This is a genomic window from Dactylosporangium sp. CA-139114 (assembly GCF_050955725.1).
GTDB lineage: Bacteria > Actinomycetota > Actinomycetes > Mycobacteriales > Micromonosporaceae > Dactylosporangium.
In genome coordinates this window covers 400,168-457,269 of the sequence record NZ_CP192080.1, presented here as the reverse complement: position 1 = coordinate 457,269, position 57,102 = coordinate 400,168, and the positions used below count along the sequence as shown (strand labels likewise).

General features: G+C 70.8%; 50 protein-coding genes and 2 pseudogenes (1 of these 52 only partly in view). 22 read left to right on the top strand and 30 right to left on the bottom strand.

The window, feature by feature from the left end; translation table 11 throughout:
• From ACQP2P_RS02110 to ACQP2P_RS02100, 3 genes are all read left to right on the top strand, one after another.
• Window positions 1–636 carry the 3' portion of a DUF429 domain-containing protein gene (locus tag ACQP2P_RS02110; protein ID WP_433612721.1) on the top strand. It extends 87 nt beyond the left edge of the window, so only the last 636 of its 723 coding nucleotides appear in the window; its start codon lies beyond the left edge, outside the window; its stop codon occupies window positions 634–636.
• A gap of 127 nt (window positions 637–763) precedes the next feature.
• Window positions 764–1,321, top strand: a complete 558-nt coding sequence (locus ACQP2P_RS02105; RefSeq protein ID WP_433612719.1) for an FtsX-like permease family protein — start codon at window positions 764–766, stop codon at window positions 1,319–1,321.
• Window positions 1,322–1,344: 23 nt separating this feature from the next.
• Entirely contained in the window at window positions 1,345–2,397 is a 1,053-nt protein-coding gene (locus tag ACQP2P_RS02100; protein WP_433612717.1) for a hypothetical protein, read from the top strand.
• A gap of 95 nt (window positions 2,398–2,492) precedes the next feature.
• On the opposite strand, the gene ACQP2P_RS02095 is transcribed toward ACQP2P_RS02100, so the two are convergent.
• From ACQP2P_RS02095 to ACQP2P_RS02060, 8 genes are all read right to left on the bottom strand, one after another.
• Complete coding sequence (locus ACQP2P_RS02095; RefSeq protein WP_433612715.1) at window positions 2,493–2,639, bottom strand: hypothetical protein; 147 nt, start codon at window positions 2,637–2,639, stop codon at window positions 2,493–2,495.
• Between the two features lie 80 nt (window positions 2,640–2,719).
• A complete protein-coding gene (locus ACQP2P_RS02090; RefSeq protein WP_433612713.1) occupies window positions 2,720–3,226 on the bottom strand; it encodes a DinB family protein in 507 nt (168 codons plus the stop codon).
• A gap of 39 nt (window positions 3,227–3,265) precedes the next feature.
• The gene (locus ACQP2P_RS02085; protein ID WP_433612711.1) at window positions 3,266–5,011 is read right to left on the bottom strand and encodes a hypothetical protein; all 1,746 of its coding nucleotides are present in this window, start codon (window positions 5,009–5,011) and stop codon (window positions 3,266–3,268) included.
• Complete coding sequence (locus ACQP2P_RS02080; RefSeq protein ID WP_433612709.1) at window positions 4,996–5,766, bottom strand: ABC transporter ATP-binding protein; 771 nt, start codon at window positions 5,764–5,766, stop codon at window positions 4,996–4,998. The genes ACQP2P_RS02085 and ACQP2P_RS02080 overlap by 16 nt, the downstream gene beginning before the upstream one ends.
• A 92-nt stretch (window positions 5,767–5,858) precedes the next feature.
• A complete protein-coding gene (locus ACQP2P_RS02075; RefSeq protein ID WP_433612708.1) occupies window positions 5,859–8,954 on the bottom strand; it encodes an ATP-binding protein in 3,096 nt (1,031 codons plus the stop codon).
• Complete coding sequence (locus tag ACQP2P_RS02070) at window positions 8,951–9,640, bottom strand: hypothetical protein (protein ID WP_433612706.1); 690 nt, start codon at window positions 9,638–9,640, stop codon at window positions 8,951–8,953. Before ACQP2P_RS02070 ends, ACQP2P_RS02075 begins: the two co-directional genes overlap by 4 nt.
• Window positions 9,641–9,646: 6 nt before the next feature.
• Window positions 9,647–10,684 (bottom strand): endonuclease domain-containing protein, encoded by a 1,038-nt coding sequence (locus tag ACQP2P_RS02065; RefSeq protein ID WP_433612704.1) that lies wholly within the window; start codon window positions 10,682–10,684, stop codon window positions 9,647–9,649.
• A gap of 45 nt (window positions 10,685–10,729) precedes the next feature.
• Window positions 10,730–11,041 carry a helix-turn-helix domain-containing protein gene (locus ACQP2P_RS02060; RefSeq protein WP_433612702.1) on the bottom strand — a complete coding sequence of 104 codons (312 nt, stop codon included), beginning with the start codon at window positions 11,039–11,041 and terminating at the stop codon, window positions 10,730–10,732.
• Window positions 11,042–11,106: 65 nt separating this feature from the next.
• On the opposite strand from ACQP2P_RS02060, the gene ACQP2P_RS02055 reads away from it, so the two are divergent.
• The 5 genes and pseudogenes from ACQP2P_RS02055 to ACQP2P_RS02035 all read left to right on the top strand — a co-directional run.
• A complete protein-coding gene (locus ACQP2P_RS02055; RefSeq protein ID WP_433612700.1) occupies window positions 11,107–11,955 on the top strand; it encodes a hypothetical protein in 849 nt (282 codons plus the stop codon).
• A gap of 65 nt (window positions 11,956–12,020) precedes the next feature.
• Window positions 12,021–13,139: a hypothetical protein gene (locus ACQP2P_RS02050; protein ID WP_433612698.1), complete on the top strand. Its 1,119-nt coding sequence runs from the start codon at window positions 12,021–12,023 to the stop codon at window positions 13,137–13,139.
• A complete protein-coding gene (locus ACQP2P_RS02045; protein ID WP_433612696.1) occupies window positions 13,136–14,596 on the top strand; it encodes a hypothetical protein in 1,461 nt (486 codons plus the stop codon). The genes ACQP2P_RS02050 and ACQP2P_RS02045 overlap by 4 nt, the downstream gene beginning before the upstream one ends.
• The gene (locus ACQP2P_RS02040; protein ID WP_433612694.1) at window positions 14,593–15,879 is read left to right on the top strand and encodes an AAA family ATPase; all 1,287 of its coding nucleotides are present in this window, start codon (window positions 14,593–14,595) and stop codon (window positions 15,877–15,879) included. The genes ACQP2P_RS02045 and ACQP2P_RS02040 overlap by 4 nt, the downstream gene beginning before the upstream one ends.
• Before the next feature lie 76 nt (window positions 15,880–15,955).
• A pseudogene (locus ACQP2P_RS02035) lies at window positions 15,956–16,123 on the top strand (hypothetical protein); the annotation flags it as partial.
• A gap of 96 nt (window positions 16,124–16,219) precedes the next feature.
• On the opposite strand, the gene ACQP2P_RS02030 reads toward ACQP2P_RS02035, so the two are convergent.
• Window positions 16,220–16,777 (bottom strand): GNAT family N-acetyltransferase, encoded by a 558-nt coding sequence (locus tag ACQP2P_RS02030; protein WP_433612692.1) that lies wholly within the window; start codon window positions 16,775–16,777, stop codon window positions 16,220–16,222.
• Window positions 16,778–16,912: 135 nt separating this feature from the next.
• Between ACQP2P_RS02030 and ACQP2P_RS02025 the strand changes: the two genes are divergently transcribed.
• Complete coding sequence (locus tag ACQP2P_RS02025) at window positions 16,913–17,614, top strand: PD-(D/E)XK nuclease family protein (protein WP_433612690.1); 702 nt, start codon at window positions 16,913–16,915, stop codon at window positions 17,612–17,614.
• Window positions 17,611–18,216: a hypothetical protein gene (locus ACQP2P_RS02020; RefSeq protein ID WP_433612688.1), complete on the top strand. Its 606-nt coding sequence runs from the start codon at window positions 17,611–17,613 to the stop codon at window positions 18,214–18,216. The genes ACQP2P_RS02025 and ACQP2P_RS02020 overlap by 4 nt, the downstream gene beginning before the upstream one ends.
• Here the strand turns inward: ACQP2P_RS02020 and ACQP2P_RS02015 are convergent.
• From ACQP2P_RS02015 to ACQP2P_RS01995, 5 genes are all read right to left on the bottom strand, one after another.
• Window positions 18,210–19,091 (bottom strand): DUF7669 domain-containing protein, encoded by an 882-nt coding sequence (locus ACQP2P_RS02015; protein WP_433612686.1) that lies wholly within the window; start codon window positions 19,089–19,091, stop codon window positions 18,210–18,212. The two genes, ACQP2P_RS02020 and ACQP2P_RS02015, sit on opposite strands and share 7 nt — an antisense overlap.
• 146 nt (window positions 19,092–19,237) lie before the next feature.
• Window positions 19,238–23,557: a hypothetical protein gene (locus tag ACQP2P_RS02010; protein WP_433612684.1), complete on the bottom strand. Its 4,320-nt coding sequence runs from the start codon at window positions 23,555–23,557 to the stop codon at window positions 19,238–19,240.
• Window positions 23,557–24,267, bottom strand: a complete 711-nt coding sequence (locus tag ACQP2P_RS02005) for a hypothetical protein (RefSeq protein WP_433612682.1) — start codon at window positions 24,265–24,267, stop codon at window positions 23,557–23,559. Before ACQP2P_RS02005 ends, ACQP2P_RS02010 begins: the two co-directional genes overlap by 1 nt.
• A complete protein-coding gene (locus tag ACQP2P_RS02000; protein ID WP_433612680.1) occupies window positions 24,264–25,682 on the bottom strand; it encodes a hypothetical protein in 1,419 nt (472 codons plus the stop codon). Before ACQP2P_RS02000 ends, ACQP2P_RS02005 begins: the two co-directional genes overlap by 4 nt.
• A gap of 34 nt (window positions 25,683–25,716) precedes the next feature.
• Window positions 25,717–26,052, bottom strand: coding sequence for a hypothetical protein (locus ACQP2P_RS01995; protein ID WP_433612678.1), 336 nt, complete (start codon window positions 26,050–26,052; stop codon window positions 25,717–25,719).
• 770 nt (window positions 26,053–26,822) lie between these two features.
• Here ACQP2P_RS01995 and ACQP2P_RS01990 point away from each other — a divergent pair.
• From ACQP2P_RS01990 to ACQP2P_RS01970, 5 genes are read left to right on the top strand one after another with little or no spacing between them, the layout of a single operon-like run.
• Complete coding sequence (locus ACQP2P_RS01990; protein WP_433612676.1) at window positions 26,823–28,031, top strand: DUF6361 family protein; 1,209 nt, start codon at window positions 26,823–26,825, stop codon at window positions 28,029–28,031.
• A complete protein-coding gene (locus ACQP2P_RS01985) occupies window positions 28,018–29,769 on the top strand; it encodes a hypothetical protein (protein WP_433612674.1) in 1,752 nt (583 codons plus the stop codon). The genes ACQP2P_RS01990 and ACQP2P_RS01985 overlap by 14 nt, the downstream gene beginning before the upstream one ends.
• Window positions 29,766–32,897 carry a helicase-related protein gene (locus ACQP2P_RS01980; RefSeq protein ID WP_433612672.1) on the top strand — a complete coding sequence of 1,044 codons (3,132 nt, stop codon included), beginning with the start codon at window positions 29,766–29,768 and terminating at the stop codon, window positions 32,895–32,897. The genes ACQP2P_RS01985 and ACQP2P_RS01980 overlap by 4 nt, the downstream gene beginning before the upstream one ends.
• Window positions 32,894–35,278, top strand: coding sequence for an AAA family ATPase (locus tag ACQP2P_RS01975; RefSeq protein WP_433612670.1), 2,385 nt, complete (start codon window positions 32,894–32,896; stop codon window positions 35,276–35,278). The genes ACQP2P_RS01980 and ACQP2P_RS01975 overlap by 4 nt, the downstream gene beginning before the upstream one ends.
• Window positions 35,275–35,664, top strand: coding sequence for a hypothetical protein (locus ACQP2P_RS01970; protein ID WP_433612668.1), 390 nt, complete (start codon window positions 35,275–35,277; stop codon window positions 35,662–35,664). Before ACQP2P_RS01975 ends, ACQP2P_RS01970 begins: the two co-directional genes overlap by 4 nt.
• A gap of 16 nt (window positions 35,665–35,680) precedes the next feature.
• Here ACQP2P_RS01970 and ACQP2P_RS01965 read toward each other — a convergent pair whose 3' ends face one another.
• The 4 genes from ACQP2P_RS01965 to ACQP2P_RS01950 all read right to left on the bottom strand — a co-directional run bounded on the left by ACQP2P_RS01965 (window position 35,681) and on the right by ACQP2P_RS01950 (window position 38,719).
• Window positions 35,681–37,210 (bottom strand): hypothetical protein, encoded by a 1,530-nt coding sequence (locus ACQP2P_RS01965; protein ID WP_433612666.1) that lies wholly within the window; start codon window positions 37,208–37,210, stop codon window positions 35,681–35,683.
• Between the two features lie 63 nt (window positions 37,211–37,273).
• Window positions 37,274–37,522 (bottom strand): PspC domain-containing protein, encoded by a 249-nt coding sequence (locus ACQP2P_RS01960; RefSeq protein WP_433612664.1) that lies wholly within the window; start codon window positions 37,520–37,522, stop codon window positions 37,274–37,276.
• 115 nt (window positions 37,523–37,637) lie between these two features.
• On the bottom strand, window positions 37,638–38,213 hold the full coding sequence (locus ACQP2P_RS01955) for a DUF7691 family protein (protein ID WP_433612662.1): 576 nt from the start codon (window positions 38,211–38,213) through the stop codon (window positions 37,638–37,640).
• Complete coding sequence (locus ACQP2P_RS01950; protein WP_433612660.1) at window positions 38,210–38,719, bottom strand: FMN-binding protein; 510 nt, start codon at window positions 38,717–38,719, stop codon at window positions 38,210–38,212. The genes ACQP2P_RS01955 and ACQP2P_RS01950 overlap by 4 nt, the downstream gene beginning before the upstream one ends.
• 221 nt (window positions 38,720–38,940) lie before the next feature.
• Between ACQP2P_RS01950 and ACQP2P_RS01945 the strand changes: the two genes are divergently transcribed.
• On the top strand, window positions 38,941–40,392 hold the full coding sequence (locus ACQP2P_RS01945; RefSeq protein ID WP_433612658.1) for a protein kinase domain-containing protein: 1,452 nt from the start codon (window positions 38,941–38,943) through the stop codon (window positions 40,390–40,392).
• Window positions 40,393–40,396: 4 nt separating this feature from the next.
• On the opposite strand, the gene ACQP2P_RS01940 is transcribed toward ACQP2P_RS01945, so the two are convergent.
• From ACQP2P_RS01940 to ACQP2P_RS01925, 4 genes are all read right to left on the bottom strand, one after another.
• Window positions 40,397–41,032, bottom strand: coding sequence for a CBS domain-containing protein (locus ACQP2P_RS01940; protein WP_433612656.1), 636 nt, complete (start codon window positions 41,030–41,032; stop codon window positions 40,397–40,399).
• Window positions 41,033–41,204: 172 nt separating this feature from the next.
• Window positions 41,205–42,302, bottom strand: coding sequence for a serine hydrolase domain-containing protein (locus ACQP2P_RS01935; protein WP_433612654.1), 1,098 nt, complete (start codon window positions 42,300–42,302; stop codon window positions 41,205–41,207).
• 233 nt (window positions 42,303–42,535) lie between these two features.
• A complete protein-coding gene (locus tag ACQP2P_RS01930) occupies window positions 42,536–43,507 on the bottom strand; it encodes a hypothetical protein (protein ID WP_433612652.1) in 972 nt (323 codons plus the stop codon).
• 309 nt (window positions 43,508–43,816) lie between these two features.
• On the bottom strand, window positions 43,817–44,023 hold the full coding sequence (locus ACQP2P_RS01925; protein WP_433619596.1) for a hypothetical protein: 207 nt from the start codon (window positions 44,021–44,023) through the stop codon (window positions 43,817–43,819).
• On the opposite strand from ACQP2P_RS01925, the pseudogene ACQP2P_RS01920 reads away from it, so the two are divergent.
• The 4 genes and pseudogenes from ACQP2P_RS01920 to ACQP2P_RS01905 form a co-directional block, all read left to right on the top strand.
• Window positions 43,955–44,134 (top strand): annotated as a pseudogene (locus ACQP2P_RS01920) (type II toxin-antitoxin system VapC family toxin); the annotation flags it as partial. The gene ACQP2P_RS01925 and the pseudogene ACQP2P_RS01920 overlap by 69 nt on opposite strands.
• Window positions 44,135–44,223: 89 nt before the next feature.
• The gene (locus ACQP2P_RS01915) at window positions 44,224–45,537 is read left to right on the top strand and encodes a hypothetical protein (protein WP_433612650.1); all 1,314 of its coding nucleotides are present in this window, start codon (window positions 44,224–44,226) and stop codon (window positions 45,535–45,537) included.
• A gap of 2 nt (window positions 45,538–45,539) precedes the next feature.
• On the top strand, window positions 45,540–45,884 hold the full coding sequence (locus tag ACQP2P_RS01910) for a hypothetical protein (protein WP_433612648.1): 345 nt from the start codon (window positions 45,540–45,542) through the stop codon (window positions 45,882–45,884).
• Between the two features lie 98 nt (window positions 45,885–45,982).
• Window positions 45,983–47,269, top strand: a complete 1,287-nt coding sequence (locus ACQP2P_RS01905) for a lectin (protein WP_433612646.1) — start codon at window positions 45,983–45,985, stop codon at window positions 47,267–47,269.
• 263 nt (window positions 47,270–47,532) lie between these two features.
• Here the strand turns inward: ACQP2P_RS01905 and ACQP2P_RS01900 are convergent, their stop codons facing one another.
• From ACQP2P_RS01900 to ACQP2P_RS01865, 8 genes are all read right to left on the bottom strand, one after another.
• Window positions 47,533–48,093, bottom strand: coding sequence for a gluconokinase (locus ACQP2P_RS01900; RefSeq protein ID WP_433612644.1), 561 nt, complete (start codon window positions 48,091–48,093; stop codon window positions 47,533–47,535).
• Window positions 48,083–49,312, bottom strand: a complete 1,230-nt coding sequence (manD, locus tag ACQP2P_RS01895; protein WP_433612642.1) for a D-mannonate dehydratase ManD — start codon at window positions 49,310–49,312, stop codon at window positions 48,083–48,085. The genes ACQP2P_RS01900 and manD overlap by 11 nt, the downstream gene beginning before the upstream one ends.
• A 25-nt stretch (window positions 49,313–49,337) precedes the next feature.
• Window positions 49,338–50,294 carry a sugar kinase gene (locus ACQP2P_RS01890; RefSeq protein ID WP_433612640.1) on the bottom strand — a complete coding sequence of 319 codons (957 nt, stop codon included), beginning with the start codon at window positions 50,292–50,294 and terminating at the stop codon, window positions 49,338–49,340.
• On the bottom strand, window positions 50,291–50,926 hold the full coding sequence (locus ACQP2P_RS01885) for a bifunctional 4-hydroxy-2-oxoglutarate aldolase/2-dehydro-3-deoxy-phosphogluconate aldolase (RefSeq protein ID WP_433612638.1): 636 nt from the start codon (window positions 50,924–50,926) through the stop codon (window positions 50,291–50,293). Before ACQP2P_RS01885 ends, ACQP2P_RS01890 begins: the two co-directional genes overlap by 4 nt.
• Window positions 50,927–50,931: 5 nt before the next feature.
• Complete coding sequence (dgoD, locus tag ACQP2P_RS01880; protein ID WP_433612636.1) at window positions 50,932–52,083, bottom strand: galactonate dehydratase; 1,152 nt, start codon at window positions 52,081–52,083, stop codon at window positions 50,932–50,934.
• Between the two features lie 4 nt (window positions 52,084–52,087).
• Window positions 52,088–52,903, bottom strand: coding sequence for a carbohydrate ABC transporter permease (locus ACQP2P_RS01875; protein ID WP_433618925.1), 816 nt, complete (start codon window positions 52,901–52,903; stop codon window positions 52,088–52,090).
• Window positions 52,903–53,823: a carbohydrate ABC transporter permease gene (locus ACQP2P_RS01870; RefSeq protein WP_433612634.1), complete on the bottom strand. Its 921-nt coding sequence runs from the start codon at window positions 53,821–53,823 to the stop codon at window positions 52,903–52,905. Before ACQP2P_RS01870 ends, ACQP2P_RS01875 begins: the two co-directional genes overlap by 1 nt.
• A 78-nt stretch (window positions 53,824–53,901) precedes the next feature.
• Window positions 53,902–55,179 carry an ABC transporter substrate-binding protein gene (locus ACQP2P_RS01865; RefSeq protein WP_433612632.1) on the bottom strand — a complete coding sequence of 426 codons (1,278 nt, stop codon included), beginning with the start codon at window positions 55,177–55,179 and terminating at the stop codon, window positions 53,902–53,904.
• 154 nt (window positions 55,180–55,333) lie between these two features.
• Between ACQP2P_RS01865 and ACQP2P_RS01860 the strand changes: the two genes are divergently transcribed.
• Both ACQP2P_RS01860 and ACQP2P_RS01855 read left to right on the top strand, forming a co-directional pair.
• Entirely contained in the window at window positions 55,334–56,080 is a 747-nt protein-coding gene (locus ACQP2P_RS01860) for a FadR/GntR family transcriptional regulator (RefSeq protein ID WP_433612630.1), read from the top strand.
• A 430-nt stretch (window positions 56,081–56,510) separates the two neighbouring features.
• Window positions 56,511–56,789, top strand: a complete 279-nt coding sequence (locus ACQP2P_RS01855) for a hypothetical protein (RefSeq protein ID WP_433612628.1) — start codon at window positions 56,511–56,513, stop codon at window positions 56,787–56,789.
• Window positions 56,790–57,102: the final 313 nt, after the last annotated feature.

Below are 57,102 nucleotides of genomic sequence, written 5' to 3'. Positions count from 1 at the left end.
CGTGAGCTGCACTTCGGCGTCGACGACGCCGCGATCGTGGACGCCGTGGCGGCGTCGGACAAGGCCGGGATCGACTGCGCGCTCGGCTGGCCGGAGCCGTTCACGCGCATGATCGTGGCGCACGGTGAGGGGCGGCCGGTCGTCGGTTCCGGGGCCGCCTGGCGCCGGAGCATGGTGTACCGCACCACCGACGAGGTCATTCGCGCGACCATTCCCGGACTCATTCCGCTGAGCGTTTCGGCGGATCGGCTGGCGCACGCGGCCATGCGGTGCGCGGCGCTGCTGTCGACACTCGCGGCGCGGGGCGTGGACGTGGACCGCTCCGGCGCCGGTCGGATCGTCGAGGCCTACCCGTCGGCGTCGCTCTTGCGGTGGGGGTTGACGCATCGGGGGTACAAGGGGAAGAGCTCCGTGCCGGTGGGCGCCCTGCTGGCCGCCGCCCCCTGGCTCGGCCTCGGCGCGTTCGAGCCGCTGATGCGCGGCAGCCACGACGCGTTCGACTCGGTGATCGCGGCGCTGACGGCCCGCGCGGCGGCGCTCGGGCTCGTGACGCGACCGGCGCCGGAGCAGCTGCGGCTCGCGCGGATCGAGGGCTGGATCGCGGTGCCGACGGCGCCCCTTCGCGACCTACCCTGAAGGCCGCCGCCGTCCTGGGTGAGGTCCAGGCGGGCCAGCTGTGTGCGGCTGGTGACGCCGAGCTTCGGGAACGCGCGGTACAGGTGGCACGGCGCTCATCCGGCGTCCGGCGGCGGCGGTCGCGTGGGTGCCCGACGACGCCATCATGGTCACCCGCGACCCGCAACTGCCGGTCGGCTCGACCGCGCACGTGTGGCTCGCCGACGGGACGCCGGCCGCGCTGCGCGTGATCGGGGAGCTGCCGGTCGGCAGTCCGTCCGATGCGCTGGTGGGTGCGGGAAATGCTTTTTCGGACTTATCCGCACCGACGCCGCCGTCCACCGCCAGCCGGACCGGACTGTTCGTGGTGCTCGGGATCGTGCTCGGCTACACCGCGCTGAGCCTCGTGAACACGCTGCTCATGACCGCTCCCGACCGCGCCGGGGAGCGCCGCGCCCTGCGACTGCTCGGCGCCCTGCGCTCGCAGGTCCGGCGCATCGCGCTACTGGAGGTGCTCGTGGCGGTGGCCGTCGGCATCGCCCTCGCCGCGCCGTGTGCGCTGGTCGCGGTGGGTGGGCTGTGGCTCACGCGGCTGCGGGTGACGGGCCCGCTGCCGATCGCCGTCCCATGGGCGGAGCTCGGCGCGATCACGGCCGGCACGATCACCCTTGCTGCACTGTGTAGTCTAGCCGACACTAGGAGATAGATACACGTGCTTCTATCTCCGCCATGATGAGACTGCTGGCCCGTGGGGCCACACTCCTGATGGCGCTCTCCGCCGGCGCCCTGGCCTGGAGCGCACCCGCCAGTGCGGCCATGCCCGACCGCTTCGCCTTCGTGCTGTGGAACGGCTCCGCCACCGTCGCCACCGGCACGACCCCGTCCGCGACGACCGTCGTGACCGGCCCGCCCGGGCGCTACCGCATCGTGTTCCCGGGCGCGGCCGCCGCGCGGGGCGTGGTACACGTGACCGCGATCAACGACATCCCGCACTGGTGCCAGGCGAACACGTGGGGCCCGTCCGGCGTGGACGAGATCGTGTACGTCGACTGCTACAAGGCCGGCGGCACGCCCAACTTCACGCCGTTCACCGCGTTCTTCGAGAGCAGCTCGCCGCCGTCCGCCGCGATCACGGGCCACTTCGGCTACGTGGACGCCCAGCCGACCGGCGCCCTGGTCAGCTCGTTCAACTCCGCGGGCGCGCCCAACACCGTCACCCCGGGCGCGCCCGGCCAGTGGCTCGTGAAGTTCCCGGGCCTCGCGACGCCGGGCCCGGTCGACGGCAGCCTGCAGGCGACGGCCGTCTCGGCGACCGCGGCCCGGTGCAAGGTCTTCAAGTGGAGCTCGGGCGCGGCGGGACAGACCGTCCTCGTCGGCTGCTTCGACGCGTCCGGGGCGCCCGTCAACACGCGGTTCACGCTGACGTACCAGTGGCAGACCTCCCTCTACGGCGCGAAGATCCCGCCGAAGTACTTCGGCTACCTGTGGAACGCCCCGCCGCTCGGCCCCGCCGCGACGAACTTCAACTCGGTGCTGGGCGCGGGCGCGAACGGCATCGCCTCCGCGGGCCTGGGCCTGTCGCTGCTGAAGTTCCCGCAGCTGGCCGTCACGCCCGACACCGTGCAGGTGACGGCGGCCGGCCCGACGTCGGACTTCTGCGGCCTGAACACGGCGTGGTTCCACTTCCCGCCGGACACCGTGGTCCGCGACGTCAACTGTTTCACCAACGCCGGGGCGCCGGTCAACACCGGCTTCCTGATCAGCGTGAACTCGCAGTTCTGAGCATCCACCGTTCGCGGCGGCCGGCCCCCACCAGTGGGCCGGCCGTCGCTCAGCGCTCACCCGCCGGGGGGGTTGCCACCTCCGGCGGGTGACGTTCAGCGCTCGTCGGTGGCGGGGTGCTCGCGCCGCCGGTGCCGCCGGACGGGCACCTCGGCGCACCGCTCGAGCCGCTTGACGGCGTCGTCGTCACGCTCCGGCAGCACGGTGGCGGACTCTTCGCGCCGCGTCACATCGTCGCTCATGACGCCCTCCTCAACGGAGCCGTTGCGTGATTCTACCATCACTTTGCGCAACCGAGTCCGCGATTGGCGCCGGGTGCGGGTCAGCCCATGGACTTCTGGCCGTCGATGGACTCGCGGATGATGTCGGCGTGGCCGGCGTGCTGCGCCGTCTCGGCGACGATGTGCGTGAACACGCGACGGGCGGAGCGGCGCGCGCCCGGCTTGAACCAGGGCGCCGGCGGCAGCTCGTGCGAGGCGTCGAGGTCACACGTGCGCACGAGGTCATCGGTCTGGGCGGCGATCTCCTCGTACCGCTGCAGCAGCCCCGAAAGCGTCTCGCCCTCGAGCATCTTGAAGCCGTTGGCCCACTCCTCGTAGCCGGCCTCGTTCTCGGGCGCGGCCACGGCCGCGGGGCCCTCGGTGACGAACCGGGCCCAGCCCTGCTCGATGCCGCTCACGTGCTTGATCAGGCCGCCGAGGGTCAGCTCGCTCGCCGTCGGGCGCAGCCGCGCCTGCTCGTCGGTCAGGCCGCGGACGGTGTTGCGGAGGAAGAAGCGGGCCGCACCCAGGGACTCCAGCAGGTCGGAGCGCTCGGGGGTGAGAGTCATCTTGGCCATCCTTGATCGCAGAAGTCGACGCGGATGACGTTACGCAGGGATGCGGTCAGGTTCTGGCCGCTTCCGCAGGACCCACAGGGCGGATCCGTACAGCCCGAGCCCCAGCAGGATGAACCCGACCGCCACGGCGGCGTTCCACGGGCCGGGCAGGTAGGTGGCCAGGAACCACGACATGTCCGCCCGGCCGGCGAGCACGAAGCCCAGCGCGACGACGCCCTGCGGGAACAGCGGGATGGCGCCGAGGCCGAAGCCCACGCCGGCGACGTTCTTCTGCACCGCCGACAGCTCCTCGAAGCGGCGCATCGACGTGCCCGTCACGGGCTTGCGGCCGGTGCGCATGGTCTCCAGCAGCTCGGGGCCGTGGGTGCGCAGCCGGGCCTCGGCCAGGCGCCCGAAGAGCCAATAGCACAGCGCGCCCGTGGCCAGGCCCACCGGCACGCCCACCCAGCCGAGCCAGTGGGCGGCCAGGCCCGCGGGCAGGCCGGTGGCGAGGACGAGGGCCAGCATGAGGTACGCCAGGCCGGTCAGCCCGCCCTCGTCCTCGCTCGTGCGCAGCGGGTTGCCCGAGCGGCGGCGCGGGTCCGTGGCCGGGACGAGCGCGTAGACCGACACCAGCGGCACCAGGCCGGCCGCGCCGCCGAGCAGGGCCGGCAGCAGGGCGAGGACCAGCGGCCAGGGGCCGCCGACGATCGCGGTGCACACGACGGTCAGCACGATCGCGACGGCGCCCTGGGTGGCGGCCCACGCGAGCTGGCGGCCGCGGACGTCGGTCGCGCCCGGGCTCATCATCGTGAGCCACAGTGCGGTGCCGTCGGTGCCGTACAGGTTCGAGGCCATCCCGGCCGCCATGACGATGAAGATCGGGCCGGCGTACGGCAGCATCCCGTTCCAGCCGATGACGAGCGGGCTCGCGGCGAACCACAGGCCGTAGGCGAGCGAGAAGGCCAGCTGGTGGTTGCGGACCAGATCGCGCGACCAGGTGCGCAGCTCCTTGGCGACCACGGCCCCGGCCGCGGTGGACGCGGCGATCGGGCGCCGGGCGCGACCCGAGACCCGCGGGCGACCGGCCCGGCGGCCGAGCAGCGCCGCCCACAGGCCGAGCAGGAGCAGCACCAGGCCCGCCAGCGCGGCCAGCGCCCACCACTCGCCCCGGACGGCGAGCAGACCCCAGGCCGAGGGGAGGTACCACACCACGGCCGGGGTGCCCGACACGCCGAACGCGATCATGAACACCCAGATCTGGCCGAGCGAGCTGAGGACGACGCCGTTGATCACGCCCGCGGCGATCGCGCCGACCCGGCTGCGCAGGGCGACGCCGACCACGGCCACCGAGATCTTCGACAGCAGCACGAAGACCGCGAGTTGCAGCAGCATCGCCGGTACCGCCACCAGCGTGCCGACCACCCCGATCCGCGTCCCGGCCACGATCAGCCCGGTGAGCGCGGCCAGCGACACCAGCGGCGCGACGCCGACGAAGGACGCGGTGAGCAGGCCGGCCGCGAGGCGCCGGGGCGAGATGCCGAGCATCGCGAAGTGCTCGGGGCGCAGCGTCTCGTCGCCGCCACCCATGAACACCGGGCCGAGCACCCAGCCGAGCAGCCACACGGCGAGCCCGGCGGCGAGGTAGTCGGGGCTGAGGTAGCCGAGGAAGGCGGTCCCGGCGGCGAGCACGAGCCCGATGGTCGCGCCGGTGCCGGCGGTCTGGGCGCGCCGGCCGCGGTACGCGTGGCGCATGACCGCGAGCTTCATCTGCGCCATGGTCAGTTCGACAGCCACGACAGCTCCTTGCCCATCCCGGCCCGCTCCCCGCCGACCAGCCCGACGAACGTCTCCTCCAGCGTCCGCGCGCCGCGCACCGCATCGAGCGGCCCGGCCGCGACGACCTTGCCGTCGTCGACCACGCCGACGTGGTCGCACAGCTGCTCGACCAGCGCCATCACGTGGCTGGACAGCACAATGGACCCGCCGGTGGCGACGAACCCGCGCAGGATGGTCTTGATGGTCGCGGCCGACACCGGATCGACGGCCTCGAACGGCTCGTCGAGCACCAGCAGCCGCGGCGCGTGCAGCAGCGCGGTGGCGAGTCCGATCTTCTTGCGCATGCCGGTGCTGTACTCGATCACGAGCGTGCGCCCGGCGGTGTCCAGTTCGAGCACCGCCAGCAGCTCCTGCGCCCGCTGGTCCACGACGTCGCGCGGCATCCCGCGCAGCAGGCCGAGATACGTCAGGACCTCGCGCCCGGTCAGCCGCTCGGGCATCGCGAGGCCGTCGGGCAGCACGCCGACGAGCGCCTTGGCCGCGGCCGGCTCCGCCCAGACGTCCCGGCCGAAGATGCGCGCGGACCCGGCGTCGGGGCGCAGCAGCCCGACCGCCATCGAGAGGGTCGTCGTCTTGCCGGCCCCGTTCTGCCCGACGAGCCCGAAGAACGAGCCCTTGGGCACGGCGAGGTCGATCGCGTCGACGGCGACCTTGTCCCCGAAGCGCTTGGTCAGCCCGGCGATCTCGAGCGCCGGCCCCGTTTCCCGTGACATGCATTCACGGTAAAAGATCTGTGTGGCGACCGGATTGAGGCTGCTTCCCGAGCAGGGGTGCAGTTATCTGCACCCCTGCGCGCCACCCCCGGTCAGCGGCGAGCGCGCTCGATGACCTCTTCGGGTGACAGCGGCGCCTTCGGGTGGTGCGTCAGGCACAGCGGCGTCCGGACCTTCACGAACGAGAAGCCCTCGCCCGCCGCGTAGAACTGTCCACTGCCGAGCAGCCCGATGTCCGGCAGCCTCCCGCCCTTGGCCTGCGCCAGCTCCTTCGCCGCGTCGATCTGCGCCGGGGCGTTGAGCAGCCCGAAGAACTGCGTGGTGGCGTTGCCCGAGATCTGGTTGTGCAGCCCCTTGGGCGCCTGGGTGGCGAAGACGAGCCCGAGCCCGTACTTGCGCGCCTGCGATGCGAGCGTGATCGTGCTCGCCGTCGAAGCGGTCGTGCCCGTAGCCGGTGCCAGTGTCTGCGCCTCGTCCATGATGAACAGCCCGCCGAGCGGCCGATCTCCGGCCGGATTGCGCTTGAGCCAGGTGAACAGTGCCATCTGCAGCTGGTTGACGAAGCCCTGCTTCTCCTCGTCGGACATCAGCCCGATGAAGCTGATCACGGACACGCGAGCGCGCTTGCCCTCGGGAGGAGTCAGCAGTACCGCCGGATCCGCCGACGCGCCCCGCCCACCGAACAGCGGATCGTTGACCATCGCTGCCTTGAGCGTCTCGGCGAGGTCATTGGCGAGCTTGCCGGCCCTGGCCATCCGGCTCACGTCGTCCGGCAGATCCGCCAGGAAGTCCGTGAAGCCCTCGAGACCGACCTTGTTACCGCGCGCGTAAGCCCGCAGCGCCTCATTGAGCACCGCCTTGCCCTGCTGGGCGAGCTTCGTCGTGCCCCCGACGCCGGCCCGCGGCGCGAGCGCCTCTACCGCCGCGCGGACCGCCTGATTGAACTCGTCCGGCGAGTCCCGCACCGGCGTGAAGTCCGGCAGTGGCTGGAAACTCAACGGCCGGCCCCCGCTGACGGCGGGCGTCCACACCGTGACGTCCGTGTGCTCGAGGTAGTCCCGCGCCCGCTCCTCGTCGCCGGGTCCCCAGCCGGCGGGCGGCTCGGGCCACGGGTCCCCCAGCCGCGCCAGGTCGTTGTTGGGGTCGAGCACGATCGAGGACACGCCCTGACGAGCGCACTCCTCCACGAGCCGCCGGATGAGCACGGTCTTGCCGGAGCCGGAGCCCGCGAACACGACGGTGTGCCGGCGCAGCGACTCCAGGTCGACGACGAACGGCGCCTCGTCCTCAATGACCTTGCCGAGCCGAATCGTCCGGCCGTCCGGCGGCGGCTCCTGCTGCTGCGGCACGGCGGGGATCGAAGGCGGGGACGCGGGCTGATGCTCGCCGAACAGCGCGGCGAAGAGCTCGGTCCTGCTCGCCGGTCTGCGGGAGACCAGCCACTCGCCGAACAGGGCGTTCGGAACTGCCTGCATGCGCCGCAGCGCGTCGAACACCTTGAGATCGGCGTCGTCGATCCGGTGCCAGATTCCGCCGGCCGCGATGAACTTGTCGATCGTCTCCTTGGTACGCGCACCGGTCGGCCACTCGCCCCGCCGCAGCAGCACGAGCCGCCGCTGCGGCACGGCGAGATCGAGCCCGGACATGACGCACGCGTTCTTGATGCGCGTGGTCACCGCGCGGGCGTTGGGGTGCGCGATGGCCCGGATGGCCCAATGCGCCTCGTTCTCGGTCGTCTCGTCGAGCACCTGGATGAGCCGCCCGTGCAGCGCGGGCTTGGCTCCCGGCTGCGGGTCCTGCTTGAACACCGCGCCGGTCGGCGACTGCTCGCCGATCCACGCGTTGATCCCGGCCGCGAGCAGCGGCGGCATCTCGATGTCCTCGGTGAGATGGTCGAGCGCCGCGTGGACGTCGGCGGAGGCGACCAGCTCCTGGAACATCGCATCGAGCGGCGCCAGGTCGCCGGTGACCGGCGGCGGGAGGGGCGGCAGGTTTTCGTCGAAGCGGCTCAGCTCGACGATCTCGTCCTCGATCAGGCACCGGTGCAGGTGCTCCTCGACCCGGCGCAGGAGCGCCCGCGGAGTGTAGTCGCGCGCGTCGTCGAAGGCCTCGGGCCGGATGGGCCACGTCGGGTATGGACTCGGCACGTGATACTCGGCGTACGTCTTCGTCAGCCGCTTCTCGACGATGGCCCGGGCGATCTCGGCGCTGTCGATGCGGTCGTGCAGGACCGTCGCCCGGAAGCGCTGGGTCACCGGGCCGGCCGTGCTGCGCTCGAACAGCGCCCACGTGTCGGGCAGGCAGGACATCACCACCAGGGTGCGCTGGGTGATGTCGCGCAGCGTCAGGAGTCCGTCCGCGATCGGACCGACCACGGCGTGCAGCTCCTCGTCCAGTCCCTGATCGCGCTTGAAGAAGGTGTTACTGGTCTGCGCGAACAACGTGTCGAGCTGGTCGATCGCGATCACGCTCGGGCTCAGCGTCAGCGCGATGAGCCGGGAGATGTCGGCCACCACCTCGGCCGGCTTCCGCGTGGCGGCCGTGAATCCCCAGTCGGTGCGGTCCGAAGGCTCCGGAGGTTCCGAGATCAGGTGGGCCTGGCCGATGTCCTGGTGCTCGAAGTCGGGCGAATTGAACAGGACGAGCGCCCGGGCGGTGTCCTGGCACTCGCGCCCGGTGACAGCATCGAACCGCCGGAGTCCGGCGATGAAGGCGTCCAGCTGCGGGCGGGTCACCGGCGTCTGCCCCGCGACCGCGTCCCGGACCTCCGGGGTGAGGCCGAGCTGCGGGGTCAGCCGGCGCAGGAACGTCTTGAGCTGCGTGCCCCAGCCGAAGGCATCCCGGCTGAGCCCGCTGATGATGCCCTGGACGGTGCTCTCCCAGAAGTTCCGGCCGCTGATCATGTTGACCAGGAAAAAGTACCCGCCACCGTCGGCCCGCTGGATCGTCTCCCGCACGGCACCGAGCAGGTGCGTCTTGCCCGAGCCGGCGCGGCCCTGCAGCGCCACCGCGAGCGGGGTCGTGGTGTCGCTGCGCCGGGCTCGCTGGACGCCGCTGAGGATCTCGCGGACCGACTTCTCGTGCAGCTCCGGCACGTCGTACGGCGACGAGTGCCAGATGTCGTCCGGGGTCGGGGCGGGGTTGAAGTGCAGTGCCTCCAGCGCCGCGCGCGCGGCCCGGCTGATCACGGCCGGCCGATCGACAGGGCGTGGCTGTCCTCACCGCCGATGCTCAGGGCGGCGGCGCGGTCACGTGGCTCGAGCGCCTTCGTGTTGGCGACGGGGATGATGCGGACACCGTCCTGGCGCAGGAGCGAGCGCAGCGCCTCGTCGACAGCGTCCCGGCTCAGTTCGGTGAGCTGGTCGCGCAGATCGGCCAGCCCGACCCACTCCCCCGGCCGTCCGGCAAGCTGGGCATAGACCGCGCGCACACGGGCTTCGGCATCGACGTCGGCCCCCGCATCGACCGGCTCGGCGTCGACCTCGCCGGCGGGCGCAAGAGGCCGGAAGAACTCCCCCTCAGTGATCTTCACGCTGTGGCTGGTCTGCAACTGCTCCAGCCCGCGGCGGATGTTGCCGAGCAGGGTGATGAGGGTGCGGGTGGCGCTCTTGCTCGCCTTCGGCGGCTCCATCGTGTGCAGTTCGCGCACGACTCGCCAGCCGCGATCGGTGAGCGAGTGCGAGAACGGCCGGTGACTACGGTCCGTCGCCACCAGGCCGAGCTTCGACTCCAGCTTGGTGTTGTCGGCCCCGGTCAAGGAGAAGCCGGCCAGCTCCTTGAGCTCGTTGTTGTTCAGCTCGCGGGCCTCCGACATGAGGACGACCAGCGCGAGGATCTGGTTCGGGGTAAGGCTCGGGACGTCGTCGGCGGGCATGAGGCCTCATTTCTGGGTGAGAGGGGTACGGCGAAGGAGCAGCAGGCGTTGGATCGTCAGCGCCGCGGCGGACGGATCCGCGAGGACCTGCTCGTTGGTGAAGCGCAGAACGGCGTGCCCGAGCAGTTGGAGCCGGGCGTCGCGCAGGCGGTCGTCGGCGTACTTCCAGCGGCCGCGATGGTCATCCCCGTCGACCTCAACCACGAGTCCGTCGCCGGGCCAGTACAGGTCCAGGCGGTACGACTTGCCGAGCAAGTGCCACGAGAGCTCCTCGTTCCAGCGGCGCCCGCGGGCCCAGTCATGCGGGGCCAGTGCCCGCTCCAGCGCCTGCTCGGCCGGGCTGTCGGCGCGGGGCCGGCCGGACAGCGGCGGATACGTCAGCAGCGGCGGCCTGGGCTCCTCGCCGTCGACCTCGGCCGGTGGCAGGCGGGTCAGCTCGGGCGGCAGGGTGATCCGGATCGTTCGTATCCGGTCCACGCCACCCAGCGAGCCGCCGGCCATCCAGACGCTGAAGCGCCCGTGCTCGGCCAGCCACTCCGCGGCGGCGACGAGCGCGTGCAAGCCTGGCCCGGCCGGCACGTCGAGCAGGATCGCGACGGACGAACGCCGGTAGGCGTCGGCCAGGATGAGCCCGAGCCCGCGGGCACGCACCTCGGCCGGAAAGTGCGCCGAGCCGGCCATTTCGCCCCGCAGGGAGCGCTCGGCCGCGGCCATGAGAAACGGCCCGAAGTGGTCCGAGCGCGCCGAGACGGTGGCCGCGATCGCGCGAGCGGCCGCGATGCCGAGCGCCGACGGACCGTCGAGGCGCTCGGCGCCGGGCAACCACGCAGGAAAGAGACTGTCCGCGGCGCGGTCCAACGCGTCGAGGAAGGTGGCGATGTACTGCCCGACGCCCAGCCTCGGCGGCGGGCAGAACCGGACGATCGCCGGAGCGCCGGCCGGCAGGGGATCGAGCCCGACGCTCAGCAACGACGGATCGACGTCAGCCAGGAAACAGACCTGGCCGGACGGCGGCTCGGCCCACCAACCGACCCCCGATGTCACAGTTCCCGACCGTACGCGGGGGCCAGGTCGGCCGCAGTCATCTCTTCACCCGACCCATTCCGGGACCTCGAGCGCGGCGAGCTGCACCCGCGAGACGATGTCGAGCTTCTTGAAGATCCCGCGCAGGTGATGGTTCACGGTGTGCGACGTGATACCGAGCCGGTGGGCGATCTGCTGGTTGGTCAGGCCCTTGCGGACGAGCCCGGCCACCTCACGCTCCCGCTTGCTCAGCACCGGGCGGCCGGTGTCGTCGGGCTGACCGGCCGACATGACGGCCAGGACGACGATCTTGCCCTCGCCGGGCATGCCGGCCAGGAGCCCGCGCAGTGCCACCTCAACAGCGGCGATGTCGTACATGCCGTCCTCCCCCAGTAGACCGGACGCCGAGCGTTTAGTGGAATTTACTGGAGAATAGCGGAGCCGTGCAATGGCGTTCCTGGATGCAAGTGGGGATTGCTGGAAATTACTGGGAGGCGTACGGTCGGCACATGACCGATGACGCGGAGGAGATCGAGCGCGAGCTCGCGGCGCTCCGTGCGCAGGTCCGGCAGGCCCGCGCCGCCGGCGACCGGCCGCGCGAACGCGCACTCCGCGCGCAGCAACGCGCACTCGAGACGGCCTGGGAGGACGCGCTCGCTCCGGAAACGCTCGACGCCCCCGCGCCGCGGGAGGGTGGCTCGCTGCTGCCGCTGCGCGAACAGGTGCACGGCGCGCTCACGCTGCTCGCCGTGCCGGCGGCGCCGAAACTGATCGCCCAGGTGTACAACGCGTGCTTCGGCGGCGACATCGACAGCGCGAAGCTCACCAGCCTGCGCCGCGACGAGGAGCGTTCGTTCCGCATGAACGCGTTCGCACGGCCGTACTACCTGTGCGCGGCGCTCGCCGCCGACCGGTTCTCGCCGGTGCGCGGACTGCTCGCGATCTCCACCTGGACCCTCGAACAACGCATCATCGGCGCGCTCAGCCCGCGCGTCGACTTCCTGAAGGCGGCCGTGCGGATCGCGGAACACGTCGAACGTCTTCCCGATACCGACCGGGCCACCACCCGCCTACTGTGGCTGTTCGCCGAGAACATTCCCGGCGCCGCGGACGGCATCGGCTCGGCCAAGCCCGCGGTCGTCATCCGCGCCGCCGAGGCCGAGCTGGCGACGCACGAGCCGGTCGACCGGTCGCACCGCGAAGCGGCCGCCGCCCGGGCCCGGGCCCAGCTCGACGACGCCTGCCGGTTGTTCGGCGTCAATTTGAAGACGGTGCCCAGAACCGGCACATGAGTGCCCGCCACCGGCACGCGAGTGCCCGAAACCGGCACGAGAACCACCGCGAAGGAAGTGCCACCGTGAACAGCACCGAAGACCGGCTCGCCGAGATCCGCGGTCCGGTACCGCCCGTGGCCCACAACGCCCGCACGATCGCCGCGCTCACCACCAACCCCGGCTGCGCGCGCCGCGCGGTCATGGACGCGGCCGGCGTCGACAAACGCGCGGTCGCCTCGCGCGTCGGGTTCGCGCCGCCCTACGGCCAGTCACCGTTCGCCATCACGCGCACTCGCTCGTTCATCGCGCAGGTGAAGGCGAACGGCTGCGCGGAGCTGCTGCGCATGCTGCGCGAAACGCTGCGCCTGGACATCAAGGAAGTGGCGTACCGGGACCTGGAGGACGCGGGCGGCAACGACAGCCAGGAGGTCCGTCACCAGCTGGCCCGCCAGGTGCTCGGCACCGCCGCGAAGCAGGTCGACGACGCCGGCACGCTGTTCGACCACCCGCTGCTCAAGCTCCCGGTCGGCGGCCGGCAGGTGTTCCTCGAGCCGGACCTGATCGCGTTTCAGTACCAGGGCGTCTTCCACATCATCGCGATCAAGTCGTTCGCCGTGATCGACGGCCAGGCCGACGGCGGGAAGGTGGCCTCGGCGGCCGTGCAGTCCGCGGTGTACGTCGTGGCGCTGCGACACCTCCTGCAGGAACTCGGACACGATCCCGCGGCCGTTTCCGATCGAGTCGTGCTCGTCTGCCCCAAGGACTTCTCCAACCACGCGGTCGCCACGCTGCTCGACGTGCGACGGCAGCTGACGGTGCTGAAGCGGCAGCTGGGCAACATGGAGCGCATCGACCAGCGGCTGTCCCATGTGGACGACGGCGTCACGTTCGACCTGGCCCCCGACCGCGACGGGCGCCCGACGCGCGCGATCGGCGAGCTGTGCGACGCGATCGAGCACATCCCCGCGCGTTACTCCCCCGAGTGCCTGTCGACGTGCGAGATGTCGTACTTCTGCCGCAACGAGGCCCGCGGCCGCACGCACGCGCTCGGCAAGTCGGTGAGCGAGGAGCTCGGCAGCGTGGACACCGTCGAGACCGCGCTGCGCCTCGCCGCGGGTGAGCTCGAGCCGTCCCCGGAGCAGCAGGAGGCGGCGGCGGTACTGCGCGCCGCCCTCCGCCTGCGCGAGGAGTGCCTGGCGTGAGCTCGCTGACCGCACTTGCTCGAGCATTGGCCGTTCGCGCACAGGCCGCCCAGCCCATCGCCACGGTGCGGCACGTCCACCTGAGCGAACGCCCTCTCGTCCTCATCCCGCTGACGATGGCCGGCGAGGCGAACGCTCCCCTGGCCGCGATGGTCGGCTCGGCCGCGGACCAGCCCCGCCTGCTGGTCGTGCCGCAGCCCCGCAACCGCGATCAGCGGTTCCGGTTCGCGGCCGACCTCGGCGACATCGTGAAGTCCTATGTGGACAGTTTCGCCCGGCACCAGGAGGACGTGAAGGGCCGCCGGCGGTTCGCGGATGCGCCGCAGCTGCTGGTACCGAATCCGGGCGGCATCGAGTTCGTCAGGCTGTTCGGCCGCTCGACCCGCCTGCGCCGGACCTGGGGCGAGTACGCCGTCAAGCCCGTCGTGCCCACGCTGGGCAAGTGGCTGACGTTCTTCGCCGAGCGCGCGGAGCACCCCGGCTCGTCGCTGATGCTCGCGATGACCTCCGCGCTGAGCATGCACTGGGCCACCGGCCAGAGCGCCGTCGAGGACGCCAACCTCGCCGCCCTCCTGGCCTGGTTCGGTGACGACCCGTTCGAGGCTGCCCTGGCGGCCGAGGATCCGGAGCGCTGGCCCCCGGCCGGCCCCGCGACCGACCCCACGTTCGACGCGGCCACGCTGGCGCCGGCGATCGAGCGGTACGGCAAGACGGACGCGGACTCGATCGCCCGCCAGATGACGTTCGAGCGCCTGGCCGCGGCCCTGCGCACCCAGCTCGAGCCCACCTGGCAGCTCATGTGGCAGGGCATCGACCTGTTGCGCGCTTTGCCACCGGGGGCGAGCGTGGTCGAGCGCTGGGCCGACGATCGCGACGCATACAGCAACTACGTGACGTACCTGGACAGCGGAGGCGGCCTGCCCCAGGCGCGCCGCGACTCCGCCGTCGCCGCGGCGCGCCGGCTGAACAGACTCGAACGCGCGCAGGCGCTGTTCGACGCGCAGCGGGCGCTGGACGACCCGCTGGTCATGGCCGAGTTCCGCCTGACCGGCGAGGCTTTCGCGGGCGAGGTCGTCGCGGCCGAGCCGAACCGCCTGGACGCCTCGGGCGCGCGCCGCAAGCTCCGTCCACATGTGACAGTCCGCACCTCGGATCCGTTGCGTCTTGGCATCGGTACCGATGTGCAAAGCCCTTCCCGCCGCTCCCAGACGGGCCGGATCGTCGCCATCGACGGCCCCGATGTCGTGCTGGAGCTCACGGGCGGCATGGGCCGGGCGCTCACACCGGCGCCGGGCAGCGTGCCCGAGGTGGGCGAGCACGTCACGTACAGCACCGTGTCGACGAGCTTCCAGCCCGGCGGCAACTTCCCGTCCGCCGAGGACACACCGTGGACGCACGGCGGCCCGCCCCCACCCCCGGAGCCGACCGAGGAGGACGCCGTGGAGGCCTGGTCATGACCGACATCTTCCCGGCCGTGATGGCAGACCTGCAGTCCTCGAACGCGCGCGGCGTGGTGGTCGACTCCCCGCCGGGCGCGGGAAAGTCCACATTGGTCGTTCGCGCCGCGCGGCACATCGCGGAGACCGGCGAGCCGCTGGCCATCGTGGCGCAGACCAACGAGCAGGTCGACGACCTGATCGCAAACCTGGCCCGGTCCTCCCCCACGCTGCCGATCGGCCGCCTGTCGGCCCAGAACTACGTCCCGGTTCCGCGCATCGCGACCCACAACAACGTGACCGTGGACACCGCGGTCGCCGGCCTGGCGGGCTCCGCGGTGGTCATCGGCACCGCGGCCAAGTGGTCGACCCTCAACCAGGGCGAGTGGCCGTGGGCCATCGTCGACGAGGCGTACCAGATGCGCTCGGACGCCCTGCTGCAGATCGCGGGCCGCTTCGACCGCACCCTCTTCGTCGGCGACCCGGGCCAGCTGGACCCGTTCTCGACGGTCGAAACCGAACGCTGGGCGGGCCTGTCCTGGGACCCGCAGCTGAGCGCGGTGGCGGTGCTGCTGCGCCACAACGAGGTCCCCGTGCACCGCCTCCCCATCTCCTGGCGCCTGCCCGCCACGGCCGCCCCGGTCGTGTCGGAGGCGTTCTATCCGTTCACGGGCTTCACCGCGGGCACGTCGCTGTCCGACCGCTCGCTGTCGTTCTCGACCCACGCCTTCGGAGCGTCCCCTGTGGACGGCACGCTCGAGACGGCCGCGGCGACGGGCTGGGCCCTGCACGAACTCCCGGCGCGGCACAGCATGCGCACGGACGCCGAGATCGCCCAGGCCTGCGCGGACGTCGCCCTGCGCCTGCTGGCCCGCGGCCCCGTCGCCGTCTCAGAACGAGCCCGCGGCGGCGCCCCCGTGACGGCGGACCGAATCGCGATCGGGACGGCGCATCGCGACCAGGCGGCGGCGGTACGGCAGTTCCTGCCCCCGGACTCGGGCATCACCGTGGACACGGCGAATCGCTTGCAGGGCCGCGAGTACGACGTGACGGTGGTGTGGCACCCACTGTCGGGCCGGCGCGACGCGACCGCCTTCCACCTGGAGGCGGGGCGCTTGTGCGTGCTGACGTCGCGGCATCGGCACGCCTGCATCGCGGTGGCGCGAGCCGGCATCACGGAGCTGCTGAACGCCCACCCGTCGACGGGCCGCGTCTACCTGAACGAGATCGTGAAGTTCCCGGACGGCTGGGAAGCCAACATGGCCGTCATGTCCCACCTCGAACAACACCGCGTACCGGCCTGACTGGGTGCTACCGCGCCGTCCACGAAACTATCTTGAACTTCTATGCGATTCGTAATGGCGTCGCGATTCTGGCGCCGTGCGTCTCAAACGATCGCGGCTGTACTCAGTCCTGGCGGCGCTCGCCGTGCTGCTGGGATGGTGCGTCAACGTGTCCGGCGGCCGCGACGCCGACGGCACGAAGGTCCAGCTGTGGACGTGCCTCGGCAACACCGCGCAGCAACGGCGGTTCGTGAACGGCAACCTGCGCAACCCGATCTCGGGCAAGTGCCTGGACGCCGACGGCCGCGGCACCGCCAACGGCACCCACGGCCCGGACCCGCACCGGCCCGGGCCGCGTGCGTCACTCCGCGCTCGGCGTCCGCGCACGCCACTCGGAGGCGGTCAGGGCGTACTGCACCTCGCTGTCACCCTCGCGATCGAACGTGGCCACGTGCCGGAGCCCGGCCTTCTCCATCACGCGGCGCGAGCCCGCGTTGACGGCCATGGTCTCGGCGAAGACCCGGTCCACGCCCACCACGTCGAAGCCCCGCGCGATCAGGGCCCGGCTCGCCTCGGTCGCGTAGCCCTTGCCCCACGTCTCGCGCCGGAGCCGGTACCCCAGCTCGATACCCGAGCGGTCGACCTCGGCGGGCGGGCCATCATGCCGGTACGGCCGGAAGAAGATCCACCCGAGGAACCGCCCGTCGGCCTCGACCGCCCAGTAGCCGAGGTCGTCGCCCCGCTCGTAGTGGCCCAGGATGAACGGCATCATGCCGCGGATCGTCTCCCGCGGCGTCGGACGGCCGCCGTTGAGGTGCCGCATGACCTCCGGATCGCCGTCGAGCTCGACGAGGTTGTCCAGGTCGTCCTCGGCCAGCCGCCGCAGCGTCAACCGCTCAGTTTCCAGGTGCACCCGCATGGCGTCGATCATCCCAGAACGACCTATACTTCCGTGCCTTACATACGCACCGAGTGATCGATGGTCGGCAACCACCCCAACGGGATAGGTTCGGCCGTCTGCAACGCGTGCCGATCGATCCGGGGAGCCGCCGTTATGGTTGAGCAGGGCCGGCCCCACGAATCGGACTGGGCAGCCGCGTTCGACCAGATGACGTCTCAGTGGGCCGATCTTGAGTCCTCGCCTATCGACTACACCGATTGGGCGAGTCAGTTCAAACGGATGTCCGCCCAGCAAGCTGCGCTCGATACCGCCGGACTGTGGCGCTCGGCGCCGGCTGACCTCCTCACCATCTGCGGCGTTCACCACCGCGAAACGGCACACAGTTCGGCTCTGGCTTGGCTGTGCAGCGACAGCGAGACACACGGACTGGGCGCGCTGTTCCTCCGCGAGCTTCTTGCGTTGGCCGGCGAAGCTGATCATCCGACCGGCCCTTTCGAAGTCGGCACCGAAGTTGTCCGAGCGAACTCCCGCGCCGACTTGGTTGCGGAAAGCATGGACGTCACGCTCATCCTTGAGATCAAGCTCGACGCCAACGAGTCGCCCCGGCAGTGCCAGCGGCTCTACGAGGATTGGCACGGCACCCCTGGACTACGCCTGTTGTTCGTCACACCTACCGGTCGCGCACCGGTCACAACCACTTCGTTGGCTGCTGCCGCCGCTTGGCGAACAGCGCCTTGGCGACGAGTTCTGCAGGCGCTCGACCGCGCCGTCACCATCAGCGAACGTCCGCCCACGGATGTCGTCGCACAGTACCGCCAGACTTTGCATCGCCTCTACGGAAGGAGATCCGGGTGACGATCGAGGAATTCGGCCGGAAGCCGCTGTCAATTCCGCCGATCGACGACCCCCAGGTTCGATTCTATCTCGATCACTGGCACGCCATCGAGACATGGGCAGCGCTGCGCAGGGATGCCGACGAGGCCCTTCAGGACCGGCTGCTGGACCTTGTCGATGTACTAGCCGACGATGCCCGCACGATAGGCGATGACATCGACATCCACACGGATACCAGCGACCGGCGAAAGCCGCGAATCGCCATCAGCCGTCGCTCGTGGCGCGATGCGGCCGGTCGGGTCCCGGCCGCGACCGTGATCGAGTGGCAGAAGCCGTTGATCGACCGAGACGGCGAACTGCAGTTGTATGTCGGTCTCCGTGTCGGGGAACGTCGACGGCGCGACCAACAAGTGGGCGCACAGCTCAGCGGCCTGGCTGCGGCGTTCCGCCAACGGCTTGGTCGCCCGTGGGAACGCGAGGACGAGGCCTTCCCGGTCTGGCGGTGGGTCACCGTACCTGGAACAGTGATCGATGAGATCGCGTTACTCGAAGATGCTCGGGCCGGTGCGTGGGACTGCTGGAATGTAACCGCGGGAGCGATCGACGACATTCTGGCTCACTGACGCGGGTGCTCGGCCGCGGGCCGGCGCCGGAGGCGATATTGGCCGCGGTCGACACGCTCGAAGTCGTCGAAGACCGTCGCGTGGTGGTCCGGCGCGTCGGCGCACATGCGGGACACCACATGGGTGCGGATCGTCGACTCGGCGTACCGGCTGCCCCGACGCCGCATCTCAACAAGCACGTCGTTGAGATCGAAGGTGTCGCGGCCCGACCGGCGCAGAACGTCGGCAACCGCAAGCAGGATCTCGTCCCGCGCCGTCGAGGCGGACAACGCGGGCGGGCGCTGCCGCGGGACCGGAGCCTGGGCCAGGATCTCCTGCGGAACTTGGACAGGCCGATGGAGCCGCTGGACCGCGATGGTCAACGATCGCAGCTCGACAACGCTGCCCCGCGCCGCGCGGACGGTGCTGTAGGGCTGCCAATGGCATCGGTACCGGCCCGTCAGCACCAGGGGCGTGTCCCGCTTGCTGGTGGTGCCGGAGCCCGCCGCCGAGGACCACGCGAGCGTCCCGGCGAGCACGCGGTCCTCGTGAATCCGAAACGCGGCGTCGATCGGATCGGCCTTGATGCCCGGCCGCCAGTACGACGCGTCGTTGGTGAGTGTGATGGCGATGCCCTCGTCCGCGTACCCCTCAGCGACAAGCCGCTCGAGCCGGACGACGTCCTTGACGACGTCGTGGCGACTGACGTCCTGCGCACCCTGGTTCGGCAGCTCGAACAGTTCGCCGCCGATCTCGCCGACGAACGCCGCCGCCAGGTACTTCACCTCGACGGCGACGCGCCGGCGTTGCAGGCGAACCAGAAGGTCGAGGTGCACGCCGCGCCGAGGCCTCGGCTCCAGGCGTATCTCGGCGTCCGCATGGCGCTGCTGGATCAACCAGGCCAGGGCGTGCTGGAAGTCGCGTTCGGAGTGGAACAGCGGGCGGCACGTCGCCAGCTCCCGCAGGAGAGCCGAAATGTCCACGTCGTTCATCGTGGCCGATCGGCGCGCGGACCATCTCCGCCGATCGGCCAGACCTGGCGCTACAGCAGGGTGCCCTGCACCGGGAAGGTCAGGCGGGCGGTGGTGATGCCCTCCAGGATCTGGTCCTCGTTCAGCTCGCGCTCCATCACGCGCGCGTAGTTGCGGCCCCGGTTGTGCGTGTTGCGCATGCGTACCACGTTCGGGAAGCGGCCCACCGCGCGCATGTCGCCCAAGCCCGACAAGAAGATCAACTGGATGCCGTTCGCGGCGGCGACTCGGCGTTGCAGGTCCAGGAAGGCGACGTAGTTCGCGGTGCCGAGGGGGTTGTCCATCGGCAGGACGCCCAGGCCGGGCACGTCGCCGCCGCGGTTGGCGGCGCGCAGGCGGGCGAGCATGCAGAAGAGCAGGAGGCTGATCGTCACCTTCTCGCCGCCGCTCCACTTGCTCATCAGCTCGACCGGCTGGCGGTCGTCGGTCAGCTCGGTCGACGGCTTCAGCACGCGCGCGACGAAGTTGCCGCGGCCCACCACCGCCGCGATCGCCTCCCAGGCCAGGGTCAGGCCGTCGGGGATCGGGTCCTTGCCCGCGACGAGCTTGTCCACCAGGCGTTCCACGCGGCTGCGCAGGGTCGCGTCGCTGGTGTCCACACTGGAGCGTGGGCCGACGTCGAGGAAGCGCCGGTTGCGCAGGTGATCCGCGAGCCCGGCGGGAAGCTGAGCGTGGTGCTGAGCCCGTTGCAGGGTCTTCAATCCCTCTCGTACCTCCGCACACAGCGCCGTCACCACCAGGTGCTTGTCCTTCTCGACGGCGTCGAGCTCGCCGGCGAGGCCGTGGCGATAGGTGGAGAGCTGCTCGCCCAGCAGCTCGGTCGCGTCGAAGTCGAGGCGGCCGAGCTGGAAGCGCTCGCGCACCTCGGGGCTCACGGTCGCGAAGCGCTCCTCGGACGCCCAGCGGTCCACCCGGTGCGCCTCGGCGTTGAGCCGGTTGCGGGCCGCGGTCACGGCCCGGTCGGCGGCCTGCAGCGCCCGGCGCGCGCCCCGGGCCGACTCGCGGGCCGTGTCCACGTCGCCCGCGAACGGGGCCGACGCCGTGGGCTCGGTGTCCTCGGTCAGGTCCGTGACGAGCTGCTGGAAGTCGTCGGCGCGGCGGCGCGCCGCGGCGGCCTCGGACTCGGCCCCCGCCGCGCGGTCGCGGGAGGACTGCTCCTCCCGGCGCGAGTCCGCGAGCCGGCGCGCGGCCGCGTCGGCCAGGCGCGTCGCCTCGTCGGCGTCGGCGGCCGGGAGGGTGAGTGTCGACTGTGGACACGCGTCCAGGTTCCGGCGCGCGTTCGCGAGCGCGGCGCCGGCCAGGGTGGCGTCGCGCTGGGCGTCCAGGAAGGCGCGCTCGGCCTGCGCGATTTCCTGTCGTACGGTCACAGGATCCGAAGCATCCAGCAGACGTTGCGCGGTCGCGCGCTCGTCCGCGGCGAACTGCTGGATCTCCTCGTCGAGCGCGGCCAGCCGGCTGGTGATCTCGGCGATCGTCGCCTCCAGCGCGGAGCCCGACGTCTGCCGGAGATAGGCGTCGTGCGCGGCCTGGTAGGCGTTCGTGGCCTCGACCAGGCTCGGCAGCTCACCGGGCACCTCGTCGGCGGCAATGCGCTGGAGATCCTCGCACCGCACCCGGTGCTCGCGCACGGTGGCGGCATCGCGCTCCGCCTCGGCGGCGTGGGCGTGGGCCGCCGTCGCCGCCGTGCGCTCCTCGGCCTCGGCCGAGGCCAGCTCCGCGTGCAGCGAGGCGCGCACCGACGGCAGCTCGGACAGCTCGTCGCGCATGCGCGCGGCCTCCGGGGCCCGGCGAGCGAGATCGGACAGCGCGGCGAGGCGAATCGTCAGCCGGCGGCGGCGCTCGGCCAGGTCGCGGCGCGCGTGTTCGAGCAGGGCCGCGCGCTCGTCGAGCACGAGGCGGGTCTCCTGCAGCTCGGCGAGGCGCTGCTCGGACTCGCGCAGCGAGCGGCCGAGCCGCGCCGAGACCGCCTCGAGGTGCTCGAGGTGCCCGGCCGGGCAGCGCTCGGCCAGCGCGAGCAGCTGAGTCCGCAGCCGCAGGTCGCGGTCGCGGGACTCGATCAGCTCGTGGACGCGCTGGTTGCGCTCGTCGCGGCCCCGGTTGCGCCGGTCGGTCTCGGAGGCGGCGGCGGTGCGGTCGTACATCGCGGGCGCCGGTGGCAGCACGAAGCCGACGGGTTTGGCCGGGTCGGAGTCCACAATGGACTGCAGATCGCCGACCGTGGCGACCTGGATGGCCGAGGTCGGGAACAGGCGCGCCTCCTCGAGCGCGGTGCGGGCCCGGTCCAGGTCGGCCGGGTCGTGCACGAGCAGCCCGCCCACCAGGTGAGGCGCGTCGGCGATGGCGGCCGGCCAGGCGGCGGACGGTACCGAATCCGCCAGGTGGTGCCAGCCCGTCGTCGCCGGGATCCGCGCCGCGGCCAGGACGTCCGCGGCCCGGGCGAGGTCCAGCGCGGCCGGGAGCAGCCCGCGCGCGGAGGCGAGCGCCTGCACCGCGCGGTCGTCCTCGGCGTCGGCGACGGCGAGCTGGATGCGGTGCCGGTCGGCGGTGATGACGGCCTCGGTGAGCAGGTCGGTGAGCGCGCGCTGCGACTCGATCGGGTCGACGCGGTCCCGCTCGGCGAGCACGGTCAGCCTCGGATCGGTGGCCAGGGCCTCGATCTCGGCGAACAGCGGGCCGCGCTCGGCGTCGAGCACGGCCTGGTCGCGGGACAGCTCGGTGAGTGCCGTCTGCGTGTCCGCGCGATCGCGTTCGTAGGCCGCGCGATCCGCGTCGAGGCGCGCGGCCTCGGCCGGCAGTTCGTGCTCGATTCGCCGCGCGGCCTCGGCCTCGGCCGACCGGGCGAGCTCCAGGGCGCGACCGAGCTCGTCGCCGTCGAGATGGTCGGCCGCGGCGGCCAGGTCGCGGTCGTAGACGGCCAGCTGCGACTCGATCGTGCGCTGCTGCGCGTCGAGGCTGCCGAGCCGGCCCCGCAGCGAGTCGGCCAGGGTGCGCGCGGTGGCCTGACGCTCACGCGCGGATGAAGCTTCGTGTGAGGCGGTCTCGATGCGCGCGCGCAACTCGTCGGCGGCGTTGCGCAACACGGCCAGCAGCACCGCGGCCGCGGCGGCCCGGGAGCGGCGCAACGGTGCCGCGCCCGCCTCGGCCTGCTCCTGCTGGCGGCGGGCGACCTCGAGGCGCTGGGCCTGCTCGACGTGGCGGATGAGGGCCGGCACCAGCTGCCAGGACCGGTGCAGGTGGCGGCGCTCGGCGACCAGCGCGTCGGCCGACCGCGCGGCCGCGGCGGCGTGCTCGTGGGTCAGTTCGGCGGCCCGGTATCGATAATGCCGTATGTGCTCGTCCAGAGTCGCGGCCTCGGCGGCTGCGCGCTGTACCGCCGCGTGAGCCTCCTCGGCGTGGGCGTCATGGCGCTCGGCGGCGGTCGCGGCGGACTGCACGGCGGCGCTCAGCGCGCCCGCCAGACCGGCGGCGTCGAGGCGGGCCGCCCGCGCCGCGAGCTCGGCGTCCACGAGCGTGTCCCGGGCCGCGGCCAGGTCGGTGAGCAGCGTCGTGGCCTCGTCGCAGAACGCGACCTCGGCGCGCAGCCGCGGCTGGCGGGCGAGGCGGTCGCGGGTGGTGCGCAGGATGGCGGCGACCTTGCCGGCCGAGGTGGGCTCCGTGACCAGGGTCAGCAGATACTGCACGAACTCGTCGGCGGTCTTGAACCGGAAGTGATGCTCGATCCCGCCCTCGGTCGCGTTGATCTTCAGGATGGCGGTGAACAGGCCGGGGTCGAGCCCGCGGTCCTGCAGCGCCTGGGCCCAGCGCTCCTGCTTGGTGGTGACGATCGGCTCGGTCTCGTACGCCAGTCCCTCGACCGCCTTCGCGAAGTCCTTGAGCTCGGCCGAGTCGTACGGCAGCTGCTCGAGCTCGACGCCGGCGGCGGGCGTGAAGGCGTACCAGGTCTGGCGCAGCCGCTCGTGCGAACCGTTCGGGTCCGACGGCTGTGCGCGGTCGGCCCACTCGTAGACGCCGCCGGTGACCAGCCGCTGCCCCGCCGGGTCGATCCACTCGACGACGACGTGCGCGGTGTCGGAGCCGAGGATGCAGTCCTCGAGGTGGCGCCCGGTCGTGCCGGTGGCGAGGAAGTCGCGCCGGTCCGGGCGGATCAGCGCGCACAGCAAAGCGATCAGGGTCGACTTGCCGCCGCCGTTGCGCATCCACAGGATGGTGTCGAGCGGGGCGCCGTCGCGTCCCGTCAGATCCAGCCACACCTCGCGGAAACGCGCGGCGGGCGAGCCGATCCGGTCAAGGTAGATTCGCCGGATCCGCCAGAGCCTCGCGGGAGCTGCCATCAGTGCTGTACCGACCTCATCGCCTCGAGGGCCTCGCCACCCGCCACATCAGCGACCAGCAGACGGAAGCGGTCCGTGAGCTGGAACGTGCTCGGCCCGAGCTGCGGCATCGGCCGGGCGGCGCCGCGCTCCACGAGCCAGCCGAGCACCTCGGCGACCGCGAACTGCGTGCACCCCTTGGCCGGCCCGGGCTGGCGGTCCTTGGGCCGGAACGCGGCCGTGCGCCGGTAGACCTCGGCCGCCTGCCGCGCCTGACCGTCCACTGTGTCCTCCTCGCCCGGTATCGCGAGCACCCGGTCGATCGTGTCGCGGATGAACTTGTCCAGCGCCGCGACCTCGACCGTCTTGACCTCGGTGCTGTCGAGGTCGACCTCCTGCGGGAACGCGTACGCCGCCACGCCGAGCACGATCAGTCCGGCGAGGAGCTTCTCGTCCGCGGACATGCCGGTGCTGCGCAGATCGCCCATCCGGACCGCGAAAACGCTCCCCGGGTAGGTGCTGAGCACGAGCCCGGTCCGCTGCGGCGCGCCGAGCACGACCAGCCCGAGCCCGCTCGCGAGCGTGTCGACGGTGTCGCGGAACAGGGTCTGGGTGCGGTACCGCTCCAGCAGCTTCCCGTACGGGTTGCCGTCGGTCGGACGCGCACCCGTGCGCAGGCCCAGCGCGACCAGCTCCGCCGCGGCCCGGACGTCCTCGATGGGGACAGTCACGCTTCCTGCTCCTCCTCGGTGTACCGCACGCGAAGGTCGTCGCCCCACGCCAACGGGTGGTCGAGTCCGGCGCCCGTCCGCTCGGTCCGCAGCGCGCTCAGGTCCTTGTGCTGCTCACCCGGCTCGACGACGTCGGGCGCGTAGGCCCACAGCGCCGACAGCAGCACCAGCTCGGTGGTCTGCTCGTCCCTGGCGTCCCGCAGCAGCTCGGAGAGCAGCACCGGCTCCCGCTCGGCGCGCTTGAGGATGCGCGTCACCTCGGCGACCACAGTGGACGGATAGGCCTGCAGCTCGACGCCCTCGCTCTCCCCCGGGTCCTCGCTGTCCTCCTCGTCGCCGGCGACCGGCCGCGGGGGCGCGAGCAGCATGTCGACGAGGTTGTCCAGCTGCAGCAGGCGCGGGATCTGCAGCCCCACGACGCGGTCCCCGAACGCCTCGACGACCTCGGTCGCCGCCTCCCGGTGCAGCTTCAGCACGGGTTGGAGCAGTTCTCGCTCAACATGCAACAGCCGCAGGTGTACCCGACGGGCGAACACCTGCTGCAACTGCGCCTGGAGAAAGATCGTCCGGGCGTCGCCGACGCGTTCGGCCAGGTCCAGATGCACCTGCCGGATCCGCCGCAGCGTGTCGACAAGGTCCCCGGAGGCCCGCCTGACCTCGGGATCCGTCTCGGTGTCGATGCCGGCGGCGACGTGGTTGAGCACCTCGGCATCGGCGGCGATGCGCGCTTCGACATGCTCGCGTGCGCGTTGGAGTCGCTGCGGCACGTCGTTCACCCAGTCGATCGAACGCACATCCCGCTGTGTCGCATCGAGGATGTCCGCGAGCGAGGCGGACATCGCGACGGAGACGCGCTCGGCCTGCATCGCGGTGCGCCCGGCGGCCTCGAACCGCCGGTCGCGCAGCTGCCGCTGGAGCACGACGGAGAACGCGGCCTCGGCGTCGTCGACGTCGAGATCGAGCCCGTTGAGGTAGAGCATCACGGCCTGCGGCGAGGCGAGCACCAGGGCGCCGTCGGGCCCGTCCTGCAGCTGCAGGAGCCGGAAGGCGTACTCCTCGGAGTTGTCGAAAACGTACACGAACGCGCGCTGGTTGTCGGCGTCGTTGAGCAGTCCCCGGACCACCCAGCGGGCGGCGTCCTCGTGCGCGCCGGTGTCGCCGGGCCGCATCCGCGCGGCGAGCTCGGCGATCGACTCGATCAGCTCGGCGAGCGTGAGCGGCCGCGCGAACCCGAGCGAGGCGACCGCGAGGTCGATCGCCGCGAGGGCGAGTTGCCGCAGGTCATAGGCCTCGTGGATGTCCGCGTGGACGGCGTTGCGCACGAGCCGCGCGACCGGGTCGGTGAGGATGAGGGCCCGCCACCGGGCGCGCATCGAGGCGTGCCCCACCGGCGAGGCCACGAAGGGCTCGGTCACCCGCTGCCCTCCCCCGCCTCGCCGACACGTCCGCCTACCGTAGCAACCACGCCGGCCGGACCCGGAACAGCGAAACCGGGTGTGACGTGCGACCGAGCCGCGACCACTCCTTCGTGGCCCCCACCCGCGGCCTGCGGCGGCACCGTCTCGACCGTCCGCCGTTCGCGTCGAGCCGGACGAGCTTGTTGCCGTCGCCCGTCGCGGCCTCGACGCCGAGCCAGAAACCGCCCTGCGGCCGCGCGTACATGCCTTCGGCGTCGCATCCGACCGGTGCTCCAGCCGCGCTGTCACGGTCACCTCGGTCGTGATCTCGGCCGGCTTCCGTGTCGATCGCCAGGATTCGGGTCGGCGAGTAGGCGGCGTCGGTCACGGAGTACAGCTTCGAGGGCTTTCCGGGAACGGCGGACAATGCGCCGAGCGCGCACCCGGCCGATGAGGTCGCGGCTCACGATGCTCGGGAATCGGGGCTCGTCGCGGCCGAGCTCGAACAGCCCGACGCTCGAACGCACATTCACCGAGGCGTCGTCGACCTCGCTGGAAACGGCGAGCATCTGCTACCGCGGGTCCCGCACTTCCAGTCGCCCTCATTCGCGGTGGCGACATACCGGTCATCCACCCAGGCGACCGAATCGGGTTCGCGCGGCACATCGGTGATCTGCTCGGTGAGGTCGAGCTTCCCGTCGTTCTTGACGTCGATTCCCTTGACGGTGGCGGTACCGGCGGAGCGTGCCGAGCACCTGCGGCTTCTTCGCGTTGCGGATGTCGAGGAACCCGACGCCGCTTGCCGAGTGCGTCGGTGTAGATCAGCGTCCTGCCGTCCGCGGTGATCGCGGAGATGTCGGCGGCCGTCGAAGCGGCGGTGTCCCGCCCGGCGGGCCGTCTCTGGAATACGGGATAGGTGGCCTGACGATCCCAGGAAACGGGGCGATCGCCGTGCGCACTGGCGGCCGTGCCGGGAACGAGCCCGGCCGAGGTGACCGCGAGCCTCACGAGTGCGAGAGAAACCTTGCGACGTTGCCCTTCGGGTGCCAATCGGCTAAACGGCGAGCAACAAGGCCGTTACGGCTGTCCTAATCCCCATAGGAGATCCGTACTGTCGAGCAGACCCATCCCGTCCAAGCACGCTTGCGGAGGTGTCTCATGGCGTCCGCGCTTTCCTGGCTGGATAGCTCTCGGGCCGATCAGCAGCGGATGCGTGAGCTGCTCAACCTCTTCAGCAACACGGAGAGCCGCGACGAACTCGGCATCGGCCAGGTGCGCGACGTGTTCAGCGACATGCTCTTCCCAGGCATATCGACCCTGCACACGCGCGCCCGGTATCTGCTCATCGTCCCCTGGTGCTTCCAGGACGCCCAGAACCGCCGACTTCGTGGCGACGCGTCAACCGCCAGGGTCGCCCGCAATGAGCGCACGGTCATCTCAGCGCTCATACGAGCGGGCCGTCCCGAGGGCATGATCGGCCGCCGCACGGGCGTGAAGGTCCGAACGCTGCCGTCGACCATCTACGCGACGGCGCTTACGAAATTCGGCATTCGGACCGGCGACTCCACGGCCGGCCCCTGGCCGTCGAGCGAGACGGAAGAACTCGCGGAGTTGCGAGCCGGAATGTGGCATCCAACGCTGCCGGACCCGCCCGCGGGCTTCCCGAACGAGCTGAACAATGCCCTGACGCTGGGCGCCGACGAGGCCCGTTGGTTGCGGGAGCGAGTGCTGGCGAAGGTGCCGAACACGCTCCTGGCGCATCTACTCGCGCCGGAGCGGCGAATGGCGCTCGAGGAGGCCTACCCGTGGAACGACGCGGTAATGGCAGCCGCCGCGCCGGAACTCGTGTCGGGAGTACGGCATGCGGCCCGCTTCTCGCTCGCCATTCATGGGGCCGCGCTCCTGTACAACCTGCTGGTCGCGGAGCGGTATGAGCGGGCCGGGCTGACCGGGGTCAAGTCGCCGGTTGATTTCTACCGCGCATCCATAACCGAGTGGAGCGACCAGATTTCCGGCCTCCATGAGTGGGATAGAGCTGAGATGTGGAGCCGAGTGGAAGAGATCAATATGGCCCTCTCGGCCAACACCAACACCGGCCGGTTCGTCGACCGCTGGCTCGACGCGGTGACCAAAGGCGGAACCCACGAGATATGGAGAGAACCGTCACTCCGCACGCTCGTCGAGGAACGTGAACGCTCGATCAAGAAGGCCCAGTCGCGGCTGGTGAACGAGAAGCTCCTGCGCCGATGGAGCGGGGCATCCGGAAGCGGTCGGTTGGTGTATCGCTGGCCACAGGCGGCCCGCTTGCTGACCGACATCCACGACGGTTGCGCCGGCGAGTTGGAGACCAACCTTGCTGGCACCTGACACTCGCACACTGCTGCTCGACGCGCTGCGCCCGCCGGCTGGCTCGCAGCTCACCCGGGCCGTCGCGCTGACCTTCACCCTCGATCTCGAAAGTCTGCTGGTCGCGCCACTGGCGTTCGCCGCGCACAGCCTCCGGGAGTCGACCGACCCCGTGGTCATCATGGAAAGCGTCCGCCAGTGCGCCGAACGTATCGACGTCTTCTGTCAGTCGGGGCAGGTGGCGGTCCCTCCAGGAGAATCCGCGCTGCTCGCGTTCCTCGAGCCCATGGTGCACCCGGTCGGGCGGCCCAGGCCAGGTCGTCTGTTCCACCCCAAGCTCTGGGTGCTGCGGTTCCGGGACGAGGTCACCAGCGAGGTTTCGCTCCGACTACTGGTGTTGAGCCGAAATCTCACCAAGGACCGCAGCTGGGATGTGTGCCTGCGGCTGGACGGCGTGCGCGGTGCGCGCCCGGCCGCCGGCAACAAACCTCTGGCCGACTTGCTCCGGCATACGCTGAAGCTCGCCGTCGTCCCGATCCCGGCGCCGCGGCGGGAGGCCATCGAGGCGCTCATCGAGGATCTCCGCCGAGTGGAGTGGACCACCCCGGACGGCGTTCGCGAGGTGCGTTTTCATCCGTTGGGTGTACCCGGAAATTCGGTCCCGTCCTTCGAGGGTTCTCGCCACCTCGTCATCTCACCGTTCTGCACGGAGGACGGCCTGCTGCTGTGCGCCCCGGGTGATCGCCGCATCGTGGTCGGGCGTCAGGAGGAACTCGACCGCCTGCCCCATGAGGCGCTCGACGGCGCGGAGTGCTTTGTCGTCAGCGAGCTGGCCGGGCTACCGACTGAGGAGACCCCGAACGAGACGGAGATCCTCAGCGGCTTGCACGCCAAGGTGTACGTCGTGGAGCAGGGCGTCGAGGCGCGGATCTTCGTCGGCTCCGCGAACGCCACCAGCGCGGCATTCGGTGGCAACGTCGAGGTGCTCGTCGAGCTCGTCGGCAAGCGCGGCGATCTCGGCATCGACGGGATGGTTGGGCCGGAGGCGGACCTGCGCGAGGTACTCGAGCCGTACGAGCGCGGCGAATCGGTGGAGCTCGACGAGGACGCCGAGCTGCTGATCGATCTCGTCCGCGACATCGCCGAAGTGCCGCTGGTCGCCACCGTGCGGGCCGGCGCGGAGCGGTACAGCATCGATCTGACGTCCGAAGCTCCGCTCCCAGAAGTGGATGGCGTGCGGCTCACCGCCGAACTGCACACCCGCCGTGCCGAGGCCGTCACGCTGGCTCCCGAGCAGCCGGTCAAGGCCACATTTGCGGGCCTGGCACTGACTGACATCACCCGGTTCGTGATCATCACGGCAGAGCTGCGCGGTGTTCGCGAGCGCACAATCGTGCTCGCGACCCTCGTGGGTGACCCCGTCGATCGGCTCGATCACGTCCTCGCGGAGCAGATCGATACCTTCGAGAAGTTCCAAAGGTTCCTCCTGCTGATGCTCGGGCTCGGTGCCGAGGCGGCCCCGGTAGCCGCGACGGAGGGCGACGAGGGCGGCTCGACTCGCTGGCGCTCGGGCTACCTCGGCATGTTCGAACTCCTGCTCAACGCCCTCGCCGAGCACCCCGAGCGGCTCGCCGATCTCGCGAACCTCATCGCTCGGATCGAGGCCCGCGGCGCCAAGCTGTGGCCCGACGGATTCAGCGAACTCTGGGCGCTGGTGGAACAGGCACGGCAGGCCGATCTTGAGGTGGCGCGCGCATGAAGCGATACGACGCGCAGGACGTGATCGCGGGCCTCAAGGACTTCCAGCGCGCGACGGTCGATCACGTCATCGAGCGGTTCTTCGGCGACGACCCCACCCGCCGGTTCCTCGTCGCCGACGAGACCGGCCTCGGCAAGAGCGTGGTCGCGCGAGGAGTAATCGCCAAGACACTCGAACGGCTGCAAGACGACCCCAGCGTGAAGCGGGTCGACGTGGTGTACGTCTGCTCAAACCAGGACGTCGCCAAGCAGAACATCGACCGTTTGCGGGTCACCCCGGACGAGGCCGTCACACTCTCGACGCGCCTGACCCTGCTGGCCAAGGAAGTCGACAAGCTCACCAGCGGCAAACCCACGCACGGCAAGCCGATCAACCTAGTGGCGTTCACCCCGGGTACTTCGTTCGACCAAGGCTGGCGTACCGGGGCGAAGGAAGAGCGCGCGCTGATCTTCCTTCTGCTCGAAAAGGCCGAGCGCTGGGACGGCTGGCGAAGCCGCTCAGCGATTCGGGCGCTGCAGGGTAGCGTCGGCTCCCCGGAGCGGTTCCAACAGCAATGCCGGCAACTCGAAACTTCCCTGAACGGGCAGTTGGATCGCACCATCGCGAGGCAGTTCATCCGCTTTGCCAGGAAGGACGGCCTGCTCAAGGAGTTCAACGCACTTCTCGACGAGATCGGGCGCCGCCCGGCTCTTCCGGACGAACTGCGCGAGCGCTGCCGCCGGCTCATCGGCGACCTCCGCGCCGCGCTCGCGCGGGCCGGGGTCGACGCGCTGGAACCCGACCTCATCATCCTCGACGAGTTCCAGCGCTTCCGGGAACTCCTCGACCCGAACGGCGGACCGGCCGCAGACCTCGCCAAGTCCTTGTTCGATTACGGGGATGCGCGGGTGCTGCTGCTATCGGCGACGCCGTACAAACCCTTCACCTATGCCGAAGAGCGCGCCGCCGGCGAGGACCACTATGCCGACTTCCGGCAGATTCTCGGGTTCCTCAACGCGGACGATCAGTGGCACACCGAGGTCGCGAAAAAGTTCGAGGCACATCGTGAGGCTCTCGTGCGCGCGGAGCCGAGCGAGGCGATCCGGGCCGACCTGCGGGAGCTGCTGCTGCGGGTGATGTGCCGTACCGAACGACCAGCATTGAAACAGGCCGAGATGCTGCACGAGAACATCGTCACCGTGCACGACCTCGTCGGCGACGACCTGCGCAGCTACGCCGCGATGCGAAGAGTCGCAAAGGCCGTCGACGCGCCGATAACCATCGAGTACTGGAAGTCCGCCCCTTACTTCCTGAACTTCCTCGACGGCTACCAGATCGGCGAGAAGGTCCGCGCCGCGCTCAAGGGCCGGCGCGCCGGCGAAATCCAACCGCTTCTGGCGAGCGCGCAGCTGCTCGACGCGGAGGCCGTCACCCAGCGACGCGCCATTGACCTCGGCAACGCCCGGCTACGCCACCTCGCCGCCGACACTCTGGATCGAGGCTGGTGGCAGCTGCTTTGGCTGCCGCCGTCGATGCCCTACTCGACGCTCGGTGAACCGTTCGCCAGCGCTGCCGCGCACGGCATCACCAAGCGGCTGCTGTTCTCGTCATGGAACGCCACGCCGACGGCCGTGGCCGGGCTGCTGAGCTACGAGGCCGAGCGGCGCATCGAGGACGCCCGGGGGCCGCGCGCCGAGCCGCAGCGCCGACGGTCACGGCTCGACTATCGCCTCGACGGGGAGCGCGCCGCCTCCATGAGCACGCTCGCGCTGTTCTGGCCGCATCCGGGACTCGCGCAGGCCTGCGATCCGCTGGCGATCGCCCGCCGACGGCCCACCGAGACCCTGCCCCTCGAGGCAATGGAGGCTGAGGTACGCGAGCGACTCAGCCGTGACGCGCCGGCCGAATTCAGCGACCCGCGCCACGTCGGCGAGGTCCAGCCCTGGCACGCGGTGTTCCGTTGGCCGGGCGCGAGGGCTGGAATCGAGGAGTACTCACCGGCCGACGCCGCCGGGAACCTCGGCTCCGCGCACAACGACGACGGCACGCCAGCCGGCCTCGATCGGCACGTCAGCCAGGCCTATGAGGTCATCACCGCCGCCGAGCATCCGGTGGCACACGAGGTCTCGGCGGTCATTGACGACTTGACCGCTATCGGACTCCACGGACCGGGCAACATCGCGTGGCGGGCACTCGCCCGGCTTATCACACCGGACAGCAAGGTCACACCGGAATGCCATTGGGACTCTGCCGCATGCATTGCCGACGGCCTGCAGTCGTTGTTCAACCGGACCGATGCGGCGCAGCTGCTCGATCATCTGCAACCGGGCGTCGTGTACTGGCGAGCCGTACTGCGCTATTGCGCCGCGGGTGGGCTGCAGGCAGTGCTCGATGAGCACCTGCATGTGCTGCGCAGCGCGAGTCCCGACCTGCCGCTGGACGATGAATCTCTTTACGCACTCGCACTGCAGGTGTTCGAGACTCTCACCGTCCAGCCGGTCACGTACCGGGCCTTCAATCCGCACCAGCCCGACAAGCCGATCGGTCTGCCTGGCCGATTCGCGCTGCGGTACGGCGGGCGGGGCGAGGAGCAGGCGCAGGTCGAGCGGAAGATCGCCGTCCGGCAGGCGTTCAACAGCCCGTTCTGGCCGCTCGTCGTGGCCACCACCAGCGCCGGCCAGGAGGGCATCGACTTCCACCAGTGGTGCTCGGCCGTCGTGCACTGGAACACCCCGCCGAACCCGGTCGACTTCGAACAGCGCGAGGGTCGTGTGCACCGTTTCGGTGGGCATGCCGTACGCCGCAACATCGCCGAGCACCATCGCGCCGCTGCGCTGTCCTCCGACGAGCGGGACGTGTGGAAGGCCGCCTACGACGCGGCCCGCACGGATTCCGGCGCGCTGGGCGACTTCGCGCCTTATTGGGTGTACGGCGGAAAAGCCAAGATCGAACGACATGTTCTGCCGTATCCGCTGAGCCGCGACGAGGCCAGGCTCGAGCGACTGAAGGCCGACCTGGCGCATTACCGGCTGGCGTTCGGCCAGCCTCGCCAGGAAGACCTGCTGGCGCTCCTCCGGCGCACGGCGAAGGACGGCACGCCGCCGCCGGACGCGCTCGATCTCCGCCCTTACGGAAGGGGAGGCCGATGACGCAGGATGCGTCGCTGCTCGACCAGCTCGTCGACCGGCTGGCCGCGGACAACGTGCCCGACGACGTCATCGACCTGGTGCTCGCCGCCTACGTCGGCGACGAGGCGCTCGACGGCGTGCTCGATGGACGGCCGGTTGAGCTGCCCGCCCGCGACCCCGCCGGGCGGGCGCGGCCGCAGCCGTTGTATCTGGAGTCCGTCTCCGTCGCCGGGTTCCGTGGGGTCGGGCCGCAGCAGAGTCTGCGGTTGCAGCCGAACGCGGGCCTCACGCTCGTCGTCGGGCGCAACGGTTCCGGGAAGTCCAGCTACGCCGAGGCCGTCGAGCTCGCGCTCACCGGGGACAGTGCGCGGTGGGCCGAGCGGAACAGTGTGTTCAAGGACGGCTGGCGCAATCTTCACCACGGATCGCCCTGTCAGATCGAGGTCCAGCTGCGAGCCGACGGTGCCGGCCAGCCCATTCGCGTGCGGCGCACCTGGCGGGACGACGACACCGAGGCCGACCAGGGCGTCGCGAGCGTGTTGGCCGGGGACGGCACCGCGGACTTGCGGTGGCAGCAGCCGCTGGAGACGTACCGTCCATTTCTGACCGCCAGTGACCTGGGCCGGCTCATCACCTCCAGGCCCAGCGGCCTCTTCGATGCCCTGGCGCCCATTCTCGGCATGACGCCGCTGACCGAGGCCGACGCGCGGCTCATGCGGGTCCGCCGCGAGCTGAGCGACAAGGTCGCGACCGTCAAGGCCCGGCGCGAGGCCCTGCGCCTGGCGCTGGCGGAGGTCGACGACCAGCGGGCCGCGGACGCCGCCGCCATCCTGGCCAAGCGGGCGCCCGACCTCGACGCCCTCGACCGGTTGCTCGCCGACGCCGGCGAGGACGCCGCCGACCCGGTCGCGGTCGCCGGTCGTCGCGTGGCCGCCGTCGAGTTCCCCGAGCTCGAGCAGGTCGATCGGCTGGGCGAGGAGCTCGCGGAGGCGTCGCGGCGGGCCGATGAGCTGGTCGCCGCCAGCGCGGGCGCCGCCGACGACGCCGCGCGGCTGCTGCGGATGGCGGTCGCCTTCCACGACGAGCACGGCGACGTCGCGTGCCCGGTCTGTGGCGCCGGGACACTCGACGCCGCCTGGCGCGCGAACGCCGGCGAGACCGTCGCCCGGCTGCAGCGCGGCAGCGCGGCGGTCGACCGGGTGCGGGAGCTGCGCGCCCGGGCCGAGCGCCTGCTCGATGTGCGCCCGCGAATCCGTTCCGAGGATCTCGAAGCGCTCGGCGAGCCCGCGACACGCTTCCGCGCGCTGCTCGATGCGTGGGACGCGAAGGAGCCCTCGGCCTATCCCCCGCTGCTGGAGGCGTTCACCGAACTCCAGGAGCACACTCGCGCCTGGCTGCGTCGGCGCCACGACGCCTGGCGCGAACACGCGGCCGCGTTGCAGGCATGGCTGCCGCAGGCCCGCGCCGGCGCCGAGGCCGACGCGCGGCTGAAGCGCGTCAACGCCGCCCGGGACTGGCTGAAGCCCGCCATCGCCGCGCTGCGCGACGAGCGGTTCGAGCCGTTCGCGCAGCGCTCTCAGGAGATCTGGGACGCGTTGCGCCAGGAGAGCAACGTCGAGCTGGCCGGGATGCGACTGGCCGGCACCAACACCCGGCGCACGATTGCCTTTCCGGCCAAGGTGGACGGCACGAGTACGTCCGCCATGGCCGTGATGAGCCAGGGCGAGCTCCAGGCGCTGGGGCTGTCGGTGTTCCTGCCGCGGGCCTGCGCCGAGGACAGCCCGTTCCGCTTCGTCATCATCGACGACCCGGTCCAGAGCATGGACCCGTCGAAGGTCGACGGCCTCGCGCAGGTGCTGGCCGGCCTGGCGCAGACCCGGCAGGTCGTCGTCTTCACGCACGACAACCGGCTGCCCGAGGCCGTCCGCCGCCTCCGCATCGACGCGATCATCTGGGCCGTCACGCGCCGCGACCAGTCCGAGATCGAGATCCGCAAGAACAGCGACCCGATCGACCGGTACCTCGCGGATGCATTCGCCATCCTGAAGACGGAGGAGCTTGCCGACAACGCCCGGTATCCGCTCGTGTCCGGCTTCTGCCGCTCCGCGCTGGAGGCCGCCTGCCACGAGCGCATCCGCCGCATCTTCATCCGCCGCGGCGACAAGCACGCCGACGTCGAAGAACGCATCGAGAAGGCGCTGACCCTGAACCAGATCGCGGCGCTGGCGCTCTTCGGCGACATGCAGGAGGGCGGCAAGGTCCTCGCGAAGCTCAACGGGGAACTGGGACGCTGGGCGGGCGATGCCTTCATGGCGTGCAAGCAGGGCGTCCATCGAGCCGGGACCATGGACCTCGAGACGCTGGTCCGCGACAGCCGCCGCCTGGCGGGATCCCTGCGATGACCGGTGGCGCAGCGCAGGACTGTCTCGCCGCGGCCGACAAGATGCTGACCAGCGTGGTGCGCGGCGCCCGGGGCACGTGGCCGCGCGCCTGCGCGTGGCTGCTGCGGATGGCCCTGGAGTCGGCGATGGACGACTACTGGCGGCGCTGTCACCCCGGCGTGGCCGGCCTCAGGGCGAGGGCACCGCAGTTCCTCGTGCTCGAGCGGTACGCCGGCCGCCGGATCGCCGCCAGCGCCGGCTACGCGTGGTGGGCCCTGTCCCGCGCCGGGCACCACCACTGCTACGAGCTCGGCCTCACCGCCGGCGAGCTGCGCCGGTTGCGGGACACGGTGACGGAGCTCGTCGCCGACCTGCGCAGCGCGGAGGCGGGGCCGATCGCGCCGTGAAGGTCGCGGGTTGCCGTTAGGAGGCCAGGGCGGTGCGGAGGGCGGTCAGGTCCTCGGGCGCCTTGCGGCGGGTCTCGTCGAGGCGGCGGCACAGGTCGGCCAGGGACTGCCGCTCCTGCTCCAGCAGCTTGTCGGCCCGCTCCCGGGCGCTGCGGAGGCGCTCCTGCCGCTCGCGGGCCTCCATGCGATCCGCGAAGATCCGGCGCACGCCCACGAAGGCGAAGATCAGGGCGACGATCACCAGCATGACCGCGAAGCCCAGCGGCACCGCCGGCGCGCCCAGGAGCAGCACGGCCGCGGCGGCGAACCAGGCGTACCGCTGCCAGCTCTTCGCCGTTGGCTCGGGGTGACGCGACTCGATCGCCCGGTGGAGCTCGGCGGCGTCGGCCGGGGCCGGGCCGCCCGCGCGAACGCGCACCGTCTGCCGCTCGATCGTGACCGTCTGCTCCTGCGGGTCCGGCACGTCGGTCTCGGCCCGCAGGGCCTCGCCGACCGCCAGCACCCGCTCCCGCAGGACGCGCCGGGCCAGCGCGCGGGGGCCCGGGGCGTCGCCGAACGCGTCCGTCACGAGCAGGCCCAGGGGCAGGCCGGCCGGATCGTCCCAGCGCGCGGCCGGCGTGACCTCGCGATCGTCGATCACCGCGCGCAGCTCCGCGATGCGCCGGAGGGTCGCGGCCTCCTCCTTGCTGCCCTCGTCCACGAGGCCGGGCAGCAGCGCCTCCAGCGCCAGCCGCGACTCCGCCGGAGCGTCCGCGGCAACGGGTGCCTCGGCCCACGCACGCAGAGCCGCCAACCGGGAGCCCGCGGTGAGGGCGGCGACGGCCCGGCGATCGGCGGCGTTGGTCACGCCCGTCACCGGGGCGGCGTGCACACGGTCCGACAGCGAACGGTCGAGCTCCGCGCGGCGCTCGTCGCCCAGCCCCGCGACCAGCCCGGACAGGCGCGCGGCGACGAGCTCGAGGGCCGCGTCGCCGAGGTGCCCGTCGGCGGCGGCGACCCAGACCGCGCGCTCGGCCGCGGTGAGCTGCGTGTCGGCCAGCAGCTCCCCGAAGGCCGCGCCGACCCGGCGGGGGTCGGTGGCGGCGCCGGACATCACGAGCAGCAGCGCGGTCCGGCGAGGGTCGCGGTCGGCGGCCCGCTCCAGGTCGGCGGCGGCGTCGTCACCGCGGGTGAGGGCGGCCAGGGCGGAGGCGGCGGGCGCCAGCCAGTATCCGTCGACGTCCTCCGGGGCCGCGGGAAGGGCCGGAACGGCACCGGCGCGAAAGGCCAGAACCTGACGCATTCGGTACCGCGTGCGAGCCGCCTCATCGAATCCCGCCAGCTCGGCGCGCAGGTCACTGAGCTCGACGAACGCGTCGAAGGAGCGGATCAGGCGGCTGAGGCGCTGCTCCATGGAGCCCTGCAGGCGGGACAGCTGCGAGCGCAGGGCCCGGCTCTCGGCGCGCTGCCCGTCGAGGGAGGACTCGATCTCACGGATCGCCCGCTGTTGCTTGTAGTCCTGCCAGCTGTCGCTGACCAGCCAGTCCTGGAACGCGCTGTCGGACACCGGGACGACCTCCTCATGATCGGTCTCCCCGGCACGGTACCGACACCGCGCCAGTCCCGCCGGTCAGGCGATGGAGGCGTCCCGCTCGCTCGGGGCCGCGACGGCCTCGGCCGGCATCAGGATCCACAGGATCGGGTAGATGAGGATCTGGGTGCCGGGGATCGCGAGCAGGATCAGCGCGAACAGCAGCCGCGCGGGCCACGGGTCGATGCCGAACCGCTGCCCAAGACCGGCGACGACACCGCCGAGCACCCGGCCCTGCGCCGGGCGAACGAGGCCGTGCTGACGCATCGTGTTGTAGACGGTTTCCATGGTGGGCTCCCTTGTCGCGGTACCAAATCTGATGCATTCAGCTTGGCCGTCGAAGGGGTTTCCGGGCATCAGGGACCGACCCCGGCCGATCCCTGGCCCGGCACCCCGAGAGTCCTCAGTGGTAGAAGCAGACGAGGTCCATGTCGTCGCGGCGGCACTCCCGCAGCCAGGACCTCACCTGTTCGACGGCCGCCACGACCTGCCGATCGTCGATGCGCGCCAGGTCGATCCCACCCAGAAGGTCGAGGTGCGGCTGCAGGTCGGCGCGCCTGATGTGCCCCATGGCGGGGAAGTCGTCCGGCGCCGGGCAGTCGACGCCGGGCCCTCCCGCGATGAGGCCGGTGAAGTCGTACTCGACGCCGGCCCGCGCGACCGCTTCGGAGACGGTGCCGAACCAGCCGTACCGCATCCCCCACCAGCCCTCGTTCGCCAGGGGCGCGCCCCAGAGCTCGCAGAGCGCCTTGACGCAGTACCCGTACAGGTGAACGCCCCTCTCGACGGGGATTCGTCCGAGCACCAGGTCGGCCAGGAACTCCCTCGCCGGGCGTTCGGTGTCGCTCCAGTCGTCGAGGCCGGCGAGCTCGGCCCGGCAGCGGTCGCGAAGCCAGGCGAAGAGCGCCTCGTCGCGCAGGGCCAGCACCTCGTTCAGGGCGTCCAGCCGAATCTTGAAGGGCATGATCGCGTAGCTCATCGGCCGGCCCCCTCCGGGCGTATCCAGCCCCAGATCAGCTCGACCACCTTGGCGGGCGCATCGACCACGGTGGACACGAGGTCCGCCTCGGCGCCGTCGCGGTGCTCGAGCGTGTAGTCGTCCGGGGCGTTGCGGTAGGTCTGGATGAACCGGCGGTCGTCGCCGGGCCGCCCGACGATGAGAAACGGGTTCGCCCCGTGCAACGCGTGCACCCAGAGGTCCAGCATCGCCTTGGTGAGAAACGGCACCCCGAGATCGTCCCCGCCGACGTTCAGCGTCACGTTCACCCGATCCGGCGGCCGTTCGCGCTCGATCACAGTCGCCACCGTAGGCCACCTCTCGCGGGCTCGGGCGGCGGGGCGGCCGCCCCGGGCGGCGTCGATGGCCGACTGGAGCGAGCGGCGGTACCCGTCGCTCCCGTACGTCGCCCCCGAGACGGTGTCCAGGTCCGCGCTCTGCCGCTGCAGCGCCTGCTCCCGCAGCCGCGGCGCCGCCGGAACCGCCACGGGATCCGAGCCTCGTCCACTGCCCCTTGTGCGTCCACCGTGGACGGTCGCACCAGTCCGATGTCACACCGGACGAGCGCTTGGAAGTCTCTTGACCAAGCCCTGATCGGACGGGCCCGCAACCTTGATTCACTCCAGAATGCCGCCCGGCGCCCGGCCACAGTGACGTATCGGGGCGGCCCTATGCGGTGATTGGGGCGATTGTGTCAGGGTTGGCCACCATGGCAGGGCGTCTGTTGAACGGCCGGTACGAGCTGCGGTCGGTCATCGGCCGGGGCGGTATGGCCGACGTGTGGCTGGCCGTCGACGGGCGGCTGGACCGACCTGTGGCCGTGAAGATTCTGCACGGCGACGGCGGCGCCGACCCGTCGCTGCCGGAGCGCTTCGAGCGCGAGGCGCACACCGCCGCGCGGCTGTCGCACCCGAGCATCGTGGCCGTGTACGACTTCGGGGTCGACGACGGGACGCCGTACCTCGTGATGGAGCTGGTCCAGGGGCACAGCCTCGCCGACGAGCTGGCCGCGGGCCCGCTCGACCCGCGGCGCGCGGCGCACATCGCCGAGCGCGTGTGCGACGCCTTGGAGGCCGCGCACACCGCCGGGGTGGTGCACCGCGACGTGAAGCCGGCCAACATCCTCATCAGCGCTGAGGGCGAGGTGAAGGTCTGCGACTTCGGCATCGCGAGCATCACCGACCGGGCGCAGACCGCGCTGACCGCGCCCGCGACCGTGATCGGCACCAGCTCGTACATGGCGCCGGAGCAGGTCCTCGGCGAGCCCGTGGACGCCCGGACCGATCTGTACGCGCTGGGCTGCGTGCTCTACACGATGCTCACCGGCCGTCCGCCGTTCATCGCCGACTCGCCGGTGCAGACCGCCTGGCAGCAGGTGCATGAGGCGGCGGTACCGGTGGCAGTCCTGCGGCCCGGCCTGCCGCCCCGGCTCGCCGATCTGGTCGGCGCGCTGCTGGCCAAGCGCGCGACGGACCGGCCGGCCAGTGCGGCCGAGGTGGGCACCGCGCTGGCCGGCGTAGCCGACGGTGCCGCGACGACGGCGTTCGATCCGGGACCGGCGCCTTTCCTCGGCCGTGCGGCGGTACGACAGACAACGCGCAGCCTCCCCGCGCTCGCCGAGCCACCCGCGCCGGCCACCCGGCGACGGGGCCGCTCGGCCGGGATCGCCTTGGCGGCGCTCGCCGCGGTCGCCGTCGGCGTGTTCGCGCTCGGAACCCTCCCGGGCCGATCCGGCCACCACCCGGCCACGGCGCCCACCCCCGCGCAGACGACCCTGTCCGAGCCGTCCACGGATGCCTCGAGTGCGGCCCCGAGCGCGGCCCCGAGCGACCCGCCGAGCCCGACGCCGTCCGACATCCCGAGCGACACACCGAGCCCGACGCCGAGCGACACGACCGAGGCGACGCTGGCCGCGGCTCGCGCCGCCGTGCGTGACGGCGGCCTGGACTTCCTCACCGCGCACGATCTGAACCGCCGGCTCGACAGATTCGCTCGCGACCACGCCCGCGGCGACGACGAGCGCGCGGCGGCGGAGCTGAACGGCCTGGTCGGCCGGCTCGACCAGCTGCACCAGGACGGCACACTCACCAGCACCGACTACACGGCGATACGCGACCTGACCGACCAGCTCGCGGCGAACCTGCCGAGCCGATCCGGGTAGCGGCTCAGGACGTCGTGTAGACCTTCCCCACGAACTCGGCAAGCCGGTGTTCGTCGAGGTTGCGCGCCAGATCCGACTCGCTGATCATCCCGACCAGGCGATGGTTCTCGATGACCGGCAGCCGCTTGACCTGGTGGTCTTCCATGCGATGCAGTACCTCGTCGACGCCCGCGTCAGCGTCGACCCAGACCAGCTCACCCCCGGCCAGGTCACGCACACTGACCTGGCCCGGATCCCGCCCCTCGGCGATGCACTTCACGACGATGTCGCGGTCGGTGATGATGCCGTGCAGCCGATCGTCCGCGCCGCAGATCGGCAGGGATCCGACGCCCAGGTCGCGCATCTTCCGCGCGGCGGACGCGACGGTCTCGCCCTCGTCGACGCACTCGGCGCCCGGGTGCATGATGTCTCTCGCCTGCCGCTCCCGCTTCTCGCGAAGCGCCTGCTCGTGGTCGTCCAGAGCACGAAGCTTGCTGGCGACGGCCTCACGTGTCGCGTGGCCGGTGTGCTCGGCGTAGCTGGCCTGGCCGAGCTCGTGCAGCAGCTTGTCGCGCTGCCGCTGGGCTCGCGTCTCCTCCACTCGGGCCCGGCTCGTGGCCAGGCCACGCTTGGCGGACTCCATCATCTTGTTGAAGGCCATGGTGCCCTCCCTCCGGCGTACCTCAGCGCGGGAGCCGACAACGACGGTACAAAAGCCAACGCTACGTCGCGACCGCCCCGGAAACACCCGCGCCCACCAGGGTGAAGATCCAGAGGGCATGGCGGTCCACGCTCCCGTCGCCAGCAGCGACGGGAGCGTGGGAAACGCCGACTCACCGGGCGGACTCGGCCTTGCCGCCGAACACCTCAGCGACGAGCCGCTGCGTCGCCTGCTGGAACGGCACCGCCAGGGTCATCGCGGCGTCGTCGACGTAGTTCAACGCGGCGGTCAGGGTCGTACGGCCGTCAGGCGTGCTGTACATCAGTGCCGCGTGGCCGGCGGTGCCACCGTTGTGGGTGATGATCTTGCCGCCGTCGGGGCCGTCCTGGACGAAGACGCCCAGGCCGTAGCCGACTTTGGGGTGCGGCGTCAGCATCTCGGCGAGCAACAGAGCCGGTAGGAGCCTGCCGCCCAGCAGCGCGGAGATGAACGTCTGCAGGTCCCGGGTGGTCGAAATCATGTCGCCGCCGCTGGAGATCCAGGAGAGATCGTGGCGAGTGACGTCGTCGACCGTCTCGTCCTCGTACCGGTAGTAGCCGTGCGCATGCGGCTCAGGGATCTCCACGCCGTCCGGCACGATGGTGCCCGCCAGCCCAAGCGGTCCGATGATCAGCCGCTGCATCTCCTCGGCGACAGTACGGCCGGTGACCCGCTCGATGAGCAGCCGGGCGAGCACATAGTTGGTGTTGGCGTAGCTCCAGTCCGTCCCGGGTTCGAACCGCGCCGGCTTGGACAACGCGAACCGCACGAGGTCCTCCGGCCGGTGGGCGTGGAACCGGTTGTCCAGCCACTCCTTGCCCTGCAGCTGCGGGTTCGGCAGGCCCGGCACTACAGTCCCGTCCTCGAAGTACTCGCCGGTGAAGTTGAACACGCCGCTGGTGTGCTGCAGCACCATCCGGACGGTGATCCGCGGGTCCAGCCCAAACTCGGGCAGGTGACCGGCGATCGGGTCGTCCAACCCCAGCCGGCCCTCACCGACCAGTTGCAGCACCAGCGACGCGACGAAGGTCTTGGTGTTGCTGCCGATGCGATGGTGCCCGTCCGTCATCGGCTTTGTATGGCCGTTCAACTCGCTCGCCCCGGCGCTGCCGACCCACTCGCCCTGCTCGTCGTGCACCCGCAGCTGCACGCCGATGAACCCGGAGCCGACGATCTCTTCGATTGCCCGCTGGAAGTGGTTCTGCTGCTGCGTATCTGCGACGTTCGACATGTGACGCTCCTTGTGCATCGCCCTGGGCGACCCGTCCGTCCGGGTGCACAAGAACCATGGCCGCCGCCGCTGACACCGCTCTGACAGCACACGAACACGCACGCTCGAGCGGTGTCAGCGGCCCTTTTTCGTGCACGGGCGCGACGCGCCTCGGTCAGCGGCGCTCGATCAGCACGGCACCGACGGGAGCCAGCCGACTGAGCGCGGGGTTGAGCCAACGGTGAGCGCCGAAGTCAGCGCGAGGAGCCGCCCGATGGGCCACGGAGCCGGTTGGCGAGGCGTTCGGCGTTGAGCCGGCCGATCACCTCGCCGACGGCGTCGGAGTCCCGCGGGTCGACGCCGCGAGACTGCAGCTCGGCGGCGATCTGCTTCGCGGGCCCCCAGGACGTCTCGTCATCGACCGCGTGCTCGAACTGCGGCAGCCACATGTCGACCGCGGCGGTCACCGGCGTGATCCACTCGTCGGCAACCCCACGGCGCTCCAGCGCAAACCGCAGCCAGCCCCGGAGGGCGTCGGGCAGCGCGAGCCGGTCATCCGCGTCGAGGAACGCCTTGCGCGGCAGCCAGTCGGCGAGGAAGATCGCGACCGCGTTGGGGCTCCAGCCGAGCGGGCGATTGTTGAGGTACCCGTCGCCGTAGTCGAGAAACAGGTCCGCCAGCCTCCGGTACGCAGCGGAGTCCGTCGTCCGCCCGACGAACGCCTCGATGAGTTCCGCTCGCTTCCCCTCGGCGAGGGGCTCGAACTCCGGCCACTCCGGCAGATGCGCCCGGGATCGCGCCCACGCGAGCGCCCGCAGGTCGACGTAGTCCTCGTCGTCATGGCGCGGCCAGATCATGTCGGTGTGCCGCAGCAAGCCGGCCAGATCGGCCAGCGCTTCGTCGATCGGCACCTCCTCGAGCGGCATCGGCACCTCACCGGGCTCCCGCGTCCTGTCCCACGCCTCGGCCGCGCCGCTCTGCAGCAGGTACAGCTTCTCCACCATCGTGCCGCCGGTGGCGAGGATCTGGGCGAGCAACGTGTGGGTGCCGTACTCGACGAACAGTATTCGTTCGCTGTCCCACACGTCGACGGCGCGCAGGGCCCGGACTGGGACGATCGCCGCATCGAGCCATGGGGGCGCCGGCTGAGACTGCCGCAGCAGGTCGATCGTTTCGTCAAGCAGCGTGTACGCGCGCGGCGGGGCGACCCTGCGCAGCGCTGCCACGGCGGCCAGGCCGTGCGCCGACGGGCGGGTGCTGCAGCGGCCGACAACCTCCAGGCAGAGCGTGTGTTCGGGCTCCTTGTCGCCGAGTGGTGCGGACAGCCAGGCCTGGCCGAGCCAGCCGGAGGCCCATCGTTCGGCCTCGAGCGGATCGGTGCATGTGAGCAGATCCTGGGCGGCCCGGACGAGGCGGTCGGAGGGCCGCAGTGACCGTAAGGACTCCTGACGCCGAGCCTTCGGCCTGCCCCGGCCGGCCGGGCCGCCCTCGACTTTTCGGACTCATCCCAACAGTGCAACACATCGGCGAAGACGCTATCCATTTGGTACGCCGAGCAGCGCCGCGAGCCTTTTGTTGATCGCGCCGATGTCGAACGGCGTCGTACCGTCGCCGTCCTCGGGATGCCAGTCCTCGATCGGAGCGTCACCGCGGCCGTCGGTACACGTGATGGCATGGGGTTCCGTGAATTGCCCGTAACGCACGTGCATGGCATCGCCGCTGGCCGTCTCCCGCCGTACCATCAGGACCCGTTCGACCGGATGCTGGTGGCTCAGGCGGCCACCGATGGATTGACGCTGGCCTCCCGGGATGCGTCCGTGGCACTGTACGACGTGGAGATTCTCAAGGTCTGACCTGCTCGCGACAAGGGTGCCCCTTGGCGAACGAAGGCACGCTCGTGCCAGCGGCGCGGCGGCGGATACCCACGGATAGGATGCCCGCCGTGCCCGTGTCTCGGAAGCGGAAAAAGAAGTCCCAGTCCGGCGGCCGCTCCTCCCGCCAGTCGATGGTCTCGCCGCGCGGCGGGTCCGCAGGAGCCGGCGTCTTCGGTGAGCTGTTCGAGTATCGGCGCAAGCTCGCCGAGCATCGCACCGCGCTGGCCGGGGATGCGGCCCGGGCGCTGATTGACGCCTTGATCGCGAGTGCCCCAACGCGGTCCGACGACGACCTCGAAGACGACTTGTGCATCCGCTTCGGCGCGGCGATGGCCCACTTCGAGCGGGGCTCCGTGGAGGACATTGTCAATCCGGAGGACTTCGTCGGTGCGGTGCTGTCGGCGCTCGACGAGCGGTTCCACACGCCGGCGGAGGCGAGTACCGACATTGCCGTTCTCCAGCGGCTGCTGACTGTCGTCGCCGGTGTGTTGCCGTTCCCGCTCAGCGAGTCCGCGAGCGATCTCATCTCAGCGCACCTGGATGCCCCCACGGCGAAGCTGGCCGCGCGCGGGCGTGCCGTGACCGGCCCCGTGTTGTGGGCGCGCGACGTCTACGGCAGCCGTTGGGCGGTGGTCGCGCCGTTCACGTCGGACGCCGGCCCGGATCGCTGGTACCTGTGGGATGTGGACACCTGCGGCTACGAAGTGCTCACCGTGCACAGCGGCTTCCATGCTTCGGCCGAGTCCGCGGTGGCCGCTTGGCGGGAGTCGGTCGGGCAGGTCGCGGCGGGTGGGGCGGTCCTGACGGCGGTGGACGACTCGGAGACGCTCGACGCCCTCCTGCCGGGCGAGGTCGAGGGGATACGGATCGGCGGGGAGGACGAGGAGCAGTACGCGGAGTTCCTGCGCAGCCGGCGGCTCGCCAGGACAGCGCGGAAGGCGGTGCGCCGGATGCGCGGGCCGGCTTTCGTACGGTTGACGGCCACCGACGCCAAGGCGCAGTTCACCCAGCGACTTCGGCAGCTTGACTATCACGGTGGGATCATCGGCGAAGGCGACGACGCCGGTCCTGTCGACCCCGACGAACTTGCCGGGGAACTGGCCGAGTCCTGGTCCCCGCGGGATCACCCCACGCTCTATCCGTTCTGCTCGCCCCACAAGGTCGCGGCGGCCGTGCTGCACCTGCGGGACTTCTACCAGGAAGATTTCGCCGCCGAACTCGTCGCGCTGCTGCCCGAATGGATCCGCTTCCTGGCGGAGCACACCGCAATGCCCGCGGAGTGGACTGACCGCTGCCTCGCGTACGCCTCGGGTGAGCTCCAGTTTCCCGGAATCCTCGACGACCGAGGACGGTCGAATCCCATGGCACGGCTGGCCGAGTAACAGTGGTTACGGTCGTCCCGCGCGATCGGTTCGCGAGTCTGCTGGGCGAGGGCACGCCTGCGGGGTCGTTCAGCGCGCGACGCACCGCGCGCCCCGACGACCTACGGCTGGCGGTCACCGGCATCGGCCCGATCGCCCTGCCCGTCCCGGACCGGCAGGCGAAAGAGCTCTGCCTGATCAGTCGGCCGGCCCGGTTCGGCAAGGGCGAGCAGACGCTGCTGGACGCCAAGGTCCGGGACCGGCCATCGACCGACCCGCGCGAGAGGGCCGATCGCACCGCCGACGGCGCGCTGGGCCTCTGGACAGCGCAGCGAATCCATCGACGATCTTACGGCGACCGGACATAAGTAAACACTATTTACAGTTAGTCGAGGTTGCGATAGAAAGACGCCCTAGAACCGGGTACCTGCCTTGGCCCGACTTCACCTCCCCAGGAGCGTCCCCAATGGACAGATCGAGATCGGCGTACTTGCGTCGGGTGCTCGTCGCGGCAGCCGCTCTCGTGCTCGGCGCCGTCTCCCTCATCGCATTCAGCCCCGGCACCGCGGCCGCCGCGGGCACGGGTGCCATCTCCGGATACGGCGGCAAGTGCGTCGACGTCGCCGGCGCCAACACCGCAAACGGCACCCAGATCCAGCTGTGGACCTGCAACGGTACGAACGCCCAGAACTGGACCGTGGGCAGCGACGGCACGATCCGCGCCCTCGGCAAATGCCTCGACGTCTCCGGCGGCTCCACCGCCGACGGGGCCAAGGTCCAACTGTGGGACTGCAACGGCACCGGCGCCCAGCAGTGGGCCGTCAGCGCCGCCAACGACATCGTCAACCCCCAGGCCAACAAGTGCCTCGACGCGTCCGGCTGGGGTACGGCCGACGGCACCCCGCTGCTGATCTGGTCCTGCCACGGCGGCGCCAACCAGAAGTGGACGGTCCCGGGCGGCGGCACGGGTTCGTGCAACTACCCGAACTGGGTCGCCGGACAGTCCTACGCCACCGGTGCGATCGTGCGGTACAGCAACGGACAGCTCTACCAGGCCACCCACGACAACCCCGGCTACGACCCGACCATCAGCACCTGGTTCTGGTCGCCCTACTCCTGCGGCGGCACCAGCACGGGCGGCTTCGTGGTGAGCGAGGCCCAGTTCAACCAGATGTTCCCGAGCCGCAACGGGTTCTACACGTACGCCGGGCTGGTCGACGCCATGAAGAAGTACCCGGCCTTCGCCACCACCGGCAGCGACACCGTCAAGCGCCAGGAGGCCGCCGCGTTCCTGGCCAACGTGAGCCACGAGACCGGCGGGCTGGTCTACATCGACGAGATCAACACCGCCAACTGGCCGCACTACTGCGACACCAGCCAGCCCTACGGCTGCCCGGCCGGCCAGTCCGCCTACCACGGCCGCGGCCCGATCCAGCTGAGCTGGAACTTCAACTACAAGGCGGCCGGCGACGCGCTCGGCGTCGACCTGCTCAACAACCCGGGCCTGGTCGGCACCAACGCCTCGATCTCCTGGCAGACCGGCCTGTGGTACTGGATGACCGGCACCGGCAACGCGGGCACCACGTCGCACAACGCGATGGTGAACGGGCAGGGCTTCGGCACCACGATCCGGGCCATCAACAGCATCGAGTGCAACGGCGGCAACCCCGCCCAGGTCCAGAGCCGGATCAACCTCTACAACCAGTTCACTGGCATCCTCGGCGTCCCCGCGGGCGGCAACCTGTCCTGCTGAACCACCGAGCACCGGCATCATCGGCTGGTCACGCCACTGGCGTGACCAGCCGCTTGCTACCGGCCCCGCAACAGCCACGCCACGTACAGCAGCCGGGTGTCGCCGGCGGCCGGCTCCGCCCGGCGCTCGTCCGTCGGGGATGAAGGATTTGGCCGCGAGGGCTCGGCGGTACAGCCGTCCCGGAGAACATGGTTCAGTCGACGCCGCCGCGCTCCTCCAGTCCGGCCACGTCCCGGCAGAACGTCCAGCTCTCGTCGAAGCGTTCAGATCGAAGGCTGGGCTTGATCCATGTGACGCTCATGCCCAGAACCTAGCCGAAGCCGGCTGAGCGCCGCCGCGATGAGCTCGTCCGGCGTCATGGAAGCATCCAGTACCACGCCGCGCTCATCCGGTTGCAACGGCTCGAGCGTGGCGATCTGGGAGTCCAGGAGGCTGGGCGGCATGTAGTGCCCGGTCCGGCCGGACATCCGCGCCCGGATCACCTCGGCCGGCCCGTCGAGATGCACGAACTCCACCGCGGGCTGGCCCTGCCGGAGCGCGTCGCGGTACGACCGCTTCAACGCGGAGCAGGCCAGCACGGTGGAGACCCCCTCCGCGGAGCGGTCGGCGAGCCACGCGGCCAGGTCGCGCAGCCAGGGCCAGCGGTCGGCGTCGCCGAGGGGCACGCCGACCCGCATCATCGCGATGTTGGCCGCGGAGTGGAACTCGTCCGCCTCGGCGAACCGTAGGCCGGCCACGGTGCCGATGCCCTTGGCGACGGTACTTTTGCCGGAACCGGACACGCCCATCACGACGACGTGCCGGGTTCGGGGGTCACCAGTCATGGACCGTGCCGTCCTTCAGCCGGTTGAACGGGAGGTAGGCCGGCACGTACGGGAACCGGGCGGCCGTGGCCTCGTCGAGCTCGACGCCGATGCCCGGCTGGTCTCCGGGGTGGAGGTAGCCGTCGGTGAACGTGAAGGACTGCCGGAAGACCTCGTCGGTCAGCGAGCCGTGCCGCATGTACTCCTGGATGCCGAAGTTGTGGATCGCCAGGTCCAGGTGCAGCGCGGCGGCCATGCCGACCGGGGAGATGTCGGTCGGGCCGTGGATGCCGGACTTGATCTGGTACTGCGCGGCGTAGTCGAGAAGCTTGCGCATGGCGGTGATCCCGCCGGTGTGCGTGACGGCGGAGCGGACGTAGTCGATCAGCTGTTCGCGGATGAGTGTCTGGTAGTCCCACACGGTGTTGAAGACTTCGCCGATCGCCAGCGGGGTCGTCGTGTGCTGACGGACCAGCCGCAGCGCCTCCTGGTTCTCGGCGGGGGTGCAGTCCTCGAGCCAGAACAGGTCGTACGGTTCGAGGGCCTTGCCGAGCTTGGCGGCCTGGATGGGCGTCATCCGATGGTGGCCGTCGTGCAGCAGCGGCAGCTCGGGGCCGAACTCGTTGCGAACCGCCTCGAAGACGGCGGGGAGGTGTCGCAGGTACGCGCGGGTGTCCCAGTCCTCCTCGGCCGGCAGCGGGGTGCGCTGCGCCGGCTCGTAGTCGTACCGCTTGCCGTCCCGACTCGGCTGGGCCGCAACGCCGTAGACGGCGTTGATACCCGGGACGGAGGTCTGCACGCGGATCGACCGGTAACCCTGGTCGAGGTGCGCGCGGATCGAGTCGAACAGCTCCGGCAGGTCCCGTCCGGAGGCGTGGCCGTAGGCCATGATGCCGGTCCGGGAGGCGCCGCCGAGGAGCTGGTACAGGGGCATGCCGGCGGCCTTCGCCTTGATGTCCCACAGGGCCACGTCGACGGCGGCGATGGCGGCCATGGTGACCGGCCCCCGGCGCCAGTACGCCGAGCGGTACAGGAACTGCCAGGTGTCCTCGATGCGGTGCGGGTCCCGTCCGATCAGCAGCGGGACGACGTGGTCGCGCAGGTACGAGGCCACGGACAGTTCGCGTCCGTTGAGGGTGGCGTCGCCCAGGCCGGTGATGCCCTCGCTCGTGGTGATCTTGAGGGTGACGAAGTTGCGGTCCGGGCTGGAGACGATGACGTCCCCGCTGACGATCTTCACGGCGTGCCTTTCTCTGCGGAGTGGTTCAGCGGATCGTGCTGCCCGATTCGCCGTGCACAAGGGACAGCTCGTCGCGGCGCGGCAGGCCCTCCCAGTCACCGCGGGTCGAGACGGCGAAGGCGCCCAGGGTGACCGCCCGGCGCAGGCAGCCGACGGCGTCGAGCCCGTCGAGCCGGCCGGAGAGGTAGCCGGCGGTGAAGGCGTCGCCCGCGCCAACGGTGTCGACGGCAGTCGCAGCCACCGCCTCGGCATGGTGGACGTGGTCGCGCGTGTGGACGCGTGCGCCGGCGGCGCCGAGCTTGACCAGGACCGTGTCGGTGCCTGCACGACGCAGGCCCGCGACGACGGCCGCTTCGTCTGCGCCCGGCGGGCCGACGAGGTCCAGTTCGTCGTGCGAGGCGACGACGATCGAAGCGTGCGCCGCCAGCGGTGCGAGGACCGACCGCGCCTCGTCGCGCGGCCAGAGCCGGGCCCGGTAGTTGACGTCGAGGCACACGGCCACGCCCGTGGCCGAAGCGGCACCGGCGGCCCACAGCGTGGCCTCCCTGGCGCTGCCGGAGAGCGCCGGGGTGATGCCTGTGAGGTGCAGGACGCGGGCGCCCGCGGCCAGCGGGCCGCGGAGGTCGTCGGCCGAGAGCGCCGATCCGGCCGAGCGGGCCCGGTGGTACTGCACGCGGGTGACGTCGGCGGTGCGCTGCTCCAGGAACATCAGGCCCGTGGGCCGCTCGGGGTCGACGACCACGTCTTCGGTGCCGACGCCCTCGCCGCGCAGCCGGCGCAGCACGAACTCCCCCAGCTCGTCGCCGCCGATCCGGCCGCCCCATGCGGACCGGTGGCCGAGGCGGGCCAGCGCCACAGCGACGTTGGACTCCGCGCCGGCAACATGCATGCTCAGCGCCCCACCGGCGGCGAGCGGGCCGGCGGAGCGGAGCGAGACCATGGTCTCCCCGAACGTGAAGACGTCGAGACCCGGACCGGTCATGCCGGGCCCTGCCGCAGGGCGGCTAGGCAGGCCCGCACCCGCGTCCGCAGGTTGTCGAGGCTGCCACCGGATGCGGCGTCCCCGACCAGTGGACCGCCGAGGCCGACGGCGATCGCCCCGGCCTCGAAGTAGGCGTGCATGCGGTCCAGGCCGATCCCGCCGACCGCGACGAACGGGATGTGCGGGAAGGGATCGCGCAAGGCCTTGAGGTACGCCGGCCCGCCCAGCGACGCCGGGAAGAGCTTGACCGCGGACGCGCCCATCCGTACCGCCGTATGAGCCTCGGTCGGGGTCAGCGCTCCGGCCGCCACCGGCAGGCCCCGGCGGGCCGCCTCGGGGATCGACTCCACGACGGCGGGCGTCACCACGAACTGCGCCCCTGCCGCGGCCACGTCGGCGACGTCGGAGACGGACAGCACGGTGCCCGCGCCGACCAGCGTCCCGTCCGGGGCGTCCAAGCGGATGGCTTCGATGGCCCCTAGCGCGCCCGGTGTCGTGAGGGAGACCTCGACGAGCCGTACCCCTTCGGCCAGCAGCGCCTTCCCGGCCGCGGCCGCCGCGTCGGCGTCTGTGCCCCGGATGATCGCCAGCACCCGGGCGGCGGTGAGTTCGGCGACGAGATCGGCGGACATGGGGTTCACCATTCCGCGAAGGAGCCGTCGGGGTGGCGCCACACGGGGCCGCGCCAGGCGTGTCCACGCTTGTCGGCCGCCCGCACCGCCTGCTCGTCGATCTCGATGCCGAGACCCGGCGCGGTGAGCCGCTCGACGTACCCGTCGACGAAGTTCAGCGGTGTTACGTCGAGCACGTAGTCGAGCACCTCGGCACCTTTGTTGTAGTGGATGCCGATGCTCTGCTCCTGGATCAGGTAGTTGGGCGTGGCGAACCCGACCTGCAGGCAGGCGGCGAGGGCGATCGGCCCCAGCGGGCAGTGCGGCGCGAGCTGCACGTCGTACACCTCCGCCAGGGCGGCGATCTTGCGTACCTCGGTGATGCCCCCGGCATGTGACAGGTCCGGCTGCGCGACCGCGACGCCGGCCTGGAACACCGGCAGGAACTCCTGCCGGCTGTACAGCCGTTCCCCGGTCGACACGGGCGTGGTCGTGCAGCGCACGAACTCGCCGATGAGATGCGAGTTCTCCGGTACCACCGGCTCCTCCAGGAAGAGCGGGCGGTACGGCTCCAGGAGCGGGGCGACGCGCCGGGCGTTGGCGAGCGTGAACCGGCCGTGGAAGTCGACGGCGACGTCGCGTGCGTCGCCCAGCACGTCACGGGCGGCGGCCACCCGCCGCACCACCGCGTCGAGTTCGGCGACCGACGCGATCGGGCTCATCCGCCCGGACGCGTTCATCTTCACCGCGGTCAGTCCCGCCTCCAGCTGGGCACTGATGTGCTCGCGGACTTCGCTGGGCTCGTCTCCGCCGACCCAGCCGTAGACCCGGATCCGGTCCCGGACCGGGCCGCCGAGCAGCTGGTGCACCGGGGCGCCGTACCGCTTGCCGGCGATGTCCCACAGCGCCTGATCGAGCCCGGACACGGCGCTGGCCAGGATCGGTCCGCCCCGGTAGAACGACCCTTTCGTCATCACCTGCCAGTGGTCCTCGACGCGCAGGGCGTCCCAGCCGATCAGGACCTCGCTGAGCTGGTCGACGGCGGTGCGGACGGTCTCGGAGCGGCCCTCGCAGGTGGCCTCGCCCCAGCCAACGATGCCGCCGTCGGTCTCGACCCGGACGAACAGCCACCGGGGCGGGACGAGGAAGGTCTCGACCTTCACGATCGTCGTGGTCACGGCCTCAGCCCTTGGTGGCGCCGGCGGTGAGGCCGGAGACGACGTACTTCTGCACGAACAGGGCGATCAGCATGATGGGGAGTGTCACCACGGTCGCCGCGGCCATGAGCCCGCCCCAGTCGATGCTCGCGTAGCCGACGAAGTCGAAGATCGCGACGGGGAGCGTCTTGGTGTCGGCGCCGGACAGCACGAGCGCGAACATGAAGTTGTTCCAGGAGAAGATGAACGACAGGATGCCGGCGGTCGCCATGCCCGGCGCGGACAGCGGCAGCGTGACCCGGCGGAAGACGCCGATGTGGGTCAGCCCGTCGACCAGGCCGGCCTCCTCGAGCTCGAGGGGCAGACCGTCGAAGAAGCCCATCATGATGTACACGATCAGCGGCAGCGACACGAACATGTGGCTGAGGATCAGCACGCCAAAGCCGCCGACCATGCGCAGGTTGGAGAAGACGTAGTACCAGGGCACCAGCAGGGAGACGCCGGGGATCACCCGGGCCATCAGCACGACGAGCGCTGACTTGCGCATGTTGAACCGGCTCATGGAGTACGCCGCCGGCACGCCCAGGATGAGCGAGAGCACGGTGGCCGCGAACGCCACCCAGAGGCTGTTGCCGATGAACTGCAGGTAGTTCGCCTGCCGCAGGACGTTGCCGTAGTGCTCGAGGGTCGGCGAGAACGACAGCGCCTTGCCCGGGTCGTAGATGTCGACGTTGCTCTTCAACGAGGCGGCGACCATCCAGGCGAGCGGTGCCAGCAGCGCGAGCACCACGACGGCCAGGGCCACCGCCCGGAACACCTTGTACGAGGTACGGGCCCGCATCACGCCACGCCCTTCCTGCGGCGGGTCAGCGCCCACATCGAGCCGACGATGATGAGGAAGAAGATGATGAGGACGGTCGAGGAGATGCCGTACTCGTTGTAGTCGAAGCTCAGCCCGTAGGCGTACACGTTGAGCGTCTCGACCTCGTGAAACGACCCGCCACCCTTGCCTTTGGTGGCGTAGAGGATGTCGAAGGTCTTCAGCGCGTCGATGCCGCGCAGCAGGATCGCGACGATCAGCGTGGGCATCAGCAGCGGCAGGGTGACGTGCCGGAACCGCTGCCAGGCGCTGGCGCCGTCGATGCGGGCGGCCTCGTCGGGCTCGTTGGACAGCGACGTGAGGCCCGCCAGGAGGATCAGCGTCACCATCGGCGTCCACTGCCAGATGTCGATGAACATCGTCGTCGGCAACGCACTGTTGGGGCCGGCGAGCCAGGGCTGGGGTGCGATCCCGACGAACCCGAGCAGCTGGTTGGCCAGGCCGATGTTGGGGTCGAAGATGAGCCGCCACATCATGCCGACCGCGACGGGCGTGGCCACCAGCGGCATGAGGATCGCCACGCGGACCCACCGCTCGCCGCGGAACGGCCGCCACAGCAGCAGGGCGATCGCCATGCCGAGGGCGACCTCGAAGAGCAGCGCCACGCCGGTGAACTCGACGGTGCGCAGGACGGCGGGCCAGAACCGGTCGGTGTCGGCGAGCACGGTGCCGTAGTTCTCGAGTCCGACGAACGAGGAGTCGGCCCGGACCGAGCCCTCCGCGTCGGTCAGGCTGAGGTACACGGTCCACGCCAGCGGGAAGACGATCAGCGCGGCGACGAACGCCATGGCGGGCGCGGCGAAAATCCATTTACGGTGATTGTTGGCCCACTGCGCCCAGGCGGGCGTGTCGGGCATGGTGGCGCGGGGGACGGCTGCCATGAGATCTCCGGGTTCGGCGGGCGCGGCGGCCCGGCGCGGGGGCGGTGGAGCAGGTCGTCCGCCGCCCCCGGAGCCGGTCTACTTTTCCTCGTCCAGCAACTTCTGGAAGGCCGTGTTGGCCGCGTCCGCCGAGGCGGCCGGGTCCTTGCCGGTGATCGCGTCGACGATCGGCTGACCGACGGCCTCGCGGGCCTGGGCCACCTTGACGACGAGCGGCCGGTCGTGGGCGACGCCGTCCTTGTTGCTGGCCGCGATGGCCTCGACGAGGTCCTTCGGGTACGTCGCCGTGGCCTCGGCGTTCGACCAGACGGAGGCGCGGGCGCTGGGGACGCCGGCCTTCTGCTGGGTCAGGGTCTGCTGCGGGCTGGTCGCCCACTCGATGAACTTCCACGCGTTGGTCTGGTTCTTCGAGGCGTCGTTGATGCCCAGCGCCCACGAGGGGATGTTGTACGGCTTCGAGCCCGCCGGCCCGGCCGGGAAGGGCGCGAAGCCGACCGTGTCCGAGACCTTCGACTTGGCCGGGTCCGTGGCGTTCTTGTACAGCGAGTCGGCCTCGGTGTAGAACGCCGCCTTGCCCTGGGTGAAGATCGCCATGGCCTGGGGCCAGCTCATGTCGGTGCTGACATTCGCCGGACCGCTGTCCTTGAGGAGCCCGCCGTAGAAGGCATAGGCCTTCTTGGCCGCGTCGGCGTTGACCGTTGCCTTGCCGCTGTCGTCGACGAAGTCGCCGCCGAAGCTGTAGAGGAAGCTCGAGAACTGGGTGACCGCGGGCGACTTGCCGGTGCGGGCCACGAAGCCCGCGACGCCCGAGTTGGCGGCCTGGATCGTGGCCGCCGCCGTCTTGAGCTCGTCGAGGGTCTTCGGCGGGCTGGTCAGGCCGGCCTTCTGCAGCAGGTCCTTGCGGTAGTACAGGACCTCACGCTCGGTGATGATCGGGACGCCCACCACCTTGTCCTTGTACGTGGTCGCCTGCACCGGGGCCGCCTGGAAGTCGGCGAAGTTCCAATCCTTGCTGGACTTCACCTTGTCCGACAGGTCGGCGAGGTACTTGTTCTTCGCGAAGAGCTTCCCCTCCTGCAAGGGGCGGTACATCATCACGTCGATGTCGCTGGAGGCCGCGTTGAGCTTCACGTTGTACTGATCGGAGAGCTGGTCCTCACCGAGCTGGGTGATCTCGACCTTCAGGCCGGTCTGCTTCTCGAACTCGGGCAGCGCCTTCTTCAGGTTCTCAGTCCACACGTGGTTGGCGAGCGTGACGCGGACGGTCGTGGAGGCGGCACTGTCGCCGCCACCGCTCCCGCCGCCGCACGCCGACAGGCCGACGGCGGCGACCACGGCCAGACAAGTCCCGATCACGGAACGACGTAGCACGCCTAGCTCCCCTTCTCGTGGGCCGCCTCATCAGCTGGACCACACTGTCCAAATCCTGTTACATCTGCTTAACGCGGGGATGCTAAGCCGATAAAGCATACTTATGCAAGGTAGACGCAACGATAGGTATGCTTTTGCGATGACCATGCCGTCACCCGGGCAGACAGCGTCCGAGGTCGGGTTACACGCTCGCGTGCTGGACCAGCTCGGCACCGCCATCTGCGCCAACCAGATGACCCCGGGAACCGTGCTCTACATCGACGACCTCGTCGGTCAGTACGTCGTGTCCCGCTCGGTCATGCGCGAGGTCCTGCGGGTACTCGCCTCCATGGGACTGGTCGAGTCACGTCGCCGGGTGGGCACGCTGATCCGTCCGACGGCCAGCTGGAACGTGTTCGACCCACAGGTGATCCGATGGCGCCTCGCCTCGGCCGGCCGGATGGCGCAGCTACGCTCGATCACCGAGCTGCGCACCGCGGTCGAGCCGCAGGCCGCCTGGCTGGCGGCCGAGCGGGCCACCCCGGGTGAAGCCAGCGACCTGGTCGGGCTCGCCGCCAAGATGTGGGCGGCAGGCAAGGCCGCCGACCAGGCCGAGTTCCTGAAGCTCGACATCGAGTTCCACCGGCAGGTCCTGCTCGCATCGGGCAACGAGATGTTCGCGAAGCTGCACGAGCTCGTGGCCGAGGTCCTGGCCGGCCGCCACTACTACCACCTGATGCCGCACCACCCCGACGAGCAGGCGCTCAGGCTCCACGCGGACGTGGCCCAGGCAATCCAGCGCCGCGACGGCGGCCGGGCGAGGGACGCCATGGTCAACATCATGGAACAGGCCATGCACGAGATGAAGTCCATGTGGGAGCAGACCGGCGAACCCTCGATGGCCTGATCAGCAGGCCTCAGCCCATAGCAGCGTCCTCGGCGAGACGACGAACGGTGCCAACCTCGAGTTCGAAGGCTTCCCGGCTGCCGGTGATGAATACGGTGCCGGCGACTATGGCCCAGCGCGGCGACGTGATGCGGTGTTGCGCTCCTGCGCCGACGCGGTCCCTCAACCGGACAACAGGGCCACGCCGTAGAGGAATGTCACGGACTCGAGGAACTCCGCGGTCGGCGGCGACGATGCGTGCCGGGACGTTCTGGCTGAGCTGTGAGGACGCTCGTCGCCGCTGCCAGCCGCCGGAAACGCGGGCCCCCGGAACGGGCCAGCCATATAGATCATGAACGTCAAGACGACGGCCAGCACGAACACGGACAGCTGGCTCTTGATCAACAACTGGCCGAAGGGGTGACACCCCCGACAGCTAGAATCGGGCATTATGAGCACCTACTCGGGGCCAGCCAGGCTCATCCTCGCCGACGGCACGCGGGTGCCAGGCACAGCCTCGCTCAAAACGAACCAACCCGGTCGTCCCGCCGGCTGGGGTGGCACATTCCGGCCCGACGAAACCACCGCCGCCGTCCGCGCCTCGGGCGACGGCCTGCAGATCGAGCTGCCGTACGAAGAGTTCGGCGACGTGACAGTGACCGGCACGCGGCGTCTCCTCGCCACGCAGATCCTGATGTCGTTGACCGGCCGCGGCCCGGCACCGTTCTAGCGCAGCCGTGCGCGCCGGGCCAGGCCGGTCCCTGGTATCGCGGCGATGCGGTGGTGCGCTCCTGCGCCCAGGCGTACCCGTACCTGCTTCCACCTTGACACCGGGCAGCGGAGACTTGAGCACGGACGAGCACGAGCATCGGCCTGACGGACCAGCATGAAGCCAACTGCGTGCTCTGGACGTAGACCTTCCGATTTCAAGGCGAGTTATGTCCGGTTTTACGAGTATTACGTGTGCTATTTAGTACTGCCTTGTCCACATTCTGGTCCAGTCGGGCGGCCCGAGTCCAGGACGGCGGGGTGGCATCCAGGAA

Coding starts and splice junctions, on each gene's coding strand:
- ACQP2P_RS01885 (WP_433612638.1), bottom strand. CDS start 50,926: ATGTCCGCCGATCTCGTCGCCGAACTCACCGCCGCCCGGGTGCTGGCG.
- ACQP2P_RS02095 (WP_433612715.1), bottom strand. CDS start 2,639: ATGAGCGACGATGTGACGCGGCGCGAAGAGTCCGCCACCGTGCTGCCG.
- ACQP2P_RS02060 (WP_433612702.1), bottom strand. CDS start 11,041: ATGTACGACATCGCCGCTGTTGAGGTGGCACTGCGCGGGCTCCTGGCC.
- ACQP2P_RS01945 (WP_433612658.1), top strand. CDS start 38,941: ATGGCAGGGCGTCTGTTGAACGGCCGGTACGAGCTGCGGTCGGTCATC.
- ACQP2P_RS02025 (WP_433612690.1), top strand. CDS start 16,913: ATGGTTGAGCAGGGCCGGCCCCACGAATCGGACTGGGCAGCCGCGTTC.
- ACQP2P_RS02010 (WP_433612684.1), bottom strand. CDS start 23,557: ATGGCAGCTCCCGCGAGGCTCTGGCGGATCCGGCGAATCTACCTTGAC.
- ACQP2P_RS01960 (WP_433612664.1), bottom strand. CDS start 37,522: ATGGAAACCGTCTACAACACGATGCGTCAGCACGGCCTCGTTCGCCCG.
- ACQP2P_RS01870 (WP_433612634.1), bottom strand. CDS start 53,823: ATGGCAGCCGTCCCCCGCGCCACCATGCCCGACACGCCCGCCTGGGCG.
- ACQP2P_RS01875 (WP_433618925.1), bottom strand. CDS start 52,903: ATGCGGGCCCGTACCTCGTACAAGGTGTTCCGGGCGGTGGCCCTGGCC.
- ACQP2P_RS02040 (WP_433612694.1), top strand. CDS start 14,593: ATGACCGACATCTTCCCGGCCGTGATGGCAGACCTGCAGTCCTCGAAC.
- ACQP2P_RS01990 (WP_433612676.1), top strand. CDS start 26,823: ATGGCGTCCGCGCTTTCCTGGCTGGATAGCTCTCGGGCCGATCAGCAG.
- ACQP2P_RS01955 (WP_433612662.1), bottom strand. CDS start 38,213: ATGAGCTACGCGATCATGCCCTTCAAGATTCGGCTGGACGCCCTGAAC.
- ACQP2P_RS02090 (WP_433612713.1), bottom strand. CDS start 3,226: ATGACTCTCACCCCCGAGCGCTCCGACCTGCTGGAGTCCCTGGGTGCG.
- ACQP2P_RS01900 (WP_433612644.1), bottom strand. CDS start 48,093: ATGACTGGTGACCCCCGAACCCGGCACGTCGTCGTGATGGGCGTGTCC.
- ACQP2P_RS01980 (WP_433612672.1), top strand. CDS start 29,766: ATGAAGCGATACGACGCGCAGGACGTGATCGCGGGCCTCAAGGACTTC.
- ACQP2P_RS01975 (WP_433612670.1), top strand. CDS start 32,894: ATGACGCAGGATGCGTCGCTGCTCGACCAGCTCGTCGACCGGCTGGCC.
- ACQP2P_RS02100 (WP_433612717.1), top strand. CDS start 1,345: ATGATGAGACTGCTGGCCCGTGGGGCCACACTCCTGATGGCGCTCTCC.
- ACQP2P_RS01890 (WP_433612640.1), bottom strand. CDS start 50,294: ATGACCGGTCCGGGTCTCGACGTCTTCACGTTCGGGGAGACCATGGTC.
- ACQP2P_RS01925 (WP_433619596.1), bottom strand. CDS start 44,023: ATGGTACGGCGGGAGACGGCCAGCGGCGATGCCATGCACGTGCGTTAC.
- ACQP2P_RS01935 (WP_433612654.1), bottom strand. CDS start 42,302: ATGTCGAACGTCGCAGATACGCAGCAGCAGAACCACTTCCAGCGGGCA.
- ACQP2P_RS01905 (WP_433612646.1), top strand. CDS start 45,983: ATGGACAGATCGAGATCGGCGTACTTGCGTCGGGTGCTCGTCGCGGCA.
- ACQP2P_RS02030 (WP_433612692.1), bottom strand. CDS start 16,777: ATGCGGGTGCACCTGGAAACTGAGCGGTTGACGCTGCGGCGGCTGGCC.
- ACQP2P_RS01860 (WP_433612630.1), top strand. CDS start 55,334: ATGACCATGCCGTCACCCGGGCAGACAGCGTCCGAGGTCGGGTTACAC.
- ACQP2P_RS01970 (WP_433612668.1), top strand. CDS start 35,275: ATGACCGGTGGCGCAGCGCAGGACTGTCTCGCCGCGGCCGACAAGATG.
- ACQP2P_RS02080 (WP_433612709.1), bottom strand. CDS start 5,766: ATGTCACGGGAAACGGGGCCGGCGCTCGAGATCGCCGGGCTGACCAAG.
- ACQP2P_RS02070 (WP_433612706.1), bottom strand. CDS start 9,640: ATGCCCGCCGACGACGTCCCGAGCCTTACCCCGAACCAGATCCTCGCG.
- ACQP2P_RS01940 (WP_433612656.1), bottom strand. CDS start 41,032: ATGGCCTTCAACAAGATGATGGAGTCCGCCAAGCGTGGCCTGGCCACG.
- ACQP2P_RS01855 (WP_433612628.1), top strand. CDS start 56,511: ATGAGCACCTACTCGGGGCCAGCCAGGCTCATCCTCGCCGACGGCACG.